The following is a 57,671-nucleotide window of genomic DNA, read 5'->3' as shown; positions in this document are numbered from 1 at the left end:
CATTCATATGCTGTCCCAGGGTCTTAAACGTACTGGTCCTCCGGTTCAGGATGTGGTAAAGAACCTCCACACATGCCTGTGTGTCATGTTCCGGGATCAGGACTTCGTTGCCGCATTGAGATAAATACTTCTTGGCGGTCTGTACCGCAGTATTTAATACCGCAACAATATCATTTTCACTCTGATTGCGGGTGCTCCTGTAAGTCTCATATTCAAATATCAGGAAAAACCGGCGGGATATTGCCTCGCGGGAGCCAACGGACCGAATCAGAGACGCATAATCCTCCTGCAACAGGCGGCAGCGTTCATCCGGTTCATTTTCTATGTCCCTGCGGATATTCTCAAGAAAACCTGTTATATCCGCCTTTTTTGACAGCACCTTGATTTGCAGCTTTACAGGCGCAATTTTTAAGTAACCCACAAAGGAATAGATAATATTCCGCTGTTCCACCGGACTCCTGAGCAGAAAATTGACAGGCAGCACTTCCACAATCTTGACATGCCTACCATCACTTGTATGGATAATCCCATCAGTGATACCTGTGATCGGAATACAGCCTGACGCAAGCGTCCTCGGGATCGGCCCGACATCAACCGGCCCTTCAGGACGGAACGATTTTCTGCTTCGTTTTTCTTTCCCAGTCCTCTTTTCTTCCTCCCGGCGCTCACCGCCTCCGTGTATTCTTTTTCTTCTCTCGCTTCGATATACTTTTTTTATTTCTCTTAGCTGGCATATCATCTGATCCTGGTTCTTCTCTGGCTTGTTTTTCTCCAGCCTGCTTCTCTCCGCCATCCCCTTTCTTCTGCCTCCTCTCCCTGCGTTCTCTGTCCCTGGCGAGTTTCTGCAGTCTCCTGTTCCGCTCCAGCCTGTACCCTGCATCGGGCGGCTTCAGTATTCGCCTCTGCCTGACATACCGAAGGAAGCTGATTAAAAACGCAGTCAGACTCTCTCCTTGTATCCCCATTAAGGAAATAATCGTAACCGGCAGAATAACTGCCACGCCAATATAAATCTTGGTCTTTAACGTCGTATCCAGCATCGTCAGCGGTTTTAACATAAAAAATACCAGGATTGCCGTCTCAACAGCATTCCTGGTCCGTAACCTTCCTGACAATACAGTACCTTCCTCCGCAAAATTTGGAGGAATAAAATACATATCAATTCGTTCCTTTTGCTCTGACACCTTACCAAACCACCTCTTTCCTCTGCTCCATTATCTGCCGCCAGCCCAAAAACGGTAAATGCCATAGGCTAATACAAAAATCCCAACAACCAGACATACCTCCGGCCAGTACGATGGCTGCGCCTCATATTCCTCACCGTCATTTCTTTCATCAGAAGCACTGACAGCTGGTTCTTCCTGGTCAGTCTTTGCCAGTTCCTGATTTAACCGTTCCCAGGACGCCTGATTTTCTCCGCCATCTCCTTCCGGCAGAACGGAAATCTCAAACAGACCGGTTTTATCCCGACTTATCTCCTGGCTTTCTCCGTTAAAACTGACTTTATAATGATTTTTATTCCAGACAGCCTCAGCCTCTTTCATCTGGTACTGCCCTTCTGGCACCGGCAGATTATAACAATATCCGTTTTCCACATTCAGGTTGCATATTTTTTCTCCATGAGTATCCACATTTTCTACCACCACACGGACATTTCCGGTAAAGTGCCGGATTACCTCGCCGCGGATTGCCAGTGTTCCTGTGGCCTGCTCTGTATCCGTAAAAAATTCATCATAGTTATCCGTATCCAGGATACGTTCTGCTTTTACAAGGACATTTCCATTATCAAATCTCACATAGCAGCCGCTCTCCGGATCAAATGCCCAGCCGCTGTAAATCATTCTGCCATCTTCCCCAAAGCCATGCCCCTCCTGCCACATTACAATAACCGGAACGTCTTGATTTTCTATCTCATTCTGTCCTCCATGGGCAGGTTCCGACAATAGGAGCGACAGCAACAGGACAGGGAGTATCTTAATTTTCCAGCATTTCATTTAAACAGAACCTCCTCTAATTCCCAATAATCCAGAATGCGCCGTCAGACAAATCCCTTCCATATGATTTGATGGTATCAACACTGTATACTTTCCCGGTCCTGCTCCGGCTTCCCGGATCGGCTATTGTGATATATCCCTGCTTGTCTACCCCCGTAAGCACAATATAATGACCGCTGCTTCCCGATATGGTATTAGGCGCGCAGATTACCACCACCAGCTTTCCCTGCTTTAATGACTGAACCACCTTCGACATCTTGTCTTTTCCAACACGCTCCACAGTCAGTCCCCAATGGCGGGCCGCGTTTGCGGGAAAAGAATGGCTGGTTCCCTGTCCAGGTACATATTCCCCATGTTCAATCGCATAATCAGCCATAGTTTTAGGCGATACCGTCTCCCCCGTCAAAGTGGAAACCACGATTGCCAGTGCCGTTGGTCCACATCCTGCGCTTCCAATCGTACTGCTGCCGAACTTCATGCTTTTCCAAGGTTCTTCTCCCTGATTGTAATAAACGACCTCCTTCACGCCTCCTGCAACCGTCTCATAAGCGATTATATCTCCCGCAGTATCAATATCTCCCATAATCCCATCATCGGAAGCGCCGACACCTGTCACAAAATCCTTCCAACTGAACATTTGAAATAAAATATCCTTCATTGACCGCGTTCCATCCTGTATCGCCTGCAACAGCTTTACAACCAGGCTGAAAAGGGAGCGGTTCGTTATGTACCGGTATTCATATCCTGTGCTGGTCTCCGTAAGTTCCCGGTTCAACTTCAGTAAAATCGAATACTGCGCAATCTCTATGGTAGTCTCCGTTTTTTCCTCTCCCTCTCCTTCTGAAATGGTCACCTTCCTAATTCTTGTCAGGTTCCAGCCAAAAAACGTATCCAGTTCAGAGGCTATCGTTGTTTTCATCATGTTGAGAGAAACAGCATCAGAGGGATTCGATACAATGCCTCCATCCGATATCTCACCGCCATCTCCTAATAAAGCCATGACATTGGCCACATAAGCAGGTGTTTCCCCATTCTGGGGGATTTGGTATCCTGCATCCCGCACCGCTTTGCCCCCTGCATTATAAGCCGCTATTGCAAGCTCCAGGCCATTTGAATATGCTGCAAAGGCCCTGATTTGGGAAGCTATGTATTTTGCCCCTCCCATGATATTCTGTTCCGGGTCATAAGGATTAGTCACCCCCAGCTCTCTTGCGGTAGACGGCATCAGCTGCATAATTCCAATCGCTCCCGCCGGTGAAACCGCATTCGGATCAAAACCTGATTCCACCTTTGCCATGGCCTTTAAAAGGGATACCGAAACATCATAGGTCGCGGCTCCCAGTTCAAAATATTCATCATATTCACTAGTCAAATCCGTAGAAAAAGAGTCCAAACCTCCATATCCTCCAAAACTCCTGATCTGGGCGCCGGTCCACTTTTCCTCAAAAATAACAGACAGGTATCTGCTCAGTTCCGGAACCAGCACGGTTTCATATTCGTCCCTGATAATCTCATATTCATCACAGCCCGAACGATCAAAATCCGCCTCTATCTCCAGCAGGATGGCATCCCGTTTTTCTTCAATCATAGACAATATTTCATTCTTTGCCTCTGGCTGCGACAATACTGCTTCAATACGTGTCTGTAGATTCAGCCGTTCTGCCTGCCTTGCCTGACTCACATAATCATCAGGGCTGCTTAAACCGATATAGGATAATACCAGGGTCAGCATGTTCGCAACAATATACATAAAAAGGAACACCATAACAAGCAAGGCCCCGATGAATTTCCAGAAGTTCTTACTGGTAACTACTGCTGCGATCACTGCTCCCAGCGGCCCGCCTGCGGCAGCTCCCACAGTCGCTCCTGCAGAAGCGCCGCCGCTTTGGGCTGCGCCAATGGCCGCCCGGGCCGCCTGAACGGAATGGGCCGTCTGGTATGCCTGATTGACCGCTTTAGCCGCCTGAGCTGCCTTTTCTGCCGCCTGATCAGGAAAATCAGAATCCAGTCCGTCTCCTCCGATATTTATCACCTCCCCTTATTCTTCTTAGAGCCGGATTTTCCTTTCGCTGTCTGGCTTCCCGATGGATTTTCCTTCTTTGCTGGCACTTTCTGCCTCTTTTTGGGTACCGCAGGCAAAATTTCTTTATACGTCTTTTCATAATGAACTTTACCGTCCTTCTGCATCGTCGTCTTGATACCTGACTGAACTGGTTCCATCTTTACTTCATAGAACTTCCTTCCATCTGCCTCCACAACCCGGTGTGGAGAATCCGGCCTCTCATAAACATCAGCTGCAAATCTGGCATATTTCATTCCATCCCGCTCAAGCTGCTGATAGTTCTGATTGTCTGGTACAGGCGTACCAAAATTCCGGCCGGCTGCTTCCGGTACCCGGCTGGAAATTGTTCCTGGCTCCTGGCTGCCCTCCATGACCGTCATCACATTTCCGGCTCCTGCAGAACCGGCAGCACCTGTTGGAGATGCCATGCTGCTTTCCGCTTCTGCCATCACACCTGTCTGACCTGAAACTGACGTATTTCCAGATATTCCTGTATCCATACCCGTTTCCTGACCGGATATTCCTGCCCCCGCGCCGATAGCCTGACTGGATATTCCCGCACTTACACCTGCCTCCTGTCCGGATATTCCTGCACTCACGCTTGCCTCCTGTCCAGGTATTCCTGTACTTACGCCTGTCTCCTGTCCAGATATTCCTTGTATCTCAGCACCCTGTAAAATACCGTTATCTCCGCTTCCATCTGCCGCAGAAGAACTGTTTGGGATATAATCGCCTGTAAAATCGCTTACTTCCGCACCCTGATAACCAGAATCAAAGGAAACGGCTGCATTTTCATCGTCAAAGGCTGCTCCTGCATCCATCATACTCATGCCGTCTGTCATCGCGCTATCGCCAATTCCACCGTAGTCTGTCATTGATCCAGCGTCACCGAGCTTTGCTATACCGTCTTCCTCTCCAAATGGTCCTGTCTCTATCGGATTTTCAGAAAGATTGATTGCTCCCTCACCACTGGCATTCGGCGTCATGCCCTGCTCCTCATCCATACCTGAATTCATGGTGCCATACTCCATATCTCCTGAAAATGGTCCTTCCATGTATTCCTCTCCTCGCGGTATTCCGAATCCCATATTATCATCAGCTTCTCCTGCCATCATAAAATCATTGTCATTTGAAGCTGCTAAATCATCCTGATAGGATGGAACATTCACATCTGCACCAAAGGCATTGTCCGATCCGTTGGAATCCTTCGGCATATTGCGGAAAGGCTCCTGAACGTTTTCTCCCTGATGTCCCGAAGCAGGCACACCCATATCTGCACCATTTCCGGCCATTGCTGACCGATCCGCTCCCCAGGAACTTTTCCCCCAGGAGCTGCTGCCTCCCGGACTCCCCATTGGAATAGGACTTCCCATGCCGGAAGCCATCTTCCCGGCTCCTGCAGACGGGCTACCCTTGCCTCCTGCCGGTGAGCCATGACCTCCTGCATTGCTTCCAAAATGAGAGAATACGCGCCCTAACATCATCATTACACCAAGTCCACCCATGCCTGGGCTTGTCCGTCCCAAATTGACTCCCAGGGAGGCCATATAGGAATCCAGTTTAAATGCAATCTTACCAAATCCTACCAGACAAAGTGTAGCAGCAAAAAACTTTGTAAATCCATAAGAACTCGCCATCATATTTCCATATCCGCTCAAATAAACCTTCAGACACCAGGCATCCAATATAATAAGAACCACCTGTCCGCCAAACATCTTAGACCAGGAAGCCAGTATATTGTTCGTAGCCTTTGATCCTCCGGTCGCAAATGCAAGCGGGGCCGTATAGGAAAACGCCCCTAAAAGCACATATCGTTCCGCCATGATAAACAGCAATTTCAGGTAGTTCCAGGCAACCATAAACTGAATAATTACCATCAGAATCTGGATATTTAGACTATCAATCCCCAGCCCTGCAGTGACTGCTTCGGCTGCGGAAGTAAAATCAGCAAATGAAACAACCGTAATATGTGTTCCGGTAACCCAGTCATACGGAGTTCCCGCAACTTCCAGAACATAATTCACGATACTTTTAGCGCCGGTCACCATAAAAAGGCAGATACAGCTCCGGATTACAAGTTCCATTGGATCTTCCGAATTCAGGTACTTACCAAACATCCCCTTTAAAAGCTGCCAGATAAAAATGAGCAGTAAAATAGCAATCGCCAATGGAACGATTGCCTCTCTGTACAAATCCTTTACCACACTGAACAGTTCCTCAAAAAGATCCAGATTACAGGACAGCAGTTCTGTAAAAACCTGATTGACAATCTCCATCATGTCAACAATAAACTGCGAACACTGCTCTCTGACTGCATCAATCAGCATTTGTATCAGCCAGCCCATAGGATTTTACGGTATCTTATTTTCATTATTGATTTTTCTTTCAAATACCCCTCCTTTCTGCCGGGGAAGCACCGGCAAATTTTGTTTCGGATTTACTTAACCATTAAATTCACTCTTTGGAATAATCTTCTCCATATAGGTTACAATAGCCCCAAGTGTCATCAGAACCGCCCAGCATACTACAATTCTTTTCAGCCATGCCCGTGATTCATCCACGGTTTTTCCAGATTTGGAGAAATTCATCAAAAACAGGCACACCGCTGAACACACAACTGCCGCAACCGTGGCAATTCCCGCCACATCCTTGTAAACATTCTGCATTGCGCTCTTGGCAATATCAAAAATATCATCTGCCGACACAGGCATGATCAGACAGGCCATACAGGTTATGACCATGAATACAAAAAAAGCAATCTGCGGAATCATTATAACCATACGGTTATTTCTGACCTGCTGCAGCTCCACAACCATTCCAGTTGCTTCCACCTCTGCTTTTTCCTTCATATTTCTTAAATATGATTGTATTTTTCCAGAATGCAACATTCTTCACCTCCATTTTGATTTCCGGGCAAATAAAAAAGCAACCATTCCGAAAAATGATTGCCTGTACCCTCAGATTTAATTGTTTCAGATTTATGGCTTCCCATTATGTCCTCATGCATGAAACCTGACTTTATCATTATAATTCTTTTGAAATTGTGTGTCAATAATATTCCTGACGCAATATTGTCTCAAATCAGTCTCAAATGTTCTCATATGAAAAAAAGCCAAAAATCACGTTCCCAGCTCCAGACTATATACAAACTACGTTACTATACACGACTTATTTATATAGCGTATAAAAACACAAGACGCCAGATAACTTATGATATCTAATCTCCCGGTACCTTATATTTAAACTGGAAGTTGGTTACCTTAATCATGCTTAAACAAATTACTTAAATCTTGGTTATATTTTGTAGTTCTCCTTTTTTCAGAAGCCAGTTGTGAAAAAAGATAATCCAACACATCTTCTGTAAAAGACACCAAAAATTCAATATGATACATTTTTAAATTCGATGTGTCATTTACTAAATTTTTACCAAAATATTTCTTATCATTATGAGCATAATAAGAATCACGTCTGCTCATGAGCGTTTTAATTGCATGTGAGATAAATTCATCTTCAAGAATTTTAGTTTCATATTCATCAAGTTTTGCTAAGGTATCACTTTTGAAAGGAAACAAGTTAATGTTTTTTTTGCATTTTTTTATTAAGTTCGGAATTGTTTTTGCCTTTTCTGATTTATCATATAGTTTCATAAGAACAAGCATATAACTATCTGACAATGCACATTCTACAATTAATGTGAAATTACTAACTGCATAAAATAATCATCAAGTTCTTCTAAGAGATTTTTTGTCATTTCATCTTTTTGGTTCATCATCAGCTCTCCATTATTGTTCAACATTAATTTGAAATTTTCCAGGTATTTTTTCAAATTCAAAATTATCAAATTTTGCTATTGGAGGTTTATCTTTATCATAAAATTCTACGCTTACAGAATCATCCAATAATCCTTTTACAACTACTATAAAGAAATCTACTCCCTCTCCGAATTTATTCAGATATTCGGCAATATCTTTAGTTATAGGTATATTTTTAGAATCTAATCTGGTATTATTATTATTACTAATACACATATAAGGGAACTTAAAATACCTTCTTATTTCAATTAAAAAACCAAGCTTTTCTAAGTTTTTATCTTTTTTGTATTCATATCTTTTATTGTAATGCTTAGTAAAAATTCTATCCCACTCCTTTATAAAGAATGTATAGTCAAACATATTCTGAATATCTATAAGTTCGTTTAAAATTTTTTCTAATTCAAGGCTAGCATCTTTTGCATCTTGTGACTCAAAGGTATTTTTTTCTGCTTTTCCATGATATTTTTTATATAAAGCTTTCAAATCATTATAAGTATATCGAGCTAAACCAGTATGTTTCTTTTTATCTACATATAACATATCAATATGAAAATGTTCTATACCTATATATTTATTATTTCTTTCTAATACAAAATCTGGACTTTCTTGTGTTTCATCTCCTACTAGTTTAAATTTTTGTAACCATGGCACTTTACTAATTGCATTAACCAAGCAAGATTTTTCTAATTCTTTTTTTTCGCAAAAGATATCTACAGTTGATTGATTTACATTTTCTTTATTCATATGGTTTCTTACCTCTGCAAATTCCAATTTACCTTATTATACAATATTTCAAAACAAAAGTATAGAAATGCATGAGGCCGGAAATCACGTTTCCAGCCCCTCTTAATTCGTTGATTCTCCTCCTTTTCAGCTTGCCTTTTTTGCCATTGTCATTGCAACAGGGAAATAATCAATTCTGTAACACAAGTTAGCTGTCTCAAAACATGCGTGATCAAGAGTAATTTCCACGATCCGCTTAACCTTGGACGTTTTTATGCGTCTACCATTATAAAAATAATATGCTGGCTTGCCCACCTGGAGCGGAAATTCCAATATCCCGGAAATCAGTATATTTCGTTTCTCACATAGATTCGATACCATTTGACTCATACGATACCTCCTTATACTTAGCTGTTTCTTCCACTGCCTAAATCAGCTTTCATTCTGATGCTATTCTGATATTAATTTCATTCTCCCTTTTTAATGACCATGCTTCTTCTTGTTTTACATTGCTAAAGTCTATATCCCCCATGTATACAGTCATACATGAACCATACTCCAGTATTGCCTCCTTTCCCTATCTCGCCTGGTTTATGCAGCCAGAGTTATATTTCCAATCATTCCATTTCTGATAAGACGCAAAAAAGACACCTAAACGCACAGGCATTTAAGTGTCCTTCTTTTCGTCCCAAAACAGGGGCATTATTATACAATAGCCATTTTCTTTGCTCCTGGCCCAGGCCAGAACAAAAATAATATACATTCTTCAGAAGAATATTAAATCAATACCACCTTTAGATTACCACAACATATAGTATCAGTCAATATATGTATACGATATATTGTTTGCAATCCATATTTACTTCGTAAATTTATTAATGCAGCGAATCATGGTATGTATCTGCTCATAATAGAGATCCTCATCAAATTTTCCGCAAATCATGGAATAATTGATCAGCAATGGCCGATACATATCAATCAGTTTCATCAGTGCTTCCTTATCCCCCATCTTGGCCAGTTCCAACAAACCTTCAAATTCAACCATTTTGAATCTCCTTTCGCAACTTTTTCAGCGTATTGTAGTAAGTATCAACCGTCTTCTTCTCTGGCATGTGGAGGCGATTAGCGATTTCTGCAAAGCTCAGTCCATTCATGATACGCCAGAAAATCAATTTCCTCCTTTCATCGTCAAGCCTCATCAGAGCATTCAGCAATCTTTCATTTTCAATCAGATTAAGAATCTGCTCAATATCACTGCTGTCTCCGTACAGCCTGCTGACCTTTTCCTCTAAATAGTCAAAATAATCGTCCTTATGGGATTCCAACTCGAAGTTTGCAGATTCCTCGATGGGCATCTCATTCTCCTGAATTTTGATATGCCGTTTTATGTATTTTATTTTTGTATTTTTGACTGCCGTCTTTAAATACGCACTAAAGGAATCCTGCGTAGAAAATTCTTTATCTCTGCCTTTCATTTTCATTCCTCCATTTTTATTTGTTATCTGAAAATGGAGGGGACAGGCGGTGAACGACAATGCAGTAATCTATTCCAAACCGCAAAATACGACAATTTTCGCAAAAAAATTGCCGCCGGATATATAATCCAACGGCTGCCTGTCTCATTATGAATTAATACTTCATGTATTTTTAGCAATAATAGTTCATGTATTGTCGCAAAAGTGCGCGATAAGGTTTCCTCTCTTTTTTTAACAGAGCCAGACTGTTACAGGACTTATGTATTTTTCTTTTCCATATCCCCATACTCCCCCTATATCTGCAGCCATAAAAACACGCCAAAATCCACGGATAGGCTGCTTTTTTTTATTAGCACCTATTCATGATCTTGGCGTCTTAATATGAACTAATATTGCTTAAAAACATGGGGGTAATAGCTCATTTTCATTTATTCACATTAAAGATAGTATTAAACAATGTGAACTATTACACGTTATCGGAGGTGAACTATGGAAAGATTTCTTACTCAACTTGGTTCCATCATCAAACATGCAAGAATTGAAGAAGGGCTGACACAGGCAAAATTGGCTGAAAAGGCAGGTATAAGTACCCGCTATTTATCGGATATTGAAAACAAGAATGAAATCCCCAGTCTCAAAGTTTTCATATCATTAATCCTGGCCTTGCGGCTCCCTTTAGACCCAATCCTGTATCCGGGTACGGAAGCCACAGATGAACTTCTTCGGCTTTTTTCACAATGCGACGATAAACAGCTTGCCGTCATTACTGCCATGACAGAGACCATGATTGATATAAACTTCTGATATGTGTATTATATCAAAATAGTTCTTCCAAAATCTGACTTTTTTCATGCTTTTCACACAAAATCCGGACAAATGATGACTCCATCAAATGTCCGGATTCTTAATCATATATACAAAGCAGGAGCCGACTCAGGCTATCCCTTTTATAACCTCCTCCTCAATACGCTTGTAATCTGCATTGGGATCATAGAAACCTTCCTCTTTTGCCTCCGGTTCATCAAATTCCGCAGCCTCGTCCGGTCCCCACAAATCCTTCTGTAAAATATATCCGCAGGAAGGGCAAAAATTACTTCCCTCTGGAATTATGGACTCGCAGACCGGACAGCTCCTCTCCGGCCTATAATAAAGGAACATTTTTGAAATCGCTTTGATCTGTAATATAATCTGGACAAAGAGCATAAGGATTGCCAGACTTTTCTTCCCCTTCCATAACCAGATTCCTGCCATGGCCGGCAGCCAAATCAAACTAAATATCCCAAAGTGCATGGCTTCTTCATATATAATATCAATATTTCTCTTATTCATCGCTAACCTCCATTCTATGTTTCTAACGCTTTACTACTCCCACTACTTCAGCTATTGAAACAGCGCCTATTATTCTGGAATCTCTCGAATGATTTCGATTGTCCCCCATAACATATATACTTTTGTCTGGTACAGTAAGCAAAACATCTTCCATCGCATATGGTTCTTTTATATATTTTTCTTCTAATATTACCCCATTGACCCAAATTGCTTCTCCGTCTGTCTGTACAGTGTCCCCTTCGACTGCTATCACTCTCTTAACAATGCGTCCGCCAATCGCCTTAGAGTCAATTATTACAATATCTCCCCGCTGTGGCGTTTTCCCTATTTTTACGAATATGATATCCCCCTGCGTATATGTAGGTTCCATTGAATCTCCATTCACCACAGCCAGCCGGTAATAGCTGCTAATCCAAAGGGCCGCCAAAACAGACAGCCCTATATTCAAAATTATTGCAAACTTTCCTCTCACTCTTGTCCGCATCTTCCTCACTTTCTCCGAAACCTGTTATTGGTATTTTTAAGAAGCTCTATTTCTTCCTGATCCATCTCATATCCATCATCTATTTCTTCAAACAGATTTTCTCCGGCCTCTTTCTGCAAATTCCCGTATGTCCCTTCCTCCTGGGGACCTTGCGGCTGTCCAGCCCCTGCTGGCTCTATATTCTCTCCATTGTACGCCAAAACTGCTCTCGCTACATATCTGGCAATCTTTCTCCCCTGGGAATTCAGGATTTGGGCCGCTCTCTGGTGCCTGTCATCGTCAGGATCGAATCGGATCGTAAACCGATACTCGTCTTTTTTTCCCATAGCTTCCTCCCAGACTATACTGCATGATCGGCCAGATACAGCTTTTTATATCCTTTTGCATTGGCTAATGGATCATGAATGATGTGGTACTCCCCTCTATAACGAATCCACACCTCTTGAATCACCTTTGACAAGAGCATAGACCCTCCCCCTACAAAAATCGTTGTTATTGAGTTGAAATCAATACCAAGTTCCCGGAAAATCCCCAATGTATTGACTACATACTCATAAACAACATTCTTAATCAAGTCTTTTATCTCGGCTGCCAAATGGCAATCCGTTCTGTTGATTGCCAAATCAATATCGGAATCTTCCAGGAGAATATCCAGCTGCTTCCTCACCCTGTTTTTTATTTCGTTATACAGAGGTATAATTCCTTTTTCCAATGAATCAAAAATCTCTGTATCCGGTTCCCCGTAACGGAGCAGCAGATAATCTAATGTAAATCCCCCTATATCAATGATAAATGCCTTAGGCAGCTGCCGCAGCTTCATGTCTTTAGAATACATGACCGCCGCCGCGTATGCCTGGATATAGGATACAACCTCCCGGTAGCAGACCAAATAATCTCTGGTACCATAGCGGAAAGATATAGGGCTTTCCGTCCGAAGAAAATAGCCCTCAAATTTTTCATACAATCCAGAAAAATCAGCCGGCGGAAGTCCTACAAGAAGTTCCACGCCAACCGGACGGTTCGGTATCGGACGGTAAAGTCCACGGTTCAGCTTGTCCTCCAGTTCCATCGCCACTCCCATAAGAGTCAGAATATAATACCGTTCGTCAAAAGTCTTGTCCTTCATATACGCAATCCGTCTATTAGATGGCGTATAGAACTTCCCGTTATATTCCAAAACCTTTGTATCCAGTTTAGGCGGCATGATATCCATTTCATTCAGTCCGGACTGAAATACAAAATGTTCCGTTTTAATCTGCTTGTTTCCTGTATCCACTGATATAACCATATAAGATCTCCTCTCTACAATTCAACTGTTTTCCATAACGTATATAATACGTCCAGCTACAATTCTACTTTAATAAATTCACCCCATCTAAGTGAACCGTATTTTAAAAAAATTTATTTTTCTTCTGCCCATGTCTCCTGGAAGTGCTGCAGGAGTTCCCGGCTCTCATCTTCATAGCCCCACAAGATACCCCGTAAGGCCTTCAGCGCCTCGTTACGCCATCTGAAATAGGTTGCCCGGTTAATTCTCGGTATCTTAGGAAAATGCGGCTCCAGGTTGTCTAAAATCTCTGACACATTCTCCGGTTTATACGCTGACAAATAAGTATAATAAATGACCCAGTAAAATTTCTCTCCCTGGGGATGATACCGCCGCATCAGTTCCACCGACTCGTCAATCAGCCGCAGGAACTTATTGGAGCTGTTAATTGCCTCCACCCGCCCCCGGATATTTGCCGCATCATCATTCAGATCAAGGCCAGCTTCGTATATCTGATTTAAGAACTCATCCACATCCGAACCATATTCCGCCTGGAACCTTCTTTTCACCTGTCCTATTTTGACCTGCATACGCCAGTTGACGGAGCGATAGATTTTTAGCAGGGTGATGATGTCGTGATATGCTTCGTTGTCCTTACCTGTATCTCGCTTTGTAATAATTCCTGATTTACCCATTACTTCCCTCCTAGAATAAATTGAAACTAAGGGGGCAAAATTGAAGACAAAAAAAGGACTGGCTCCGTGTTTGAATAATCTCTATTCAAACACAGTCCAATCCTTTATTTTAAGAGGTTTTTAGTGTAATCTGATAATAAAATTTTTACGCCAATTCATTTTTCGTTTTACGCCAATTTTACGCCAATTTGGCCGGAAAATACAAAAACTTATAAGAAGTTATAAGAAATAAAAAAATGCCCTAAACCCGCATAAATACTACATTCTTACGGTTTTTAGGGCATTTTGTTTTCACTCCGAACAATTACTTGGCGTAATCTGTCACTCTGGACTCTCTGATCACGTTGACCTTAATCTGTCCCGGATATTCCAGGGCTTCTTCGATCTTCTTGGAAATATCGCGCGCCAATAAGATCATTCCGTCATCGTTAATCTGTTCCGGTACTACCATAATCCGAACTTCGCGTCCCGCCTGAATGGCGAAAGACTTGTCTACTCCCTTGAAGGAGTTTGTAATATCTTCTAACTGTTTCAATCTGTTTGTATATGTTTCCAGTGTCTCTCTTCTTGCACCCGGTCTTGCGGCAGAAATCGTGTCCGCCGCCTGTACGATGCAGGCGATAAGACTCTGTGGTTCAACGTCACCATGATGGGATTCTACGGTATTCAGCACAACTGCAGGCTCTCTATACTTCTTACAGAGCTCCGCTCCCAGCTGAATGTGGGAACCTTCCATCTCGTGGTCAACGGCTTTCCCAATGTCATGTAATAAACCGGCACGTTTAGCCATACGGACATCAAGCCCGATCTCTCCGGCAAGAAGCCCGGATAACTGGGCTACTTCCATGGAATGCTTTAATGCATTCTGTCCGTAGCTTGTCCTGTACTTCAGTTTACCAAGCAGTCTGATGAGTTCCGGATGCAGACCGTGAATACCGACCTCAAGGGCCGCGGCCTCACCTTCCTCACGCATGTTGGTTTCCACTTCTTTCTGTGCTTTTTCTACCATTTCCTCAATTCTGGCCGGATGAATACGTCCGTCCACAATGAGCCGTTCCAATGCGATTCTGGCTACTTCTCTTCGAACCGGATCAAATCCGGATAAAACAACCGCCTCAGGGGTATCATCGATAATGAGTTCCACGCCCGTCAGGGTTTCTAACGTACGAATGTTGCGTCCTTCACGTCCGATGATTCGGCCTTTCATCTCATCGTTCGGAAGCTGCACAACGGAAACTGTCGTCTCTGCAACGTGGTCCGCAGCACATCTCTGGATGGCTGTCACCACATATTCCCTCGCCTTTTTATCGGCTTCCTCTTTTGCTTTGTTGTCGAGTTCCTTGATTAATTTCGCAGTGTCATGTTTTACATCATCTTCAACAGATTTTAAAAGATATTCTTTTGCTTGTTCGGAGGTTAATCCGGAAATCTTTTCCAGTTCCTGTATCCCTTTTTCATAGAGAGACTCTACTTCGGCGTTTCTCTTATTCAGGGCTTCCTCTCGAGCAGCAAGACCTGCTTCTCTTTTTTCCATTGCGTCGGACTTCTTGTCCAGGTTTTCTTCCTTGCTTAGTACTCGTCTTTCATAACGTTGAAGCTCAGCTCTTCTTTCTCTGGTCTCTTTTTCCAGTTCATTCTTAGTCTTCAAAGACTCTTCTTTTGCTTCAAGGAGAGCTTCGCGCTTCTTTGTCTCAGCGGTTTTTAATGCTTCATCTATTATTTCCCGGGATTTTTCTTCTGCAGAACCAATCTTGCTCTCATACGATTTCGTACGATACGCGATGGCAGCAGTCCAGGCAATAAAAGCAACTACAACTGATGCGACGATTGCAATCAATGCAGCCGTGAATACTGATACTGACACAGGAGCACCTCCTTATTTAATTTTCATTGTACATCAATACAACACTACAATTTTAAACTGTTTTATACATTATGTCAAGTATTTAACCGCTGTTTCCAGTATACTTATACACATTTTTGGTAACAGTTCAGACGGTACATTTTCTTGACCGAAAAAGCCGGTCAAGAAGCATCAGATATTCATCCGATGTAAAAATTAGCGCATAAAGCCGCTTACAAGCAAGCTTGACGCGGCTTCCTGCGCCAATTTTCCCGCCGTCTGAACTGTTACAAATTTTCAGAATGCCCCGTCATCACCGTATTTACTGCCGAAAACCCGGTTGACCGTCTCAAAGGAAAATCCTTTTCTTCCCAGCGCTGCCATGGCTTTTCTCCGCTCTTCCAGTGTCATGGATTCCGGCTCCAGTCTCTTCCGCCTGATGTAGTCCCTGATCTGCGCCTCCTCATCCACCGGATGCTCCTCCAAAATGTCGGTAACCGCCTCCTTGGAAAGCCCCTTTCGCTGAAGCTCGTACTGAATCTGCCTCTTGCTTTTCTTCGTGGAGTGGTACTCCACGTAGCGTCTGCCATACTCTTCATCGTTGATATACCGGTGCTTCTTCAGGAATTCGATGGCATAATCAATGGCTTCCCCGGGATAGTATCCGTCCTTCAGCTTCTTCCGCAGCTCCTGTTCCGTCTTATCGGAAGACTTCAGCAGGTAACAGACCCGCTCCACCGCACGCTTTAAAAGGATCTCTTCCATGATCTCCCGATACGTCTCCTCCGGCAGTTCCTCTCCCGTCTCAATGTGATACCGCTTTATTTCCCCGTTATAAAGCGCAAGAGCAAAGTCTTCATCCAGAATGACTTTACTCCTGCGCTTATCAAGGGGTGTGATCTCCGTAACTGTCATACCTGCCCCTTACTTTTCTTATTTACTTATTTTATGAATCGCTGTCTTTATGGCTCACTTTTTATGATTCCTTGCCATCTTATTAGCCAGACTTATGATTCCTTCGGTTCGGCCTTAATTCTCTTACTCTCTTTTTCCGGAGCAGCTTCTCCCGCGGGAGCGCCGCCTGCCGGAGCACTTGCCGGAGCCGCACCATCTTCACCGAGTCCGTAACGGGCGCGCACCTTATTCTCGATCTCCTCACAGACAGCAGGATTATCCTGGAGATAAATTTTAGAATTCTCACGGCCCTGGCCGATCTTTGCTCCGCCGTAAGCGAACCATGCGCCGCTCTTCTCCACAATATCTTCCTTCACCGCCAGATCGAGCACATCGCCTTCTTTGGAAATACCCTTTCCAAACATGATATCAAACTCCGCTTCTTTGAATGGCGGAGCAATCTTATTCTTAACAACCTTCACACGCACGCGGTTACCAACCACTTCGCCGCCCTGCTTTAAGGATTCAATTCTTCTGATATCCATACGTACAGAAGCGTAGAATTTCAGTGCACGGCCGCCAGTCGTTGTCTCAGGGCTGCCGAACATAACGCCTACCTTCTCACGCAGCTGGTTGATAAAGAGTACCGTACAGTTGGACTTACTGATGACACCGGTCAGCTTTCTTAACGCCTGAGACATCAGACGGGCCTGCAGACCTACATGAGAGTCACCCATGTCGCCTTCGATCTCCGCCTTCGGAACAAGGGCTGCAACCGAGTCCACGATGATAATGTCAACCGCGCCGGAACGCACCATCGTCTCTGTGATCTCCAGCGCCTGCTCTCCGTTATCCGGCTGAGAGATATATAAATTATCGATATCCACGCCGATCTTCTTCGCATACACCGGATCAAGGGCATGCTCGGCGTCAATAAAGCCCGCGATGCCGCCGCGCTTCTGAACTTCTGCAATCATATGTAAAGCCACGGTCGTCTTACCACTGGACTCCGGGCCATAGATCTCCACGACTCTTCCCTTCGGGATTCCCCCGAGTCCCAGGGCGATATCAAGGCTTAAGGAACCGGTCGGAATAGTCTCCACGTTCATCTTCACGCCGCCTTCTCCCAGCTTCATCACGGAACCCTTGCCATATGCTTTCTCAATCTGTGTAATGGCGGCATCAAGTGCCTTTAATTTATCATCTTTATTCATGTTATCCTCCAATGCGAACAAATGTTCTTTTCCTGTTTATAATCATAGTATACTTGTCCCTAAATGTCAACTGGAATTTTCCTGAATTCCCGCGTTTTTACACCGCTGAAAGCTAAAAAATTCCTGCCCCTATCCTTTCAAAACGCATCACTCTCCTGTTTTCTATTCTCTTTTGTAGCTTTTCCTGGAACTGCGGCGAACTGCCGGTGAACTGCAGAAATAGAGAACGGAACGCTCTCCGATACCCTTTTACTATATCATAGGGACGGTCTTCATGCAATTGGTATTTTCTGTTTCTGGTAAGTATACCGATGCTATTTTTAATTTTATGTTTAAATAATTTTTCTGGATTTCTATTGTGTAATTTTTTTGTATGTATTGTAATTTTTTTCTGGCTTTCTACCGTAAATATGGTAAAATAAAAGCAGTCTCTGCCGCACATTCCTGTGCGCAGAACCGTTCATCAAGTCCGTGGCTGTCATCTGTACAGCATACGGCGTCATACGGGATCAGACGATCCCGTCAGGGCCAGTTCGGCCATAAGTTTCCATCACTCATTTTGGATACACCGCAAACAAAATATCTGACTCAAAGGGGGAATGTCTGTGAATACCTGTTGATACCTGACGCATTTTTGATTATAATAATAGGAGAGGAATTGATGACGAAAAAAGCTTTACAGTGGCATCCGGCTTTCCAGGCAGCCTTACAGATTGAGTTTATGGATGAGCCCTGCCAGCTCGAATTTCTGAAAGAATTCAATCTGACCGAAAAACCGCTTCAGATTGATACCCTTGTGATCAAACCGGAGCCGGATAAAATTCTTTCTAAAAGTATCGGTCATATTTTCCGGAAGTACAATATTATTGAGTATAAGAACCCGGAAGATTATTTCAGCATCAACGATTATTACAGGGTAACAGGGTACGCCTGCATTTACCAGTCCAACACAGAAAAAGAACGGGAAATTCCTCCGGAGGAGCTTACCATCTCACTGGCTGTCAGCCACTATCCCAGGAAGCTGGCTGCATTTTTAAAGGATCTCTATCATGCAGACATCTCTCAAAAATATCCGGGGATCTACTATGTGACGGGACTCATGTTCCCGATGCAGATTCTGATTCTCCCCAGGCTTTCCAGAAAAGAGTTCACCTGGCTGAGCCGTCTTCGGACGAACCTGAGCCTTCAGGAGGATATCGAACCGCTGGCCAAAGCCTATGCAGGGAAAGAAAAGAACCCGCTCTACGAGGCGGCCATGGATTTTATTGTACGTGCAAACTGGAAAAAATATAAGGAGGGACGCGACATGTGCAACGCATTGGAAGAATTATTTGCAGATAAGCTGGAGGAACGGGAAAAGCTCGGCGTGGAACAGGGGATGGAACAGGGCATCCGTGCATTCATCCTGGACCATATTGAAGAAGGCACTCCTAAAAACATAATCCTTCAGAAGCTGGAAAAGCGTTTTTCCCTTTCGCTGGAGCAGGCAGAGGAGTACTTCTGCCGCTTCCGGGAATGCTGACTTGAAAAAAATGCCGGTACGGTCTGGGTCCGTACCGGCATTCTCATTTTATTCCGCTTTCACCTCCGGAATCAAGCTGATTCCAAAAGAAAATTCTTCTTCATCCAACCGATACTTTTCAATCAGTCTCGGTCCGCAGCTGTTGGAACCGATGCCATTCATCCGGTAATCGAGACACAGCACCGTATAAGGCGAACGGACCAACTCGTAATTATGGTCTTTTTCCGTCAGTTCCTCCTGGGTATACACGGAAGCGTTAAAGGAGAAGGTCTTATCTCCCGCTGCCGTCAAACCGGCTCTCCGGCCAGCCAGCGATACGAAATCGCAGTCATCGTGGCTTCCGTTTTCCTGCGGACGGATATAGTCCTCATGAAGCTCTGTCACATGAGCCGTAAATGTCCCGTGGCTGGACGCCCTTCTCTTGTCACAGTAGCTCTCCACCGGCCCCAGTCCGTAGTAGGTGACGTCCTCCATGTCCTTCGGCAGGAATAAACGGAGGCCAAATCTCGGAAGCTCCGGCAGCTCGGTGTCGCGCTTCACGTTTAAGTTCACATCCACACTTCCGTCTGCTCCGATCAGCCACTCAGCCTCCATATTTAAAATTCTCTGGATAACTGGTGAGAGGATCGCAAGTACCGAATGGATACGCACGCCTTCCGCTGTGACAGAGTAATCCGTATGATACGCCCTCGAATACGTGATATCGTAATGGGCCTTCTGCCATTTCATTTTGATGTAGCGGTCATTATCCGTAGGCGCCCGCCATATATTGTATTCCACAGGCCGTTCCAGGAGGCGGCACTGATTGACATTCATCTCTTCCAGAACACCGGTCAGTTTATTGTAAACGTGAGCAAAATTCGGTCCGGACACAAAGAGACGGCGGTCGTCTTCTTTTACCGTGAACGGGCTGGACTGGTTCCTGTCCGCACACGCCTTACCGCACCGTTCCAGCATGCGCAGGGCGGCCTGGTTTCTTCCGTCTTCGTTCTCCAGCAGAATTTCATCGAATCCAAGTTCTGTCCCTGCCTCTGTCAGTCTCGTGCTCTCTCTGCGGATATAGCGGAGCTTTAAGAAACATTTCCCCGCTTCCGGCACTTGAAAGTCCAGGTGGATGGCGGCTTCCCCGTGAGGCAGAATATCCGGCATTGCAGCCCCTTCCAGCACGCCGTCTGCGATGCACGCTCCATCACACGTCACTTCCCATGCAACAGACGCGTACTCCTTTAAATTGGTAAAATCCAGATAGTTACGGATCACGGCTTCCCGTGTCTCCTGACAGAAGGAAACGACTCTCGCCGGACGGTTCACATTTTTCAGTTCCTTAAGGCCTGTATGAGGCGTTCTGTCCGGATAGACCAGTCCATCCATACAGAAATTACTGTCGTGAGGATATTCTTTATGGTCTCCGCCGTAGAGATACATCGGGCGTCCCTCCAGGGTTCTGCCCTGGTAAATTCCGTGATCGCACCACTCCCATACAAATCCGCCGCAGAGGCCGTCATACTGCTCGATCACTTCGAAATAATCCTCGAGGTCTCCAGGCCCGTTGCCCATGGCATGGCAGTATTCGCACATGACAAACGGCTTCTTCGGATTCTCCGCAAAATACGTGTGAATGTCCTCCAGAGGCGGATACATCCGGCTGTATAAGTCAATGTTGGAGAAATCGTACGTTTTTTTGCTGTCTCTGTAGCGGGCGCTCTCATAGTGAGTCAGTCTCGTGGAATCAAATGCTTTCGTCCATGCTAAGGCAGCCTCAAAGGTGCAGCCGTAGGCGCATTCATTTCCCATGGACCAGATGAGGACACAGGGGCGGTTCTTATCGCGTTCCACCAGACGTTTTGCACGGTCCACCGTGGCCTCTGTAAATGCAGGGTTATCGGAAATCGCGTGGTTCCAGCGCTCTCTCCATCCGGCCTCGTGGTCCTCTTCCATGTAAATATCGTTGGTTCCGTGGCTCTCATTATCCGCCTCATCAATCACATAGAAGCCAAGCTCATCGCAAAGCTGGTAAAACTGCGGGGCGTTAGGGTAATGGCTGGTGCGGATCGCATTGACGTTATGCTGCTTCATCACCTGGAAATCCTTCTTCATCTGATCCAGGCTGATCACAAAGCCGGTGACCGGATCGCTGTCGTGGCGGTTTACACCGCGGAACTTGATTTTCGTTCCATTGACCAGTACAACTCCGTCCTTTACTTCGATCTCCCGGATTCCAAGGCGGTCTGTGATGACCTCCTTGCCGCACTCGTATACCACGGTGTAAAGATAAGGCTGTTCCGCATTCCACAGAACCGGACGCTCTACCGTAAGGGATAATCCAGCTTCTCCCGGTACGCTTTCCGCCGACGCGGCCAGATTTCCTTCCTGATCGTATACCGAGCATTTGACCGGCATCTTCTCATCGAAGAAGGAAAATGTCACATCAATCTGCGCCTGCTGATCACCAGTCTGCGTTTTCAGGAAGTAATCAAAGATACCCTGTTCCGGCCTCTTTAACAGATAGACATCCCGGAAAATACCGCTCATGCGGAATTTGTCCTGGTCCTCTAAGTAGCTTCCGTCACACCATTTTAAGACGAGAACCGCAAGCTTATTTTCGCCTGCCCGGATATAAGGCGTTACATCAAATTCGCTGGTAGAGTGGGACACCTGGCTGTAGCCCACATAGCTTCCGTTCAGCCATACGTAGAAACAGGAATCCACGCCCTCAAAATTCAAAAACGCCTTCGGCGCCGCCCCGCCCGGCTCATAGACAAAATGATGGATATACGCTCCGCAGGGATTTTCCTCGGGAACATAAGGCGGGTCCATGGGGAACGGGTATCTCGTGTTCGTATACTGATGTCCGTCAAAACCGTAATTCTGCCAGCAGCCCGGCACCGGAATCTCTCCGAATCCCTCTTCCCCGTATCCTTCCTTGTAAAATTCATCCTTTAAATCGTAAATACTGTCAAAATACCGGAAACTCCACATTCCGTTCAACAGCTGAAAGCGTCCGGAATGCTCCCTGTTTTCCACCAGATCGTCAAACCGTTCTTCCGCCGGAATGTAATAGGATCGGTTCGCCACCGTATTCTCATGCAGCACATGCAGATTTTCGTAATGTCTCGGTATTATCATGGATTTTCAATCCTCCTCTTTCATTCTTTCCTTTATTATAAAATAGCGGGCTGAAAAATCCATATCCTTCGTTAGACAAAACATGCACAAAATGATACAATCATGGAATAGAAGGTATCGCAGACATGAAAGGAGAATCAAGCCATGTATACGAATACGGGATATCTGGATATATCCGACGCGGAACTGGAAGATAATTCGATCCCCCTGCGGATCAACTGCTGCGGAGTCTACCGCCTGCTGACCCGCGTCTCCATGACCACCATCAGGGCCACAGGCCGGCCCGATTACCAGCTTCTCTATATCGCCTCAGGCAAAGCCGAATTTGTCTTAAACGGTGAGGCCGTCACCATTCCCGCCGGGAGCATGGTTTTGTATGGGCCGGGAGAATACCAGCAGTATACGTATCTCCTGGAGGACAGGCCGGAGGTCTTCTGGGTTCATTTCACGGGATATGAGGCGGCGGGGCTTCTCTCCAGCACCGGCTTGAGTCTGGAAGGCCGCCGCATTCTGCGCACCGGATGTGTCTCCCGCTACCAGGAGCTCTTTCTCTCCATGATCCGGGAGCTGCAGCTGCCGCGACCCTTAAGCGGTGATTTCTCCTCGCTGTATTTTAAACAGCTTCTTCTGACCGTACAGCGCCAGATCGCAGAGGGCGGAAAGAATAAACCGCAGATCCAAAAAGATATGGAGCACGCGGTTCAGTTCTTCCATGAAAATTTTTCTGCGGACATCGATATTTCCAATTACGCGGCCAGCCTTCATATGAGTACCTGCTGGTTTATCCGGAGCTTTAAGCAGTATGTGGGTGTGCCGCCCTGTAAATATCTGACTTCCATCCGGATCAATAAAGCGAAGGAACTCTTAGAAAGCACCGACTGCCCGGTCAGCGAGATCGGTTCCATCATCGGCTACGAAAATCCGCTGTATTTCAGCAGAATATTTAAAAAACAGACAGGACTTTCACCGGCTGCTTACCGGAAAGTCCTGCCATAACAGTGCCGCATCAGGGAAAGCTCCCCGTTATAGGGTACGGGGAAGCGGATGCGGCCTCCTCAGTCTTTTCCCTGACATTTTTATGATTTTATGACGCGCCCTGAAGCGCGGCGGAAAATATTTTCAAACACGCTCCCGGGCAAAACAGCTTTAGCACTTAATCGATACTCCGCACGGATACTTGGTATCGTCGATCACAACAAAGACTTCGTACGTTCCCTTCATTCCCGCCTTGTTCACATTGGTCTTCGTCACACGCTCATCGGACTCCAGGAACGTTCCGCAGCACATGGCCTTGTGGGAAACTGCTGTGGTGGAAATATAGTAACGGTGTTTCTCTTCGCCCTGCTCCAGCATGAGCATAACCAGCTGACCCTTCTCGAATTTCGCATGGAAGGTGAAACGGTCATCCTCATCCTCGATTCTCGCCTCATAGCGGTCCGGAATCAGTTCGCTGCTTACCGGAGCCGGGATATCTGTGTCAAATTCCTTCGTGATGCCCATTTCGCCCAGCACGGAGCCCTCACCCAGCTCTAAATTGCCCTGGTCCGCGTACAGCTTCATCTTCTCAGCCCTGTAGTAATTGCCCTTGGTATGCAGCTCCAGCATCTTCCTGTCGTCGCAGAGCTCCACGGTTGTAGCAAAAAGCGTGCCGCCCATGTTCTGCTCCAGCGCGCCCAGGGACTCGGAAATCTCGCCGTCCTTATTGTAGGCGCTTCCCCCGGAATGAACCATGTAATGGCCTTCGTTATAGTATTCTACGTTGCAGATATAGGGGGAGAAGAACCTGGCGCCGCGGTCTTTTCCGTACTGCCAGATCTGCTCGATCGTCATATCCTTCGTATTAATCCTGTAACGCACACCTCGGGAATAATTATTCTTCGCCGCGCGGTAGTTCTCCTTTATCTTGGATCCCCAGTGGTGGTTGTCAAAGCACATGACGTCGCCGTCCGGGGTGATCAGGCACGCGTGCTGCTCATACTGCCACTCGAAGTCGGTTCCTACAGGCTTGAAGAAATAGCGGTCCACCCACTCCTGCGGCCATCCTTCCGGATCAGACAGGATCCAGTTAAGCTTTCCGGTCTCAAAATCGATGTTGACGATGGAATCCATATGTCTTCCGGAAAATGTCAGGCTGTGGCTCTTCTCATCGTACCACACCGCGTTGTTGTGGAACCAGTCCTTCTCTGACCAGCTGCCGCTCTTTCCCAGTCCAGGCTCCAGAAAATTCTTATAATCCCAGGTCTTTAAAATATCACCCGTTTCCCTGTCAATCAGCACGCACATATCTTCCACGGTACCCGATGTCAGATCCTCGGTCAGGCAGAGAAGGCTGCCGTCCGGCATCTCAAACGCATCATGGTGAGAGCCGCCAGGCAGACGGTACTCGTGGTAAATCTTGCCGCAGGCACTGGTCTCATACATGCCGGACATATAATACGGCATCTGCACGAGACGGTCCGTACCCATGAGAATATGGCCATTTTTCAGCCGTTTCATATCGAATACGCATTTGATGTTCAGGCACCATCGGATATCTCCCGCATAGTCAACAGCCACCGCCAGCTCCGCCCCCGACGGAGATAAGAAAATGCAGTCGTCCTGTAAGTATTCCGGCGTCGTATCCATGGATTCAACTGGTGAATTCCCTTCAAATACATCCGGCACCTCGATCTCTACCGTATGTACTTTTCCACGGTATTCCCGCACCTCCACCCGGTTTACGTGTCCGGAATAAAGGCCTACCACCGGCAGGACATGCTCTTTCGCCCTTGGAAATGTATGTGTGATATTGCCTTCCTTTGCTTTTCCAAATACAGTCACTGTAACGGCGGTCTCTTCCTCTGTATAAAAGGAGATTACCGCGGAAAGCGGATTAATCAGATAGAGATTGTACGATACCAGCGGATTGTCAATGGTATACGCTCCGGAACGGAGTTCCTTTAACATTGCGTCCTCCGCTCTGGCCTGTTTTTTAATCATGTGTTCTTCAAATGAGTATACTGCACCTGCCATAAATTCTCTTCTCCTTCTTCCGGCGCCTGCCGGTTTTTCGTTTGACAAAAGTATAACACACGGGGAGAAGGCAGGAAATTAGCCTTGACTATATTCTGGAATTTTTTTCTGTCCTCTTACTGTAACTTTAACACCTCTTCCGCAATTTCCTGCGTATTTCCAATGAACTGTTTTACTTGCGGGAGCCAATAAAATGTTGATGTATTCTTATCGCACTTGAAGTACGTATCGTCATGGTGACACAGGTAAATTATTTTGTTCAGCGCGATTGCCATCCCCAGTTCTATATGAGTTCCTCTGCCCTGGGGAGTTAAAATTATCACAACTTCCGACTGCCTGATCCCCTCATATTCCTTTTCCCCGACAGACATCAGTGTCTCCGCGTCGTTTTCTTTCACCGGGCAGTATAATGTCCAGTCGAAGGTATGCTCCCATCCGGCATTTCTCAGAAGGCGTGAAAGGTCACGCACCTGTTCATAGTTTACAAGACTTGAAGCGATGTAGAATTTCATATGTCCCCTCCCGTTGTATAATACTGTTATATAAGAGCTTTTAAGCGGGCCTCGTCGATGATGAGGATGCGGCCTTTTTCTTTTTTAATGATGCCGGCTTTTTTCAGGGCGGAGGAGAGTTTGGAGACGGTGACCGGATGCATGCCTAAGTATTTGGCGATCTCGGCGTAGGTGAAGCCGTGGGGAACCGCGCGGTACTGGCCCTCGCGGCTGCTGAAGGCGAGAAACCATTTATAGAGGCGCTTCGAGGCGCATTCCTCCTGGGTATCGTGGAATTTGCGGACCAGGGTGACGTAGTTGCAGGTCACAGCCTCCATGATGTAGGAGAGGAAACAGGAGTCTTCTTCCAGCAGAATCTCGAAGGTTCTCTCATCCAGACGGTAGAAGACGCAGTCTGTCTTTGTGTCAATACCGAACGGGATCTTTTCCTGTAAGCAGTCGTCTCCGGACAGCGTATGCTTTTCTCCGCGAATTTTTCTGTAGTGGCGCATCAGGGCCGGAGCAAAGCCAAGGAGATGGTCGTGTGGGAAATAGATGAAGTCTTTTTCTTCTCCGTCCATGGTCAGGGAGGTCAGACTTGCGATTCCTTCCACCAGGTAATAAATATAGGAGTCGGACAGCCTGGGATTACAGATCGATGTCTCCCTCTTTACTTCAATTCTCATACCGTAACGCTCAAAGTATTGTTTCACTCCGTTTTGATCCATTTCTCCGAAGTCCTCCCGTCAAATTGTCACTTTTATATCTGATTACTTCTTAATTATATCTTTTTACAAATATTGGAATAAAAATATAACCAAGACTATATTTTACTCTTTGTTAATATATTATCATATTTCTATGAAATTTAAAACAGCAAAGAAAAACAATAGGGGGTTCACTATGGCACAAACGAAAAAAAAGGATTTCTACTCCATTCATCTGGTAATCGGAATTGGTATTATGCTTCTGTTCCGTTACCTTCCGTTCCAGCTTCCCTGTATCACGCCAATTGGCATGGAAATTCTGGGTATTTTCATCGGTACGCTGTATTTATGGACGACTTCCGACCCGATTATTTCCAGTATTCTCTCTATCTTTTTAGTGGGGCTTTCCGGATACAGCACCATGAACGAGGTGCTGACCGCAACCTTTGGCAACCCGATTCTCGTTCAGGTTCTCTTTCTGCTGACAGCGATCAACTGTCTCATCGAGAACAACTTAACGGAATACTGCGGACGATTTTTCCTGACCAGAAAGATCTGCCTCGGCCGTCCCTGGGTGCTGGCATTCTTCATCATGCTTGGCTCCATGCTCATGGGCGCGTTTATGGGCGGCTTTACCCCGATCTTCTTATTCTGCCCGATCCTCTATGATATTTTTGAAACAGTAGGCCTCAGGAAACATGACAAGTTCCCGACCATCATGCTGATTCTCGTCACCGTTGCGACCCTGCTGGGCTTCCCCATCCCGCCGTTCATGGGAAATGGACTCGCCCTTATCAGCAACTACGCTTCCGTGACCGGCAACATGGGAACCGTAATCGAGATCAATAACGCCGGCTACCTGCTTACCGGCCTGATCCATGCGACCGTCTGTATCGTGGTTCTGGTTCTGTTCTGTAAGTTTGTACTGAGACCGGATACCAGCAAGCTGAAAGAATTAAAGATGGAAACGTTAAATAAGAATCCGCTTCCGCCAATGAGCCTGCGCCAGAAATTTATTGCAATTTCTTTTACCGTGTTCATTCTGATCCTTTTAATTCCCAGCGTACTGCCAACGCACCCGGTCGGACGCTTCGTAAAAGCCAATACATACGGCATCGCCGCCTTCTATGTGTTCCTGCTGTGCGCGATCCGGATCTCCAAGAAGCCGCTGATGGATTTCTCCAGCACCATGAAGAGATTTTCCTGGAGTACCTATTTCCTCATCGCTTCCGCGATCCTGCTGGGAAATGCACTGACCAACGAGAGTACAGGCGTGTCCGCATTCTTAAACACCGTACTGATGCCGGTACTTCAGAACGTCCCGGCCTCCGCATTTGCCGTAATCATCATGGTTCTTACCGTGATCTTAACGAACGTGTGCAACAGCTTCGTAATCGGCCTCTTAATGCAGCCGGTTATCGCAACCTTCTGCATGGCGACAGGAATGAACTCCGCTCCGGTGGTGTCCATGATGATTTTGTTCGTGCTCTCCTCCGCGGCCATAACACCGGCAGCCTCCCCATTTGCCGCACTGCTTTTCGGCAACAAGGACTGGCTGAAATCCGGAGAAATATACAAATATACGACCATCTTTGTGGTGATCGAGCTGGCTGTCGTGCTGCTGATCAGTATGCCGGTTGCTAATCTGCTGATTCATTAAACATGAAAGGTCTGCAGACTGCCGTTGAAAAAAGAAAAGACTTGAAAGGCTGACTGATACAGCCTTCAAGTCTTTTTTTCCCTGTTAAGCCCCGCTCACTTCTCCTGCCGTTTTGCATCCAGCCTGGTTTCATAATTGATCATGGTCTCTACCACAGTCAGAATACGGTCCTGAGCCGTGATGGAAAGATCGCCTATTTTTTCATCAATATATTTAAATCTCTCCTCCCGCTCTTTCCTGTGTTCGCTGGGTTCAATTCCCAGAAGCCAGTCAGCGGAAACATCCAGCACGTTGATCAGTTTGGTAAAGGTCTGGATACTGGGTTTCTTCCTGTCCCCCTCCAGCGCGACGATAAAGTTATAGGACAGCCCCAGCACCTCCGCCAAAGCCTCCTGCGTATAGTGCAGTTCTTCCCTTCGTTCCTGTACTCTCCCCCCAAATGTAGCCTTCTTCATACAGTATCCTATCCTTTCAGTATCATAAAAATTACTAAAAGTATATCCATTATCCCACCGCCGAAACAGAGACCACAAGTATCCATACTATTACTTCCAGTATCATAATTTTATTATTTTTCTAACTATGTCTGGTATTTTTCATAAATCTGTGGTAGCATAAGGCGTTCACCATTAACAACCATAGAAGAAAAGGAAAACTACAAATACATGACTTTTAAAGACTTACAACTATCTCCGCTGCTGTTAAAGGCACTGGAAGAAAAGGGCTATATAACACCATCCCCCATTCAGCAGCAGGCAATTCCCTATGCGCTGGCCGGACGGGATGTATTGGGCTGCGCCCAGACAGGCACCGGAAAGACGGCCGCATTTGCCTTACCAATTATACAAAACCTGATGAAACCATCGGATAAAAAACATTCCAAAAAAGTGATCCGCTCCCTCATTCTCACACCGACCAGGGAGCTGGCCCTGCAGATTGCGGAAAATTTAAATGAATATGGTTCCCATACCCAGGTGAGGAGCGCCGTCATCTTCGGCGGAGTCTCCGCAAATCCTCAGATCAAAGAGCTGCGGCGCGGTATCGATATCCTGGTTGCCACCCCCGGACGGTTAAATGATTTAATCGGCCAGGGAGAGATAAGCCTGTCTCATGTGGAAATCTTCGTTTTGGATGAGGCGGACCGCATGCTGGACATGGGCTTTATCCATGATGTAAAGAAGATCCTTGCACTGCTTCCTGTCAAAAAACAGACGCTGTTCTTTTCGGCAACCATGCCCGCCGAGATTCAGGCGCTGACCGAAAAACTATTGAAAAATCCAGCCCGGGTGGAGGTGACTCCGGTCTCTTCCACCGTGGATATCATAGACGGCTCTCTCTACTATGTGGATAAAGAGAATAAGCGCGCGCTGTTAGTCCACCTGCTGAAGCGTGAGGCCATCACCTCTACCCTGGTCTTTACCCGCACCAAGCACGGCGCCGACCGGGTAGCCAAATTTCTGACAAAAAACAAAGTAAACGCCGCCGCAATTCACGGTGACAAATCCCAGGGCGCGCGTCAGAGAGCGCTGGGTCAGTTTAAATCCGGGGAAATCCAGGTACTGGTAGCCACTGACATCGCAGCCAGAGGCATTGACATCGAGGAGCTTTCCTGTGTGATCAACTATGATCTGCCAAACGTTCCGGAAACCTATGTCCATCGAATCGGCAGGACCGGACGTGCCGGTCTCGGAGGACGGGCCATCTCCTTCAGCGATATCGAAGAAAAAGAATATGTGAAGGATATCGAAAAGCTCATTGGAAAGACGATTCCTGTCGTGGAAGACCACCCGTTCCCCATGTCCGTATTCATCGTTCCTCCGAAGGAGACAAAACCGCGGCCTGTAAAGAGCGCACGTAAAAATGATGGGAAACGCCCGGCCAAACCATCGGTTAAACCATCGGCCAAGCCACAGCAGCGCGCCTTTCAAAAACCGGCCGCCGGCCGCAAAACAGCCAAAGTCAAATAGGGATCATATCTGTCTTACTCAGAATCTAACAGCAGAAGACCGGACGGAAGGTTTACGCCTTTCGTCCGGTCTTCTGTGTTAAAGCCAGTTCTTATTCGATCAGCCGTTCCACATCAAGCATTCCCCATCCCTGCTGGTTCATGGGCAGCCCCAAATCCACCGCCCGCTCTCTCAGCCTGAGTTTTACATCCCGGTTGCTCATATAGGGATATTTCTGCAGTAAAAGCGCAATCGCCCCTGAGACCAGGGGCGTGGACATGGACGTTCCGCTTTTTGACTGGTAGCCCCCTGTTTCCGGGGCACAGCTGATGATTCCGGCTCCGGGAGCGATAATTTCCGGCTTACAGATACAGGCCCCGGTAGGCCCTCTGCCGGAATAGTCGATCATGCGGTTTCCCATCACATTCACTTCTTTATAGTCATCAGAGCATCCCACCGTAATCACCTTCCGGCTGATGCCCGGCGTAGTTATGGTGTTCTTTCCGGGCCCCATGTTGCCGGCAGCCACACAGACCACCAGACCGTCGTCCCAAGCGGCATTGACGCCGCGCACCAGGACGGAGTTTTCAGTCATGCCTTTCTTACTGAAAGAACCGACCGATATATTTACAATCCGGATTCCCAGCCGTTCCCGGTTCTCCCGGATCCATTTGATACCGGCCAGAACATCGGAGGCATATCCGTTTCCTTTCTGGTCCAGCACCTTGACCATAATTATATGGCACTCCGGCGCTACCCCCTGATACCTTCCATCGGAAGAATTCCCGCTTCCGCCAATGATTCCTGAAATATGCGTTCCATGACCGTTGTCATCATATGGCTCCCGTCTCCGGTGCACCATATCCGTAAACGCAGCTACTCTATGTTCAAAATCTTCATGAAGATAAATTCCCGTATCCAGCACGGCCACACCGATACCGCGGCCAGTCAGGCCCATACGGTAGGCCGCTTCACATCGGATTACTTCTCTCGCATGGTTCACAGTCCACTTACCTGATTCCTTTTTTATTAGCATATTCCATTTACATTCCCATGTTTCACCCCTATAATGGAAATAACTGAAAAAAAGGAGAATCGTATTATGGATAACCACAATTCAGACGCCATGGAGCTGACCATGAACCTGGTTCGCATCGACAGCACCGATCCCGGCGCCTATGAAGGAGAAATCGGAGAATTCATTTTCCAATATCTGAAAGGCCTGGACGTTCCCGTCATCAAAAAGGAGGTCCTCCCGGGCCGTTTTAACGTCATGGCGAGGCTGGAGGGGGAGGAACAGGCTCCCCCGCTCGTCTATATCTGCCACATGGACACCGTCACCACCGGGGAGGGCTGGACCGTATCCCCCTTTGGCGCCGAAGTGATCAAAGGCCGCATCTACGGCCGGGGAGCCTGCGACATGAAATCAGGCCTCGCCTGCGCCCTGTCCGCCTTTACCTCCATGGCTCTCAACGCCCGGGACGGCAGGAAACCGAAGCGTACCCTCGTCTTCATCGGGACGGTGGATGAGGAAGACTTCATGCGCGGGGCCGAGGCCGCCATCGCGGATGGCTGGGTCACGAAGGACTGCTGGGTCCTGGATACCGAACCCACGAACGGCCGGATCGAGGTGGCCCACAAGGGCCGCACCTGGTTTGAGATTACAGTGAAGGGTATCACGGCTCACGCCAGCACGCCGTGGAAGGGCGCGGATGCCATCGCGGCCATGGCGGAGATCATCTCTATCATACGCCGCCGGATCGCCTCCTGCCCGGTCCATCCGGATCTGGGCGCTTCCACTGTGACTTTCGGACAGATTGAGGGGGGCTACCGTCCCTACGTGGTACCCGATTCCTGCCGTGTCTGGATCGACATGCGCCTCGTCCCGCCGACGGACACGACAAGCGCCGTGACGATCGTGGAGGACGCCATCGCGGCCGCGATACAGGAGATTCCCGGCATCACCGCATCGTATCAGATCACCGGGAACCGCCCCTATGTGGAAAAAGACGAGCAGTCGCCGCTCTTAAAGGCGCTGGGGGAAGCCTGCCAAAAGGTCACAGGAGAACCGGCGTCCGTAAGCTTTTTTCCCGGTTACACGGACACCGCCGTCATTGCCGGGACACTCGGCAGCCGCAACTGCATGTCCTACGGCCCCGGCGACTTAGAGCTGGCCCACAAACCGGACGAATACGTGCCCTGCGAGGATATTCTGCGCTGTGAAGAGGTGCTGACTCAGCTGGCAAAAGATTTGCTGTTCTGATTTTCCGCCGGAGTAAAACGACTGCACAAAAACGGCTGCATAAAAATACGCCCGTCCGGGATTCCATTCTCTATGGTATCCCGGCGGGCGTATTCCTTATTCCACAACTAAAACCCCACTCCTGCCATGCTTCTTGATCTGATACAGCGCCTGGTCCGCCTTCCGGTAGAGCACATCGTAATCCTTTTCCCCGCCCGCCATGGCCGCGCCAATGCTCAGCGTCACTTCTTTGCCATGTTTCTCCATAGTCACCTCCTTCACGCGGTCCAGCACCTCGGTGCAGCGCTGCTTCACAATCTCCGGATCGCTCACCGCCTTCATGAAGACCACAAACTCGTCGCCGCCCAGTCTGCCGACTATATCCTCCGTGCGGAAACACGCCTGCAGAATCTCAGCCGTCTCTTCCAGCACCTGATCACCTGTATAATGGCCCAGGTAGTCGTTAATCTGCTTGAAATAGTCGATATCCATGATAATCATGGCTCCTGCACCGTTCCGGTCCTCCTCCACCAGCACCTGCCTCATCAGCTGATGGCTGGTAGCCGAATTGTAGACCCCGGTCAGGCTGTCCCGTTGGGCTTTCGCTTCCAGCTGATCCTTAATCTCTCGTTCCATCTGAATATCAATCAGCTTCCCTACCGCGTACCACGGTCTTCCCGTAGTATCCAGAACCATCTTGGAGATGACCTTCAGCCACCGCACATTTCCTCCCGGAAGCAGACATTCGTGTTCCGTATTGTTCTCTTCCTGTGAAATCATATAGCTAAATACTGGAAACTTCTGTTTCATGGTCTCCGGGTTTTGTATCTTCCTTTCGCACCCCAGAAATCCGGCCGTCTGTTCCGTCAGATTTAAAATGCCTTCCCTGATATTATACTCGTACAGGAACTCGTTGGACAGCTCACTGAGCTGTTCATACCGCTGGTTCTCCAGCGCTTTCCTGGCCATATTCCTCCTTCTTGCGATCTCTACGGTAATAAACACAGCAGTGACCACGGCCAGAAGAAAAAGGGCCAGATAGAGCACGCTCTGTTCCGGATTCCGCATCACATATTCGGAAAATGTCAGGTCTCCGGCGTCATACACATTCTCGTAAAGAAAATGGTTTACCCGGTCCTCCGGAAGCACCCGGATCACCTTGTTCATAATCGAGAGCAGCATAATATCCACCGGTCTTCTGATTCCAAAACAGTATTTCTGCGTCCAGTTTTCTGATTGTGCAAATGTGAGCAGATTTTTATAATTATGGGCAGCCAAATAGTACTGAACTGCATAGCTGTTGCCGTAACAGTAATCCGCTTCCCCCTTATGAACTGCCTCCATGCATTCTTCTATACTGTCATAATAGAGCGGTTCTCCCGTCGTATCTTGATCCTTCAGCAATGATTTTTGCAGCGCAAGCCTTTTTCCCGACATTTTCGCAAGATTTTCTACTTTATCATTCATGATCAGCTGCAGAGAGACAGACAGATAGGGAAGTGTCAGCGCACAGCTGTCAGCCCCGGTTCCTTCATAATCGTCCACGATCCCAATTACCATGTCGATAGTACCTTCTTCCACCGCTCTGGAATACTCTTCCCAATTATGAAAGGGAACGATCTCATACATCAATCCGGTCTGTTCCTCTATATACTTCAATACCTCGATGGAAATTCCCCTGATCTCTCCGTTCTTCGCCTGATACTGCAGCGGCGCGCGCCCCAACATGACTCCGGCCCTGATGGTCTTCTTCCGGCCGATGTATTCCAGTTCCGAATTCGAAAGTACCAGCCCTTCATCTCCAGTAAAATACTTCTTGTTCAGTTCCGCGGACAAGTAGGGATTGGTGGAGGTGATAATCTCCATCGCCTTATTGAGCGCTCCCGCCACCTCCTGATTCCCCTTTGTCACTCCGAAATAAAAGGGCCGGGAATCAAACCGTGAAATTACACGCAGTTCACTGTTTTCCAGGGCGACATCCATCCCCAGCATCGCATCTACGTTTCCAGATCTCAGCTGTTCCGACTGCTCCGCGCTCGTACTGCACAATACCTGATTCACATGAAATCCGTTCATCTTCGCAAAAGAATTTAATTTCTCATCTTCCTTGCCGTCATAACTGACTACCGCAACCCGGATATTATCAAATGATTCGTAGTCAAACTCCGTATACTCCAGGTTATCCTTCAAAACAGAGAGCGTCTTATGCGCGGTTCCGTAGCTGTATTCGGGATAATCCAGGATCGCGGCAAGCCCATCTGTGTAATTCATGGCTCCCATCAAATCAAGATCGCCGTTTATCAGCATAGTGAGCATCTCCGACAGCTGCTCATCCAGCGTCCCTTCCATGGTAAAGAATTCGTATTCCCAATTGGTATACCGTGCGATCTCCTGTAAGTAGTCATACGTATATCCGCTGTAATTTCCATTTTCATCGATCTCTGTAAAACCCTGCTGGATCGGATATCCCACCCTGACCACCCGGGTACCGTTCTCCGCCGCCCCGGCTGTAAACGAAAACAAAAGCAGACAGAACAGTGCCGCAAATGGGATCACCATCTTATACCGCCATTTTCTGTCACTCATGTTTTTACCTCCTGCAAGTAAATCTTTAACCTTTATACCCAATCATAATCCAGAATCTTCAGATCGTCAAACACTTCCGGCAGATTCTTCCTGTCTATGCCGAAAATTGATTTTTTCAGCGACTTTTCTCACTGCTTACGCCTGATTCAGGCTGTACATTTCATGTTATGACAATCAGAGCAAAACACGCTGCCGCACATAAAAAGAAAAAAGGCGGCCCGCACTGGACCGCCTCATTCTGACAATTCTTATTTACGTCTGCCCACAATTCTGATGATATAGAGGAACAGGTTCACAAAATCCAGGTATAACTGAAGTGCGGAAAAGATGGATGCCTTCGCCGCCATATCCGGATCCTGTGCGTAATACTGGTGATAAGCTCTGATCTTCTGTGTATCATAAGCGGTAAATCCAAGGAAAATGAAGATACCGATGTAACATACGATCAGTTCAAACTGTCCCAGATTTATAAACATGGATAATACCCAGAATACAACCAGGAAGATCAGTCCGCCCATTAAGAAGTTGCGGATACGGCTGAAATCCGCATTGGTTACGTATCCGACCACGGCCATAACGCCAAAAAAGATGGAAGTAGCGCCAAAGACCAGAATCAGGTCAACCATGTCGTACATTAAGAAGTATGCGGAAAAGACGATGCCATTTAAAACCGCATAGGTAAAGAACAGCGCTCTCGCCGTGCCGACAGACATCTTACTGATACGCGCGGATAAGAAGATAACCACTGCAATCTCCGCCACACCTAAAACCAGATATGCATAAGGAATCGCAAATACGTAGATAATCGTTCCGGTCGTATAACCAAACATGGCTACCAGGAATGTGATAAGAAGTCCGGCAAACATCCAGCCGAAAGTTTTTGCAGTGTATTTGCCCAGCGGTTCCACGCTGGTGCTGTCGGAATAAACGTAAGGCTGATTTGTTGAATTATAATCCATATGTATAATCCCCTCTTTCTTTTTTTTACATTTTACTATATTTCATAGGAAAAGTCTATGAATTATTTCACAAAGTAGGGCCTCAAAAGCAAATATGTCACCAATTGTCGCTTCTCTGTCACCAAATGTAAAAAAACCGTTATCTTTTTTAAGTTTTCATTTTCAGCAAAATGGGAAGCGCCGCCCTCACTGGCCTCCCCATTTTATGGAAGCAGATGATGAATTAAGAAAATCTTCATAATCTATTCAAACAATATACAAACATTTCCAAGGGCAGTATGCTATACTAAGTACATAAGAAATGCACAAAGTAACAAATTATCCTTTCACCCTTTTTGAAAATCCGAAAATCCTAAAGAAAAATCAACCCTGTGTCGAAAGACACAGGGATTTTTCTTTTCTATGACCAAAACGCCTCATTCACACTGCCCTCAGGCAAAAATCCTATATAAGCTCCTTTAAGATATCACAGAAATCAAAGGTTGCAAAGTAATCCTTTGGCGTCTCCGCCCTCCGGATCATTTCCACAGAGCCGTCTTCCCGGAGAAGAAGCTCGGCTGATTTCAGTTTCCCGTTGTAATTATATCCCATGGCGAACCCGTGGGCTCCCGTGTCGTGAATGTAGAGCAGATCCCCTTTGTGAATCTCCGGCAGCATCCGGTCGATGGCAAACTTGTCATTATTCTCGCAGAGGGAACCGACCACATCGTACTTATGGTCGCACGGGTCGTTTTCGCGCCCCATAACGGTCACATGGTGATACGCTCCGTACATGGCCGGACGCATCAGGTTCACCGCGCAGGCGTCCACGCCCACGTACTCCTTGTGCGTGTGTTTCTCATGGATGGCTCTCGTCACCAGCGCGCCGTAGGGCCCCAGCATGTAGCGGCCCAGCTCCGTGTAAATCGCCACATCGTCCATGTCCGCAGGCACCAGAATCTCCTCGTAAGCCTTTCTTACGCCCTCGCCGATGGCCATGATATCGTTCGGCTCCTGGTCCGGACGGTACGGAATCCCGATTCCGCCCGACAGGTTGATAAACTTAATATGGGCTCCGGTCTCCTCTTTGAGCTTCACCGCCAGCTCAAATAATATCTTGGCCAGCAGCGGATAATATTCGTTCGTCACCGTATTGCTGGCTAAAAATGCATGGATTCCGAAATGCTTCGCGCCCTTTTCCTTTAATATCTTATACGCCTCAAACATCTGCTCCGTCGTCATGCCATACTTGGAATCGCCGGGATTATCCATGATGTCGTTGCTGATCTTGAACACGCCGCCCGGATTATAACGGCAGCTGATGGTCTCCGGGATCTCCCCGATGGCCTTTTCCAGATACTCAATATGGGTGATATCATCGAGATTGATAATCGCGCCGATCTTATGGGCAAACTGAAACTCTTCCGCAGGTGTGTCGTTGGAAGAAAACATGATATCGCCGCCGGAAAATCCCAGGGCATCCGCCATCATCAGCTCCGTCTCAGAGGAACAGTCTGTCCCGCATCCGAATTCCTTCAGAATATTTAAAATAAACGGATTCGGGGTCGCCTTCACCGCGAAGTACTCTTTATAGCCGGGGTTCCATGCAAACGCCTCCTTCAGCTTCCTCGCATTCTCCCTGATTCCCTTTTCATCATATATATGAAATGGAGTTGGATACAGTTCCGCAATCTCTTCCAGTTTTTCTTTCGTCACAAATGGTCTTTTCTCCAAAGCCTTGTCTCCTCCTTTGATAAAAACTTTCCATACTCCTGGCATTTTCCCAGATTCTTCCGCAATTCCTTCTATCATAATAAAAAGGTCTGACCGGGTACAGATTCCGTTACGAACCATTGTACTGGGGACAGACCTTTTTGTCTATACTTTTTTTAGTAAATAATCAAAATAGCGGATGGCCAATTATATCTTCCACCACAAAACCACTATTTTACTTAATCAACCGTTACCACCCGTAAGATATTGGTGTGTGCCGCAGGCTCATGCTTACTGGTTGGACCTACCACTCCCGCCGTCACAACGACAATATCGTCTTCCTTCACGATATCCTTAGACTTTAACAGCTCAATGGAGGAATAGATCAGAACGTCGGTGGACTCCGCACGTTTCGCATGGAACGGCTTTACGCCCCAGTAGAGCTGCATCTGACGCACAGCGGAAGCGCTCGGTGACAGGCCGATTACCAGAGACTCCGGTCTCCATTTGGAAAGCATTCTCGTCGTAAATCCGGTGATGCTCGGTGCAACGATGGCTTTCGCGTTTAAGTCGTGGGCGGTTCCCACGGATGAAGAACAGACGGCGTTGGAGATGTTATGCACGTTGGCAGCGGATACACGGCGTTTCCGGTACGCGGAGTAATCGAGATGCTTCTCTGTCTCCTCCACGATGGATGCCATCATCGACAGCGCTTCCACCGGATACTTGCCCATAGCAGTCTCGCCGGACAGCATCACCGCGTCGGTTCCGTCATATACGGCGTTGGCCACGTCGGTAACCTCGGCTCTCGTCGGGCGCGGATTGCGGATCATGGAATCCAGCATCTGAGTCGCGGTGATAACCGGTTTGCAGGCTACGTTGCATTTTTCAATAATCATCTTCTGGATATACGGTACTTCCTGAGCCGGGATCTCCACACCCATGTCGCCGCGGGCTACCATGATTCCGTCGCTGGCCTCGATGATCGCGTCCAGGTTCTCAATGCCCTCCGCGTTCTCAATCTTAGCGATTACAGCCATGTTGGAGCCATGCTCGGAAAGGATTTCCTTAATCTCAAGAATCGCCGCAGCGGTTCTTACAAATGACGCCGCAATAAAATCAAAGCCCTGCTCGATACCGAATAAGATATCGGCTTTATCCTTCTCTGTCAGCGCCGGAAGCTTAACCTTTACGTTCGGTACGTTCACGCCCTTCTTCTCGCCCAGCTCGCCGCCGTTTACAACGCTGCAGACAATGTTGTTTCCATTTACTTCCACAACATCCAGTTCGATCAGGCCGTCGTCGATCAGAATCTTGTTGCCTGCCTTCACATCCTCATGCAGACGCTCATAGGTGATGTGGCCCATCGTCTCGTCGCCGATGATGTCATCGGTTGTGAGCGTATACGTCTGGCCTTCCACCAGGGTAACCTTCTTTCCGTCCTTTAAAACGCCGGTACGGATCTCCGGTCCCTTTGTATCTAAAAGAGCGGCGATCGGTAAATCCAGCTCCTCTCTGACACTCTTTAACATATCGAGACGCGTTTTCTGCTCCTCGTAATCTCCATGGGAAAAATTAAATCTTGCAACATCCATGCCGTTCTCGGCAAGTGCCTTCATTAAATTGCGGTCATTCGTGTTCGGACCCATGGTGCAGATAATTTTAGTTCTCTTCATTGATTTCCTCCAAGCTGGTTATTTCGTGGTTTTCCGGGCTTCGTCTTCCTCCCGGGTAACGTGTTTATGTGTATATAAATGCTCGGAACAGTACTCATAACTGCCTTCGCATTTGGAACAATAGCGGAATTCCAAGTTCGGATCATCCTTCTCCGTCCTGCCGCAGACTGCGCATTTATGATGGGTGCTTCCCTGGGGCATGATCTTCGTCTGCCTCTGGAAATCCCGTTTGCGCTTGATCTCTTTCGGATTCACCCGGTTAAAGTTCCTCGTCATAAAGAAGAACAGGATGAAGTTTAACAGAGACAACACGATGGTGACACGAACACTCGTTCCCCCTTTGACAAAGCCGTACAGGAAGTAGATACCATTAAACAGAGCCAGCCATTTCGCCTTGATCGGAATAACGAAAAACAGCAGAAATTCCAGATCGGGAAATGTTGCAGCAAAGGCAAAAAACAGGGAAAAGTTTAAGAATTCGGTTGTCAGATACACCGGCGTGCCAAAGAACACATACAGAATCAGCGACGCCGCCACATGGCCGATAATTCCCATGAAGAAATACACATTAAACCGGAATGCCCCCCATACACGTTCCAGCGTATTTCCTACCATATAGTATAAATACATGGAAATCAGGCTTCCAAAGATACCGCCTCCCGGCGGGTAAATCATAAATGTCACGATTCTCCAGATCTGACCGTGCAGAATCGCCTGCGCGTCCAGCGATAAAAACCGCCAGTAAAATCCCGGGGCGAACATCTCCATTAAGAGTCCGACGCCGTACATCAGGATAATATAATACATCAGGTTCGGAATCGCATACCGTTTAAACTTGCGTTCCAGATTGTAAAAAAATTTCATTCTTCCATCCTTCTCACATACATTGATAACAGATCAGAACAGATCTTTTTTTGAAAAGATCCAGGCTACGATCAGCGTCAGCACCAGCGTAAATCCCAGGACAATCAAAAATCCGTAAGGGCTGTCTGCAAACGGCATTCCACTTGAATTCACGTTCATTCCGTAGAAGCTAGCCACCATGGTCGGTATGGACATGACGATGGTGATGGTCGCCAGAAACTTCATGACGATATTTAAGTTGTTGGAAATAACGGAGGCAAATGCATCCATGGTGCCGCTCAAAATTCCGCTGTAAATGTTGGCCATCTCGATGGCCTGCTTGTTCTCGATGATAACGTCCTCCAGAAGGTCCGTGTCCTCCGGATACTTCTTGATTTTCTCGTTTCTCATCAGCTTTTCCAGTACGACTTCGTTGGACCGTAAGGAGGTCGTGAAGTATACAAGGCTCTTCTCCAGCTCCAGGAGCTCGATGAGTTCCCGGTTCTTCGTGGACTTGTGAAGCTTTTCCTCGATAACGCCGCTCTTCTTGTCGATGATTCTCAGATACTGAAGGAAAAGCGATGCGTTTTTATAAAGCACCTGCAGAATGAACCTGGTCTTCATATACGTGTGGAAATCCCTCACACGGCCGTCCATAAACGCCCCCAGTACCGGTGTCTCTTCCAGGCAGACCGTGATGATGACCTCTTCCGTCGTGATGATGCCCATAGGGATCGTCACATACCAGTCCTTGTCGTTTCGTTCCTCGATACTCGGGATATCCACCAGGATTAAGGTGTAATTATCCTCGGTTTCAATACGGGAACGCTCTTCTTCATCCAGAGGCGCCCTTAAATCATCGGGATCAATCCCGTAAGTGTTGGCAATCTCCAGAATCTCCGTTGCCGTAGGGTTTGTAAGCGCGATCCAGGATCCTGGTGACAGCTCATCCTTCTGGTGAATCAGACCGTTCTCTGTTTTAAAAATGCGAATCATGAGATACTTCCCCCTTTACTTGGCATACTTAGACTTATACATTATAGAGTCCCATACCTTTTTTGTCAAACGAACTTTAAACAGATTTGGCGATCTTACACAAATTTTACTATTTTTTAACACTTTTTAACACGGCACGGCGATTGTATTATTTCTTATTTTATGGTAAACTGGGTGCGGTGAGCCCGACAACTTACTTATACACGAAGGAGGCAGGGGAGTATCCCCGCGCATATGACTACATATAACACGTTAGGAATCGATATCGGTTCTACCACCGTTAAGATTGCAATATTAGACGGTGATCATCACATATTGTTCGCTGATTACGAACGGCATTTTGCCAATATACAGGAAACGCTGGCGAGTCTCCTTAAAAAAGCCTGCGACTTGCTCGGTCCCATGGACTTACGGCCTGCCATTACCGGCTCCGGCGGACTCACGCTGTCGAAGCATCTGGAGATTCCATTTATTCAGGAAGTCGTTGCGGTAGCCGCTTCTCTTACTGATTATGCCCCACAGACCGATGTTGCAATCGAACTTGGCGGAGAAGATGCAAAAATCATCTATTTTACCGGAGGCATCGACCAGCGTATGAACGGTATCTGCGCAGGCGGCACCGGTTCTTTTATTGACCAGATGGCTGCGCTCTTACAGACAGACGCGGCCGGACTCAATGAATATGCGGCGGATTACAAAGCGATCTACCCGATCGCGGCCCGCTGCGGCGTTTTCGCTAAATCTGATATCCAGCCTCTCATCAACGAGGGCGCTACGAGAGAAGACTTAGCGGCATCCATCTTTCAGGCGGTGGTCAACCAGACCATCAGCGGCCTGGCCTGCGGGAAGCCAATCCGGGGCAATGTAGCATTTCTGGGAGGTCCGCTTCATTTCCTGCCGGAGCTCCGTAAGGCATTTATCCGCACGCTGCATCTGAGCGGAGACGCGATCATCGCCCCGGAGAACTCTCATTTATTTGCCGCCATCGGCGCGGCCTTAAACGCGGAGGAACGCGGCGCGCTCCTGTCCGTGGAAGATTTAATTACCCGCTTATCCTCCGGAATCCGTATGGAATTCGAGGTAAAGCGCATGGATCCGCTGTTTGCAGACCAGGCGGACTACGATGAATTCACAAGACGCCACGAGAATCACTGCGTGACAAAGGGCGATTTATCCTCTTATCACGGGAAATGCTTCCTGGGTATCGACGCCGGTTCCACCACCACCAAGGTGGCTTTAGTCGGTGAGGACGGTACGCTCCTGTACAGCTTTTACAGCAGCAATAACGGCAGCCCTCTGGCCACGGCGATCCGGGCCATGAGCGAGATCGACAGCCAGCTGCCCGGGGACAGTGAGATCGTCTACTCCTGCTCCACCGGATACGGCGAGGCGCTATTAAAAGCCGCATTTCTGCTGGACGAAGGGGAAGTGGAGACCATTTCCCACTACTACGCCGCGGCGTTTTTCGAGCCGGACGTGGACTGCATCCTGGACATCGGCGGCCAGGACATGAAGTGCATCCGCATCAAGAACGGCACCGTGGACAGCGTTCAGCTAAACGAGGCCTGTTCCTCCGGCTGCGGTTCTTTCATCGAGACATTTGCCAATTCCCTGAATTTCAGTGTGGAGGACTTTGCGAGGGAAGCGCTCTTTGCAAAAAATCCCACAGATCTCGGTACCCGCTGCACTGTGTTCATGAACTCCAATGTAAAGCAGGCGCAGAAGGAAGGGGCGACCGTGGCCGACATTTCCGCCGGTCTCGCCTACTCCGTCATCAAGAACGCCTTATTTAAGGTAATCAAGATTACCAGTGCCTCCGATTTGGGTGAACACGTCGTCGTACAGGGCGGTACGTTCTACAACGACGCGGTTTTAAGAAGCTTCGAGAAGATCGCAGAGTGTGACGCGGTACGCCCCGACATCGCCGGCATCATGGGGGCCTTCGGAGCCGCGCTGATCGCCAGAGAGCGGTATGACAGTACGAAGACCACCTCCATGTTAAGCATGGAGAAGATTCTGAGCCTTCACTACGAGACCTCCATGACGCGCTGCAAGGGCTGTACCAACAGCTGCGTTCTGACGATCAACCGTTTCGACGGCGGCCGGCAGTTCATCACCGGCAACCGCTGTGAGAGAGGGCTGGGTAAGGAACGGGCCAAGAGGGAGATCCCCAACTTATTTGATTACAAATACCACCGCATGTTCGATTACGAGCCGCTGAGCGCTGATTTAGCCACAAGAGGCGTGCTCGGTATCCCGCGGGTGCTGAACATGTATGAGAACTATCCCTTCTGGGCTGTCTTTTTAAAGGAGCTGAAGTTCCGCACGGTACTCTCCCCGCAGTCCACCAGGAAGATATACGAGCTGGGAATCGAATCCATCCCCAGCGAATCGGAATGCTATCCGGCCAAGATCACTCACGGCCACATCGAGTGGCTGATCAAGCAGGGCATTAAGACTATCTTCTATCCCTGTATTCCGTACGAGCGCAACGAGACTCCTGACGCCGGCAACCATTTTAACTGCCCTATCGTCACCTCTTACGCTGAAAACATCAAAAACAACGTGGAAGAGCTGGGTACGGAAAACGTCCGTTTTCTCAATCCTTTTATGGCGTTTACCAACGAAGAGGTGCTGACAAAGCGGCTGACCGAGGTCTTTTTTGAGGATTTCCAGATACCCGCTGAGGAAGTGAAAGCGGCCGCCCACAAAGCGTGGGAGGAGCTTCTGGCCTCCCGTCTGGATATGGAGAAAAAGGGCGAGGAGACACTGAAGTGGATGGAAGAAAACGACCGCCACGGCATCGTCCTTGCAGGCCGTCCTTACCATGTGGATCCGGAGATCAACCACGGAATTCCGGAATTGATCACCTCCTACGGCTTCGCGGTCCTGACAGAGGATTCCATCTCCCATTTGGGAGAGATCGAACGGCCTCTTGTCGTCACGGACCAGTGGATGTACCACACCCGCCTCTACCGTGCCGCAAGCTACGTAAAATCACAGAACAACCTGGATTTAATCCAGTTAAACTCCTTTGGCTGCGGCCTCGACGCTGTCACCACGGACCAGGTAAATGATATCTTAACCGGCTCTGGAAAGATTTATACGGTGCTCAAGATCGACGAGGTCAACAATTTAGGCGCAGCCAGAATCCGCGTCCGCTCTCTCATAGCCGCGCTCCGCGTGCGCGATAAGAAGCACTATGAGCGGAAAGTGATTTCCAGCGCCTACCACCGCATAACATTTACGAAGGACATGAAGAAGGATTATACCATCCTCTGCCCGCAGATGTCGCCGATCCATTTCGACTTAATCGAACCGGCGATCCGCTCCTTCGGCTACAAGGTGGAGGTCCTGCAGAATGACAACCGCTCCGCCATCGACACAGGCTTAAAGTACGTCAACAACGACGCCTGCTACCCCTCTTTAATCGTGGTAGGCCAGATCATGGACGCCCTGCTGTCCGGCAAATACGATTTAGACCACACAGCCATTTTCATGAGCCAGACCGGAGGCGGCTGCCGTGCGTCCAACTATATCGGCTTTATCCGCCGTGCCTTAGAGCGCGCCGGCATGGGCCAGATTCCGGTCATCTCCGTCAACGCCAACGGCATGGAGACGAACCCCGGATTTGCCATCACGCTGCCGCTGCTTACCAAGGCCATGCAGGCTGTCGTCTACGGCGACATTTTCATGAGGGTCCTCTACGCCACAAGGCCATACGAGACGGAGCCCGGCTCCGCCAATGCGCTTCACCAGAAATGGAAAGAGCGGTGCATCAAGTCCCTGTCGAAGCGGATCCCGAATATGATGGAGTTTTCCCGCAATATTTCGGGAATCATCCGGGATTTCGATGAGCTTCCCAGAATTCCGGGACTCCAGAAGCCAAAGGTCGGAATCGTCGGAGAAATCCTCGTCAAGTTCTCGCCCCTGGCCAACAACCACATCGTGGAACTGCTGGAATCCGAGGGCGCCGAGGCCGTGATGCCGGATCTGATGGATTTCCTCTTATATTGCTTCTATAACAGCAACTTTAAGGCCGCCAACTTAGGAGGCAAAAAATCGAGCGCTAATCTCTGCAACATGGGAATCTCACTCCTTGAGTATTTCCGCAGGGTAGCCCGCAGGGAACTGGTAAAGAGCAAACACTTTACCGCACCGGCCCGCATCGCTAATTTGGCAGACATGGCCAAGGACTTCGTCTCCATCGGCAACCAGACCGGCGAGGGCTGGTTCCTGACCGGTGAGATGCTGGAGCTCATCCACAGCGGCGTCGGCAACATCGTCTGCACGCAGCCGTTCGGCTGCCTTCCGAACCACATCGTGGGCAAGGGCGTCATCAAGGAGCTTCGGAGGGCATATCCGAATTCCAACATCATCGCCGTGGACTACGATCCGGGCGCAAGCGAGGTAAACCAGTTAAACCGAATTAAACTGATGCTGTCTACCGCGCAGAAGAATATGCGTGTGCAGGATACAAAATAAAAAGAAGGCCGCCGCAGGGTTTTTAAGCCCTGCAGCGGCCTTCTTTTCGATACTGCGCATCTTATTCTTTATTGCCTGGTAATCAGATCCGCTGCTTTCGCGGCGAACTCCTCAAACATGCGGTCCCCCTTATCCTTGGCCGCGGCCGTGGGATCGCCGTATGTACCGGACACGCTCAAGTCGCCGATGGAGGTATTGTCCATTCCGTAAAGGGGCGGCCGGTCCGGATACTCAGCCCGGGCTAAGTCCATGTGAACCAGCTCCTCCCTGGCAGACAGCATGAGTGATGTCTCAAACTCGCAGGCGTGGAACATGCCTCCCCAGGTAGGACTCTCCATATATTTGTCGTAAATGGGCTGAAGGCCCGGGTAAAACATTCCCAGAACCTTCACAGAGGTGGTGTCCTGGATATCACGGATCGCATACTTCATGGAGGCGCCGTTGGCCTCGTGGCCGTTTAAAAAGACGAGCTTCGTCACGCCGTACCGCTCCACGGATTTTACGATGTCCTTTAATATAAGCTGCAAATGGTCCTGAGGGAGGGATATGGTGCCGATCCGGTCGCGCCATACCCAGGAATAGCCGAAATTGAGTGTTGGAAATACCAGCGCCCCCGTACGGTCGGATATGAGCCGCGCCAGATGTTCCGCCAGGAAGACGTCGGTTCCCAGAGGGAGGTGATAGCCGTGCTGTTCCGTGGAGCCTATGGGTACGATGGCGGTGGAACACACCTCCAGCCGTTCTTTCACCATGGGCCAGGTCATATTCTGGACGATAAATGCCATCGCTTTATGCCTCCCTTTCCATTGCCTGTACGTACAGCCGGGCTTTCTGCCGGATCAGCTCCAGATTCCCGTCTGTGGACTTACGCGGCACCAGATTGCTGCCGGCGGCCGCGCCGGCAAAACCTGCCTTCAGAAACTGGGACACATTAGTCTCATTCACGCCTCCCACAGCCACAAATTCCGCCTGCGGAAAAGGCCCCTTCAGACTTTTAATATAAGACATTCCAAAGGCATCGGCCGGGAACAGCTTGAGACGCCTGACGCCTCTGTTAAGCGCCTTCTGAACTTCTCCCGGTGTCAGTACGCCAGGCAGAACCTCCATGCCCTTTGACAGGCCGTAAGCCACCAGTTCGTCGTCGTAGCCCGGAGTTAAGAAGAAAGGAATCTTCATGGCGGCCAGCCGGTCCACCTCTTCCTTCTTCGTAACCGTGCCGGCTCCCAAACAGATTTCATCCGGCGAAAACCTCTTCTGAATGTTCTCAATACAGCCGAATCCTTTTTCCGCGTCACTTAAGGACACTTCAATGCCGGTTATTCCTTCGCTCACCAGCGTCTCTGCGATGGGGACAGCGTAAAGTGGCTCCACATCCCGGATAATTGCCATGAGTCTGATCGATTCAATCATGTGCGCCCTCCTTAAAATACGGCTAGCCACCGCTTGGGATTCTCGATAAAGATCGTGTCGATATCCTGTTTACTGATACCCTCGTCCAGAAGACGGGCGATAAATTTCGTCTTGATAAAGCGGAATCCTGGACCTCCGCCGTAAGCCTCTAAATAGGAGGCGCGTCCCATATCCCCGGATATAAGCAGCTGCCTGCCGTAACCATGCCCGATCAGGGAACGGATGAGGGCTACTCTCGTAGAATCGGGATGGTATTTTACCTTGCCTGGCCCGTCAAACTGAATATAGATTCCCCGGTCGGCCAGCTTAAGCAGATAGTACTCGTCCGGATTGCGGTCCAGATGGCCCAGGGCCACCGTGGTTAAATCCACGCCTTCATTTTCCAGGATATCAAGCACTTCCATGCCCATGGTGCCGGCCTCCGTATGCCCCCAGATCGGCGCTTTGCAGACTTTCTGTGCGGTGGCCGCCGCGATTGTCGTCTTCTTCTCCAGAGGATGGATCATATTGTAATACGTGCCGATTTTGATGAATCCGGCTCTCGCATCCGATCCGTCGCCGCCTTCCATCACATCCTTTGCCAGCATACCCGCGATCTCTTCCATGGACTTTTCCGCCACCCAGGACGGATAGTAGATGTGCTTATTAAAGCCGGTGGTAGCGATGATATGAACCCCTGTCTCCTGAGCCATCCGTTTCAGAATGTTCAAATCCCTGCCATAGTCCAGCGTAGAGGCTTCCACCAGGGTACATCCCCCTACCTCCTTAAAATTCAGGAGCTCCTGCACACTGTTTTCATAGCTGCTCAGTTCTAAATCCCTGTCCTTCTGGCATGGCGGCGGAACCGCGTGGAGATGTTCATGGGGATACGTAAATCCCATCTTCTCTCCCTTGATGTCACCCAAAACTGTCCTTGCGAATCTTTCCATTTTATGTCCTTCTTTCTAATTAAAATTGCAGCAGTCAACCGGCTTACAGCGGGATACCGAACACCATGCCCACAAGGCGCATCAGCACCGATACGATAATGGCATCCGTCGAAGCAAACCATAAGCCTTCCACTCCGTAAGCGCCCACATTGACGAAGGGATATGCAACCGCCACAATCAGGGTGAAGAATACACCGAGGAAGAGGCCTGCTGCCACAGCGCCCTTTTTGCCGCCCAGTTTATCGCCGAACACGCCTGCCGCGCCGCCCATGAAGAAGAGGCCAATCACGCCCGGAAGCACGACAACGTTCATTCTGGTAGTAATCATGGTGCTGATGATACCGCCCACCATCGCCGCCAGGAAACCAACAGTGGTTGCCATCGGTCCGACGCTGTAGAAGATCGGGATATCCAGGGCCGGTCTGGCGCCTGGAACCAGCTTCTCACTGATGCCCTTAAACGCGGGAATAATTTCCCCCAGGAACATACGGACTCCCTGTAAGAGGACGAGTACGCCTGCCACAAAGGTGAGAGCCTGAATCAGGGTATAGATGATGTAGTTCTGTCCGCCGGACAGCGCCGTCACCGTCTCACGGCCTGCGATCAGTGCGGTCAGGATATATACCACAATCATGACGATGGCCATGAGGATAGACATATCCTTCAGGAAGCCCAATTTGTCGGATACGTGAACCTGTTCCCAGGTGTCCTGTTCCGGATCACGGTCCTTTTTGCCGAACAGGCCGCCTACAAATCCGCTCAGACAGACCAGGGAGCTTCCCCAGAAACCAAATGCCACCTCATCCGTTTTTAATATTTTTCTCACAAACGGCTGGGCGATAGCCGGGAATACGATCATGGATATTCCCTGGATTACAGAGCCGATTGCCACCGCTTCCCAGCCCCTGATTCCCATCTGATCCAGGACGATCGCCATGGTACCAGCGAATGAGAACATCATATGTCCGGTCAGGAAAATATACTTAAACGGCGTGATGCGCGCCAGAAGCAGATTGATCAGGAATGAGAACAGCATGATGAGAGGCGTCTCAAATCCCAATACGACCTGCACCGCAGCCACCAGAGAGTTATCCTCCGGCACGATCCCCGCCATGCCGAACGCGCTGTTAAACATAGAACTGAACGGAATCAAAGCCCCCACAATGACATTGGATCCGGCGCTCAGTATTAAAAATCCCAGAATCGTCTTAAAGGTTCCTGAAATAACGTCCGACACACTGTTTTTCATAGCGATCAGACCAATCATAGCTACAAGGCCTAACACAACCGTAGGCTGGCTTAAGAAATCAACTAAAAATTTTATCATACCGTTCTTCTCCTTTTGTCTTCTCCTCAGTTATTTCATATAAGGAAGAATCATTTCTTCGATCCCCTTTTTGTCGAGTAAATTGGTAACCGACAGAACCGGCACATCGGCCACGATCTGTTTGGCGATCTCCGAGGAAGCCGCAATCAGATCACAGGGCTTTCCTTTGTAGGAACCCAGATCCACCGCTTCCCCTTCCACTGCTACGTGATGCTTCTTACCGATATCCTTAATCGTCATCAGAAGCATAAGACTGGTACCAAATCCCATTCCACACACTGTTATCACTCTCATAAATTCTCCTTCTATATTAATTTTGCCAGTTCCCCGTAAGAGGTGATTGTCAATAGCCGTTCTCTGACGTTATCGTCCTCCAGAAATCTCCCCAGTTCCTGAAGCAATGCCAGATGGCTGTCGTTTTCCACACCGCCCAGAGCAAACACGAGTCTCACCGGATCATTAAAGGGGTGATGAAACGACACAGGTTCTTTGAGCCTGATGAAGCTGATGCAGGGCTCAGACACATCTCCCGATGGTCTTGCGTGAGGCATTGCGATTCCCGGCGCCATGACCATATAGGGACCCAGGTCATGGAATGCCTCCTCCATTTTTTCAATATAAGTTTCCTTCACTTTCCCACTGTTCACTAACAGCTGACCACTAAAATGAATTACCTCCTCCGGTGTTGTAAGTCCTTCCACATCCAGCCGGACTACGTCCTTTGTCAATATGTCTGTCAGCATAGGTACCCTCCATCAAATTCCCTTAAATATGTAATAAATTCTTCATAGCATTTACTGCCTGCCAGTTTATTGATCCACTCTTCATCCGATACCAGCAGAAACAATCGTTCCAGCACTTCCTTGATTTTCTCATCTCCTCTTTTAAAGCAGCCCAGGATCACCAGCCTTACGTTGGCCTTTCCCCATGGAACGGGATTTTTCATCAGTACGAAGACGAAAAAGCTCTCTCCGTCAATCAGACAGTGAGGCAGTGCCGCAAAGGGCGATATCTCCGTGGACACCAGATTCTCCCGCTTCATGACGGCAATCTTCTGTTCCTCTAAAAGCCGTCCCTGCTCGATCAGCAGATCGCAGATTCTGGTGAGCACGCCTTTTTTTCTCATGGGCTTGTCCCACAGATAAAAACCGTCCCGCCTGCACAGGGTCTCTAAGCTTTCCCGCCTTTTTAACCGCATCAGGGCGAAATTGATTCTCATCTGGTCCTTTTCATTCAGAAACGGGCTGACTGTGACCACTTCCTTTTCCAGGCTGCTCTCCTGGCCGCAGGGAAGCATCGTGATATAAAAGTCCGCCTCCTCCGGAAGTGCATCTCCTTCTCTGTAATTCCCCATATCCATTACTTCCAGCCCGGTATAGGTCTGCTCCAGCCGGCTCTTTAAGAGGCGCGCAGCACCAGGCATGGTCTCACTGATTAAAACAGTCTTAAACTTACGGATCTTATTCTCCTGTTCCAGGGAAGATGCAAAGTACATGGTGAGGAATCCCAGTTCCCCGACGGAGAGATTCTGTTTTGTGTACTCCGTAATGCATTCCGCCAGCTCGATGGCGTAATAGTAGGCCGTCGGATAGATCTTCTGCAGTTCCTCATAAAACGGATTCTCCGTCTCCATATGTACCAGATATTTGCCGTAACTGGAGGCCACATGGAGGATCAGGCCGTTGACCAGCACTTCATCGCCGTTCAAATCCACACCGTAGTTATCCTGGATTTTTTTCAGCCCCTTCATGACCAGACCGTGGAAAAACATGAGATTGTGCTCGTCGATCTGGTTGATCCGGCTGTTTCCGCCAAACGTCTGCATCCAGATCAGAGTCAAATACATGCACTCCCCTTCCAGCCTGTTATTGGGAAAATACTTCTTTAACAGACACCTGGTCGTCTTCATCTGCGCTTTGAACGGCTCTTTTCCGTCCAGATGAGCCAGATAGCCGAAGTAAATCTCCTTTCCGAGAGAGATTCTCTTGATCGTAATAGCCAGGTATTTGAAAAACTGCTGCTCTTCTTTTTCCTTTGCACAGAGCCCGTATTTTTTGAAGCATCTGTCCATCCACCTGCGAATATCCCTCTCCTGCACCTCCCGGATATCGAGGGCGTTCCAGATTTCCTCTTCCTCTGTCTTTTCCAGCAGATGGTACATACAGTCCCGGATGCTGATCTCATTCCCGCTGATGTAGAGTCCCGTATAGGCTTTGCTGAACAGCTCCAGTCCGAAATTCTCCAGATAGGAGTTGGACAGCGTCGTAATTCTGGACATGCTGGAACGGCTGTAATTGAACAGCTCTTCCAGCTCATCCATTTTACATCCGTCACAGATCAGGATCCGTCTCACCACTTCCCGTATCAGCTCATCCCCCTGACTGCCCGTGTGGCCTCCCATGTCCTTAAAAAATGCCTGGCAGCGCACCTGATCTGTGATTTTTATTTGATACCCCCTTCCCTTATAAGAACGGATTTCAAATCCGTTCTCCCTTCCCAGCGCTTCTGCTTCCTTGACATAGCGAAGAATCATCCTGCTGCTGACTCCCAGATGTGCCCCCAGCTGTCCGGAGGTGACATAACTATCCAGAGTGTCAGCCAGGTATTGGACAACCTGAAATGTTTTTGTATACATAATGTTTTCCTCTCTGTTGCAGCCCTGCCTGTCTCCTGTAACTTCATTATAATAATCTGACAATAAGATGTCGATTTCAACAAATGACGGTTAGTAAGTGACATTATCATTATAATGCTATCATAGCATGACAGGCTTGGGATTATATGGTTATTATGGTACATGTCCAGTATCTTTTTACTAAAAAATTTTAATTTTAAACCATGGAGCAGCTCCAATGTCAAGCATCATTACTCTTAATTTCTCCTTATTTTCTTACGCATTCTTACGCCTTTTTTACTCCACTTGACCTTGGAGCCGCTCCATGGTTTAAAGTCGTGTTATCAGCAGGAGAGCTGCTGAAAGGATACGATTTTCTTTTGAAAGGGGAAATTAATTTATGAAGAAACAGATGAAAAAATGGATTCTTCCATGTGCTGCCGCGCTATTTACCATAGGCGCATCTATGACAGCATTTGCAGCACAGGGCTGGACTATGGAAGGCGACAACTGGGTCTATATCGACTCCAGCGGAAGCAGAGTGACCGATGCCTGGAAGAAATCAGGCGACAACTGGTTCTATCTCGATTCATCAGGAGATATGGCCAGGAGCAGCGTCATTGAATATGACGATGACTACTATTATGTAAACTCCGTAGGTGCCATGGTATCCAACGAATGGCGGGAAATTCCTTCCGATTACGAGGAAGAGGACTCACCGGAGACATACTGGTACTACTTCCAGAACAACGGAAAAGCCTACAAGGCCTCCAGCTCCGGAAAGACCTCCTTTAAATCGATCCGCAAAGCCAACGGAGAATGGAAAAAATATGCGTTTGACTCAGAAGGAAGAATGCTCTTCGGATGGGTTGGCGAGGATTCCGAACGAATCACCGGCGATGACGCATGGAGAGAGGGCGTGTACTACTGCGGCAACTCCGATGACGGCGCTTCTGTATTAAACGCATGGAGCCTTCAGGAGGTCGATGATCCGGATACGGAAGAGGATAACTTCGACGGAACCTACTGGTTCTACTTCGGTAGCAACGGTAAAAAAGTAAAAGATACCACCAAGACCATCAACGGTTTAAAATACCGCTTCAATGAAAACGGCGCAGCAGAATCCGAGTGGTATGCCAAGGCTTCCACCACAACTGCAAGCGGAAGCAACTTATACTACAACCTTCCGGAACAGTGCTGGCTGGCCAAGGGCTGGTTCAAGACCATTCCAGGCGCAGAGGTAGATCCTGAAGCTTACGATGACGGAACAGAATACTGGTTCTACGCTCAGAACAACGGCGAACTCGTCAAGAGCCAGATCAAGACAATCAACAACTACCGCTACGCATTCAACGAAAAGGGCGAAATGCTTCACGGACTCTATATGCTGACCTTCGATGATGACAAGAAGATCGATTCCTACGAAGAGATCGAGGCAGAAAGCGATCTTCCGGATTCCGCTGACGAGCGCGACGTATACTACTTCGGAGATTCTCCTAAGGAAGGCGTCATGGCTACCGGCAAGACCACCATCGATATCGACGGCGAGAAATACACCTACAACTTCCGCAAGTCCGGCAGCGATAAGGGCGCCGGCTACAACGGAATCTATGACGATTCCATCTACATCAAGGGCCGCCTGCTGAAGGCTGACCGCGATGCAAAATACGAGGTTGTATCTTACAATGGCGAAGACTACTTAATCGGCACCTCAGGAAAACTCGCTAAGGGCAAGAAGAACTTAAAGAACGGCGACGACAAATACTTCAGCACGAATAAGCAGGGTATTGTCACCTACGAAGGTTACGAAAAAGAGTAATGAAATTCCGCCATCACAAGCACTCTTTTCTAAAAATAAAAGTGAGGTCTGTCAATCCGGCAGGCCTCATTTTCATTCTGTTATTTTTCCAGAATCTGGTTGCTTCCCCACCACTTTTGTAGTATAATAGTCAGAACGTGTGTTCTATCCCACGTATCATTCATACCAATGACAGAATGGAGGTCATCTCATGATTCACGGAATCTTTTCCCTCTACGCGGAACGCTGGCCGTTCTTCCAGGAGCTGATTCTTCAGCATATAAAGATCGCATCGACAGCGATTCTCATTTCCGGCTCCATCGGTCTCTTTCTCGGTATTTTAATCAGCGAGCACAGGCGGTTCGCCACATGGATCATCGGGGTCATCAACGTGGCCTATACGATTCCATCGATTTCCATGCTGGGCTTTTTAATCCCGTTTACCGGCATCGGCAATAAGACTGCGACCATCGCGCTCACCATCTATGGGCTTCTGCCTATGGTCCGCAACACCTATACCGGCATCACCACCATTGAGGCATCCACTATCGAGGTGGCTAAGGGCATGGGAAGTACGCCCTGGCAGATTCTTTATAAGGTCAAGCTGCCTCTGGCGCTCCCGGTCATCGTGGCGGGACTCCGCAGTATGGTGGTCATGACGATCTCACTCAGCGGTATCGCCTCCTATATCGGAGCCGGCGGCCTGGGAGTAGCCATCTACCGGGGCATCACGACGAACAACGCCGCCATGACGTATGCGGGCAGCATCCTGATCGCCCTCGTGGCTCTCGCATCCGATCAGCTGGTGGCTTATATTGAACGTCATATTCGTAAGAAATGGCATCTGTCTCCGTAAGGGGACAGACCGCTGTAAGGAGGATTATCATGAGCGTTATCGAATTAAAGGATATTACCATGTCCTATGGACCAAACCGGATCCTGGAACATTTTAATTTAAGTGTGGAACAGGGCACATTTTTAACCATGATCGGCAGTTCCGGCTGCGGCAAGACCACAGCCCTGAAGCTGATGAACGGGCTGCTCACACCGGAGCAGGGAACCGTCTGTATCAACGGCACGGACATTTCCCATACAGATATCAATGAGCTGCGGCGGGGCATCGGCTATGTCATTCAGGAGATCGGCCTCTTCCCGCATATGACCATCGAGAAAAATATCTGCTACGTGCCGAATCTCTATAAGTCCCCAGACAAAGCGGCCATCGCGGCCCGCGCCCGTCAGCTGGCGAAGACCGTCGGTCTGGATGCAGAGATGCTGAAGCGCTATCCCAGCGAATTATCCGGAGGCCAGCGCCAGAGAGTCGGAATCGCCAGAGCACTGATGAACTCTCCAAAGATCATCCTGATGGACGAGCCCTTCGGCGCAGTCGACGAGATCACCCGCAAGCGGCTTCAGGAGGAGATCCTTCGGATTCATGGGGAACTGGGCGGAACCATCGTCTTTGTCACCCACGATATCAAGGAAGCCTTAAAGCTTGGCAGCCGCGTCCTCGTCATGGATCAGGGACATATCATTCAGGACGGTACGCCAGCCCAGCTCCTGGAACATCCTGCAACGGATTTTGTCCGCCGGCTGGTGGCCGGTTAAGGCGGAACCCATTGCTTTTATATAGAAAACTCCGCATCACACGGGGCCGTAAGTCACCCCTTGCTCGCGGGAATACAAATTGATCACAGGAGGAAACAGATATGAAAAAATGGAAAAAACTGGCTACAGCCGCTGTCATCGGAACCGCAGCCATCGCTGCGCTGTCTCTTAGCGGATGCGCAAAAAAAGAACAGGGCACCATAAAGATCGCGTCCAAGCCCATGACAGAGCAGTACGTACTGACCGAGATCATCGGCCAGTTAATCGAGCACGATCTTGGTGTAAAAGTAGAGATTACCAAAGGGGTCGGCGGCGGTACCACGAACATCCAGCCGGCACTGCTTAAGGGGGATTTCGACTTATATCCGGAATACACCGGAACCGGCTGGCTCACCGTTTTAAAGAAGGAACAGGAGAACGATCCCGATATCCTCTATGAGAATCTTCAGAAGGGCTACGAAGAGATGGGACTCCACTGGACCGGCCTCTACGGCTTCCAGAATTCCTATACCCTGGCAGTGAGAAAAGAAGCTGCCGACCAGTATTCCCTCAAGACCTTCACAGACCTGGCCGCCGTGTCAGACCAGCTGGTATTCGGAGGGAATCCCGACTACATGGAGCGTGAGGATGGCTTCAATTACTTAGCGTCTGCCTACAACATGAACTTCAAGGATGTCAAGGACATCGATATCGCCTTAAAGTACACTGCCATGGCCGATAAGCAGATCGATGTCACCAATGCATACACCACTGACGCCCAGCTGAGCGTGGCCGATGTATCCCTGCTGGAAGATGACCAGCACATTTTTGCCACCTATTACGGCGCCACCGTAGTCCGCCAGGATACCTTAAAGAAATATCCCAAGTTAAGTGAAACTCTGGAAAAACTGACAGGCCAGATCTCCGACGATGAGATGCGCGCCATGAACTACGCTGTGGAAGTGGATCAGAAGGATGAAAAAGATGTCGCAAAAGACTTTTTGACTGAGAAGGGGCTTTTAAAGTAAATTGAGCAGCATTGTGTAAGTTTCTGTGAATAATACTTTCATCATATACGAAACCGGACGGCCCCCGGGACCTTATCAGGTAATACACTTAAGGGGCCGTCCGGTTTCACATATGCAGTCCCTGCATAATTATAAATGCTGAATTCACAGGAATAAATAAGCGTACTTTTTCATCTGATACAAAAGGATATCTTCTGCTCTGTTTTTTATTTCTATTGGATAGTATGGCTCTGACATAATCAATCTGTGTACCTCCTGCTTTGTGAATCGAAAGGTGATCTGCCTCCCATACAGTTTTTCCACAATATCTAACTGCTCATCAAAACTGCTGCAAAACATTTTGGATTTTACTTCATTCATCAGCGGATATACCTCCTGATTCAAAGGATAATCCATGGAGGTATCTGACAGCAGCGAGGCGCCATGATCAAAAAAAGGACAGTAGTGAAATTGGTTGTATGAATCTATAAGAACAGCTATATTGTGGGTATGCCTGTCTTCATTCAGAAAAAGGGCGTCAATTGTAATAAGCCTGCTTACATACTTTCCAAAATCCGTCAATCCGGTTATTCGGATAATCTGATCTACCATAAATTTAATTCTTTCTTCATAGGAAGTAATTTTATACATACTTGTCATCAAACTCTCTCCAAAAAAGTTTTTAAACAAGCGTTCCAATGTAATCAACTGCCAGCCATCCGATAAAAAATTCGTACTCTTACACCCATGAAACATATTCTTTTTATATCTTATCTGCTCTGTATCATAAAGACAGACATCATTCTTTTTCAGATCAGACAGAACCAGAAGATGGGAGACCATATATTCCGCCAAACCTTCATAGCCTGTATAATCAGCTTTATACCATGCATTCCCATTATACCATTTTAACTGATTTCCTTTAGAAGACTGCCTGTCATCCGTCTTTCTGTCCTGCTCAAATAATTCTGTCATATGAGATCACCTCTCAATTCTGATCCAGAAATCATCCTCCGCCATTTTGCCCTCTGTCTTTTCAATGATCAGCATCGGCTCATAGAACGGTATTCCCAGATCATCTAAAATTAATTTCATCTTATCTCTGTCTTTCGGGAAACATCGCGATTCGATAAATTCCTCATAATCCTGGTAGTTCGGCTCCGAATTCCTGCCGAAGGCCCTTTTCAAATAGCTGTCAGTAAAATTATAAAGCTTGATTCTCCTGTTTTTCTCGTCTACATCTATAACCGAGCATATCTCATCA

At 48.0% G+C, this 57,671-nt stretch carries 51 protein-coding genes (2 of these 51 cut by a window edge); 11 read left to right on the top strand and 40 right to left on the bottom strand.

All coding sequences use genetic code 11. The features are described 5' to 3' along the window. From H8S75_RS27535 to H8S75_RS27490, 11 genes are all read right to left on the bottom strand, one after another. Positions 1 to 739: the start of a VirB4 family type IV secretion system protein gene (locus H8S75_RS27535; RefSeq protein WP_243270495.1), read on the bottom strand. Its footprint begins 1,889 nt before the window's first position; the window shows 739 of its 2,628 coding nt (coding positions 1-739); the start codon lies at positions 737 to 739; its stop codon lies off the left edge, out of view. Continuing rightward, complete coding sequence (locus tag H8S75_RS32875) at positions 666 to 1,115, bottom strand: hypothetical protein (protein WP_243270493.1); 450 nt, start codon at positions 1,113 to 1,115, stop codon at positions 666 to 668. Before H8S75_RS32875 ends, H8S75_RS27535 begins: the two co-directional genes overlap by 74 nt. A 99-nt stretch (positions 1,116 to 1,214) precedes the next feature. Further along, positions 1,215 to 1,994, bottom strand: coding sequence for a hypothetical protein (locus H8S75_RS27530; protein WP_187024260.1), 780 nt, complete (start codon positions 1,992 to 1,994; stop codon positions 1,215 to 1,217). A 16-nt stretch (positions 1,995 to 2,010) separates the two neighbouring features. Further along, positions 2,011 to 4,026 carry a transglycosylase SLT domain-containing protein gene (locus H8S75_RS27525; protein ID WP_330615973.1) on the bottom strand — a complete coding sequence of 672 codons (2,016 nt, stop codon included), beginning with the start codon at positions 4,024 to 4,026 and terminating at the stop codon, positions 2,011 to 2,013. Next, on the bottom strand, positions 4,023 to 6,383 hold the full coding sequence (locus H8S75_RS27520) for a hypothetical protein (RefSeq protein ID WP_187024259.1): 2,361 nt from the start codon (positions 6,381 to 6,383) through the stop codon (positions 4,023 to 4,025). The genes H8S75_RS27525 and H8S75_RS27520 overlap by 4 nt, the downstream gene beginning before the upstream one ends. 114 nt (positions 6,384 to 6,497) lie before the next feature. After that, complete coding sequence (locus H8S75_RS27515) at positions 6,498 to 6,944, bottom strand: hypothetical protein (protein WP_243270492.1); 447 nt, start codon at positions 6,942 to 6,944, stop codon at positions 6,498 to 6,500. Between the two features lie 372 nt (positions 6,945 to 7,316). Continuing rightward, positions 7,317 to 7,745, bottom strand: a complete 429-nt coding sequence (locus H8S75_RS27510) for an AbiU2 domain-containing protein (protein ID WP_330615975.1) — start codon at positions 7,743 to 7,745, stop codon at positions 7,317 to 7,319. Between the two features lie 93 nt (positions 7,746 to 7,838). After that, complete coding sequence (locus tag H8S75_RS27505; RefSeq protein WP_187024257.1) at positions 7,839 to 8,612, bottom strand: hypothetical protein; 774 nt, start codon at positions 8,610 to 8,612, stop codon at positions 7,839 to 7,841. 126 nt (positions 8,613 to 8,738) lie between these two features. Then, complete coding sequence (locus H8S75_RS27500; RefSeq protein ID WP_187024256.1) at positions 8,739 to 8,981, bottom strand: hypothetical protein; 243 nt, start codon at positions 8,979 to 8,981, stop codon at positions 8,739 to 8,741. A 469-nt stretch (positions 8,982 to 9,450) separates the two neighbouring features. Continuing rightward, the gene (locus tag H8S75_RS27495) at positions 9,451 to 9,636 is read right to left on the bottom strand and encodes a helix-turn-helix domain-containing protein (RefSeq protein ID WP_187024255.1); all 186 of its coding nucleotides are present in this window, start codon (positions 9,634 to 9,636) and stop codon (positions 9,451 to 9,453) included. Then, positions 9,629 to 10,066 carry an RNA polymerase sigma factor gene (locus H8S75_RS27490; RefSeq protein ID WP_187024254.1) on the bottom strand — a complete coding sequence of 146 codons (438 nt, stop codon included), beginning with the start codon at positions 10,064 to 10,066 and terminating at the stop codon, positions 9,629 to 9,631. The genes H8S75_RS27495 and H8S75_RS27490 overlap by 8 nt, the downstream gene beginning before the upstream one ends. Positions 10,067 to 10,555: 489 nt before the next feature. Between H8S75_RS27490 and H8S75_RS27485 the strand changes: the two genes are divergently transcribed. Continuing rightward, positions 10,556 to 10,870 (top strand): helix-turn-helix domain-containing protein, encoded by a 315-nt coding sequence (locus H8S75_RS27485; RefSeq protein WP_187024253.1) that lies wholly within the window; start codon positions 10,556 to 10,558, stop codon positions 10,868 to 10,870. Positions 10,871 to 10,999: 129 nt separating this feature from the next. On the opposite strand, the gene H8S75_RS27480 is transcribed toward H8S75_RS27485, so the two are convergent. The 8 genes from H8S75_RS27480 to recA form a co-directional block, all read right to left on the bottom strand. Further along, the gene (locus H8S75_RS27480) at positions 11,000 to 11,395 is read right to left on the bottom strand and encodes a zinc ribbon domain-containing protein (RefSeq protein ID WP_187024252.1); all 396 of its coding nucleotides are present in this window, start codon (positions 11,393 to 11,395) and stop codon (positions 11,000 to 11,002) included. Between the two features lie 22 nt (positions 11,396 to 11,417). Further along, positions 11,418 to 11,879 carry a signal peptidase I gene (gene lepB, locus H8S75_RS27475; protein WP_187024251.1) on the bottom strand — a complete coding sequence of 154 codons (462 nt, stop codon included), beginning with the start codon at positions 11,877 to 11,879 and terminating at the stop codon, positions 11,418 to 11,420. A gap of 5 nt (positions 11,880 to 11,884) precedes the next feature. Further along, positions 11,885 to 12,205, bottom strand: coding sequence for a hypothetical protein (locus H8S75_RS27470; protein ID WP_187024250.1), 321 nt, complete (start codon positions 12,203 to 12,205; stop codon positions 11,885 to 11,887). A gap of 14 nt (positions 12,206 to 12,219) precedes the next feature. Continuing rightward, the gene (locus H8S75_RS27465) at positions 12,220 to 13,167 is read right to left on the bottom strand and encodes a ParM/StbA family protein (RefSeq protein ID WP_187024249.1); all 948 of its coding nucleotides are present in this window, start codon (positions 13,165 to 13,167) and stop codon (positions 12,220 to 12,222) included. A 113-nt stretch (positions 13,168 to 13,280) separates the two neighbouring features. Further along, positions 13,281 to 13,841 (bottom strand): hypothetical protein, encoded by a 561-nt coding sequence (locus tag H8S75_RS27460; protein WP_187024248.1) that lies wholly within the window; start codon positions 13,839 to 13,841, stop codon positions 13,281 to 13,283. Between the two features lie 304 nt (positions 13,842 to 14,145). Beyond that, on the bottom strand, positions 14,146 to 15,705 hold the full coding sequence (rny, locus tag H8S75_RS27455) for a ribonuclease Y (protein ID WP_187024247.1): 1,560 nt from the start codon (positions 15,703 to 15,705) through the stop codon (positions 14,146 to 14,148). Positions 15,706 to 15,981: 276 nt separating this feature from the next. Further along, on the bottom strand, positions 15,982 to 16,599 hold the full coding sequence (locus tag H8S75_RS27450; protein WP_187024246.1) for a regulatory protein RecX: 618 nt from the start codon (positions 16,597 to 16,599) through the stop codon (positions 15,982 to 15,984). 92 nt (positions 16,600 to 16,691) lie between these two features. After that, positions 16,692 to 17,792, bottom strand: a complete 1,101-nt coding sequence (gene recA / locus H8S75_RS27445; RefSeq protein ID WP_002601416.1) for a recombinase RecA — start codon at positions 17,790 to 17,792, stop codon at positions 16,692 to 16,694. A 661-nt stretch (positions 17,793 to 18,453) separates the two neighbouring features. Between recA and H8S75_RS27440 the strand changes: the two genes are divergently transcribed. After that, positions 18,454 to 19,314, top strand: a complete 861-nt coding sequence (locus H8S75_RS27440) for a 3-isopropylmalate dehydrogenase (protein ID WP_187024245.1) — start codon at positions 18,454 to 18,456, stop codon at positions 19,312 to 19,314. 48 nt (positions 19,315 to 19,362) lie between these two features. On the opposite strand, the gene H8S75_RS27435 is transcribed toward H8S75_RS27440, so the two are convergent. Then, positions 19,363 to 22,440, bottom strand: a complete 3,078-nt coding sequence (locus H8S75_RS27435; RefSeq protein ID WP_187024244.1) for a glycoside hydrolase family 2 TIM barrel-domain containing protein — start codon at positions 22,438 to 22,440, stop codon at positions 19,363 to 19,365. A 144-nt stretch (positions 22,441 to 22,584) separates the two neighbouring features. Between H8S75_RS27435 and H8S75_RS27430 the strand changes: the two genes are divergently transcribed. Beyond that, positions 22,585 to 23,436 carry an AraC family transcriptional regulator gene (locus H8S75_RS27430; RefSeq protein ID WP_187024243.1) on the top strand — a complete coding sequence of 284 codons (852 nt, stop codon included), beginning with the start codon at positions 22,585 to 22,587 and terminating at the stop codon, positions 23,434 to 23,436. Positions 23,437 to 23,586: 150 nt separating this feature from the next. On the opposite strand, the gene H8S75_RS27425 is transcribed toward H8S75_RS27430, so the two are convergent. The 3 genes from H8S75_RS27425 to H8S75_RS27415 all read right to left on the bottom strand — a co-directional run bounded on the left by H8S75_RS27425 (position 23,587) and on the right by H8S75_RS27415 (position 26,671). Next, positions 23,587 to 25,452, bottom strand: a complete 1,866-nt coding sequence (locus H8S75_RS27425) for an aryl-sulfate sulfotransferase (protein WP_187024242.1) — start codon at positions 25,450 to 25,452, stop codon at positions 23,587 to 23,589. Positions 25,453 to 25,568: 116 nt separating this feature from the next. After that, the gene (locus H8S75_RS27420; RefSeq protein WP_187024241.1) at positions 25,569 to 25,964 is read right to left on the bottom strand and encodes a nucleoside 2-deoxyribosyltransferase; all 396 of its coding nucleotides are present in this window, start codon (positions 25,962 to 25,964) and stop codon (positions 25,569 to 25,571) included. Between the two features lie 26 nt (positions 25,965 to 25,990). Next, entirely contained in the window at positions 25,991 to 26,671 is a 681-nt protein-coding gene (locus tag H8S75_RS27415) for a Crp/Fnr family transcriptional regulator (RefSeq protein WP_187024240.1), read from the bottom strand. A 175-nt stretch (positions 26,672 to 26,846) separates the two neighbouring features. Here H8S75_RS27415 and H8S75_RS27410 point away from each other — a divergent pair, with 175 nt between their 5' ends. Then, the gene (locus tag H8S75_RS27410; RefSeq protein ID WP_187024239.1) at positions 26,847 to 28,310 is read left to right on the top strand and encodes an SLC13 family permease; all 1,464 of its coding nucleotides are present in this window, start codon (positions 26,847 to 26,849) and stop codon (positions 28,308 to 28,310) included. A 95-nt stretch (positions 28,311 to 28,405) separates the two neighbouring features. Here H8S75_RS27410 and H8S75_RS27405 read toward each other — a convergent pair whose 3' ends face one another. Then, positions 28,406 to 28,765: a helix-turn-helix domain-containing protein gene (locus H8S75_RS27405; protein WP_187024238.1), complete on the bottom strand. Its 360-nt coding sequence runs from the start codon at positions 28,763 to 28,765 to the stop codon at positions 28,406 to 28,408. Between the two features lie 210 nt (positions 28,766 to 28,975). On the opposite strand from H8S75_RS27405, the gene H8S75_RS27400 reads away from it, so the two are divergent. Next, positions 28,976 to 30,277 carry a DEAD/DEAH box helicase gene (locus H8S75_RS27400; protein ID WP_187024237.1) on the top strand — a complete coding sequence of 434 codons (1,302 nt, stop codon included), beginning with the start codon at positions 28,976 to 28,978 and terminating at the stop codon, positions 30,275 to 30,277. A gap of 91 nt (positions 30,278 to 30,368) precedes the next feature. On the opposite strand, the gene H8S75_RS27395 is transcribed toward H8S75_RS27400, so the two are convergent. Continuing rightward, positions 30,369 to 31,259, bottom strand: coding sequence for a S8 family peptidase (locus H8S75_RS27395; protein ID WP_002601427.1), 891 nt, complete (start codon positions 31,257 to 31,259; stop codon positions 30,369 to 30,371). A gap of 99 nt (positions 31,260 to 31,358) precedes the next feature. Between H8S75_RS27395 and H8S75_RS27390 the strand changes: the two genes are divergently transcribed. Beyond that, positions 31,359 to 32,519, top strand: a complete 1,161-nt coding sequence (locus H8S75_RS27390) for a M20 family metallopeptidase (protein ID WP_187024236.1) — start codon at positions 31,359 to 31,361, stop codon at positions 32,517 to 32,519. 96 nt (positions 32,520 to 32,615) lie between these two features. Here the strand turns inward: H8S75_RS27390 and H8S75_RS27385 are convergent, their stop codons facing one another. From H8S75_RS27385 to H8S75_RS27360, 6 genes are all read right to left on the bottom strand, one after another. After that, positions 32,616 to 35,084, bottom strand: a complete 2,469-nt coding sequence (locus H8S75_RS27385; RefSeq protein ID WP_187024235.1) for a transporter substrate-binding domain-containing diguanylate cyclase — start codon at positions 35,082 to 35,084, stop codon at positions 32,616 to 32,618. Positions 35,085 to 35,332: 248 nt separating this feature from the next. Beyond that, positions 35,333 to 36,043, bottom strand: coding sequence for a Bax inhibitor-1/YccA family protein (locus H8S75_RS27380; protein WP_187024234.1), 711 nt, complete (start codon positions 36,041 to 36,043; stop codon positions 35,333 to 35,335). A 444-nt stretch (positions 36,044 to 36,487) separates the two neighbouring features. Continuing rightward, the gene (locus H8S75_RS27375) at positions 36,488 to 37,756 is read right to left on the bottom strand and encodes a diaminopimelate decarboxylase (protein WP_187024233.1); all 1,269 of its coding nucleotides are present in this window, start codon (positions 37,754 to 37,756) and stop codon (positions 36,488 to 36,490) included. Between the two features lie 218 nt (positions 37,757 to 37,974). Continuing rightward, positions 37,975 to 39,411 (bottom strand): pyruvate kinase, encoded by a 1,437-nt coding sequence (gene pyk / locus H8S75_RS27370; protein WP_187024232.1) that lies wholly within the window; start codon positions 39,409 to 39,411, stop codon positions 37,975 to 37,977. Between the two features lie 18 nt (positions 39,412 to 39,429). Then, positions 39,430 to 40,275 carry a rhomboid family intramembrane serine protease gene (locus H8S75_RS27365; RefSeq protein WP_055659672.1) on the bottom strand — a complete coding sequence of 282 codons (846 nt, stop codon included), beginning with the start codon at positions 40,273 to 40,275 and terminating at the stop codon, positions 39,430 to 39,432. 33 nt (positions 40,276 to 40,308) lie between these two features. Next, on the bottom strand, positions 40,309 to 41,250 hold the full coding sequence (locus H8S75_RS27360) for a magnesium transporter CorA family protein (protein WP_002601434.1): 942 nt from the start codon (positions 41,248 to 41,250) through the stop codon (positions 40,309 to 40,311). Positions 41,251 to 41,484: 234 nt separating this feature from the next. Between H8S75_RS27360 and H8S75_RS27355 the strand changes: the two genes are divergently transcribed. Further along, positions 41,485 to 45,735 (top strand): 2-hydroxyacyl-CoA dehydratase, encoded by a 4,251-nt coding sequence (locus H8S75_RS27355; protein WP_187024231.1) that lies wholly within the window; start codon positions 41,485 to 41,487, stop codon positions 45,733 to 45,735. A gap of 68 nt (positions 45,736 to 45,803) precedes the next feature. Here H8S75_RS27355 and H8S75_RS27350 read toward each other — a convergent pair whose 3' ends face one another. From H8S75_RS27350 to H8S75_RS27320, 7 genes are read right to left on the bottom strand one after another with little or no spacing between them, the layout of a single operon-like run. Then, a complete protein-coding gene (locus H8S75_RS27350; RefSeq protein ID WP_187024230.1) occupies positions 45,804 to 46,520 on the bottom strand; it encodes a creatininase family protein in 717 nt (238 codons plus the stop codon). A 4-nt stretch (positions 46,521 to 46,524) separates the two neighbouring features. Next, positions 46,525 to 47,145 carry a bifunctional 4-hydroxy-2-oxoglutarate aldolase/2-dehydro-3-deoxy-phosphogluconate aldolase gene (locus tag H8S75_RS27345; protein ID WP_187024229.1) on the bottom strand — a complete coding sequence of 207 codons (621 nt, stop codon included), beginning with the start codon at positions 47,143 to 47,145 and terminating at the stop codon, positions 46,525 to 46,527. Positions 47,146 to 47,156: 11 nt separating this feature from the next. After that, on the bottom strand, positions 47,157 to 48,074 hold the full coding sequence (locus H8S75_RS27340; protein ID WP_187024228.1) for a phosphotriesterase family protein: 918 nt from the start codon (positions 48,072 to 48,074) through the stop codon (positions 47,157 to 47,159). Between the two features lie 43 nt (positions 48,075 to 48,117). Continuing rightward, positions 48,118 to 49,401: a PTS ascorbate transporter subunit IIC gene (gene ulaA / locus H8S75_RS27335; RefSeq protein WP_110325532.1), complete on the bottom strand. Its 1,284-nt coding sequence runs from the start codon at positions 49,399 to 49,401 to the stop codon at positions 48,118 to 48,120. A gap of 30 nt (positions 49,402 to 49,431) precedes the next feature. Next, positions 49,432 to 49,695 (bottom strand): PTS sugar transporter subunit IIB, encoded by a 264-nt coding sequence (locus H8S75_RS27330; RefSeq protein WP_002601440.1) that lies wholly within the window; start codon positions 49,693 to 49,695, stop codon positions 49,432 to 49,434. A gap of 11 nt (positions 49,696 to 49,706) precedes the next feature. Further along, complete coding sequence (locus H8S75_RS27325; RefSeq protein ID WP_002601441.1) at positions 49,707 to 50,144, bottom strand: PTS sugar transporter subunit IIA; 438 nt, start codon at positions 50,142 to 50,144, stop codon at positions 49,707 to 49,709. After that, a complete protein-coding gene (locus H8S75_RS27320) occupies positions 50,138 to 52,036 on the bottom strand; it encodes a BglG family transcription antiterminator (protein WP_187024227.1) in 1,899 nt (632 codons plus the stop codon). The genes H8S75_RS27325 and H8S75_RS27320 overlap by 7 nt, the downstream gene beginning before the upstream one ends. A gap of 379 nt (positions 52,037 to 52,415) precedes the next feature. On the opposite strand from H8S75_RS27320, the gene H8S75_RS27315 reads away from it, so the two are divergent. The 4 genes from H8S75_RS27315 (at position 52,416) to H8S75_RS27300 (ending at position 56,428) form a co-directional block, all read left to right on the top strand. Further along, positions 52,416 to 53,834, top strand: a complete 1,419-nt coding sequence (locus H8S75_RS27315) for a PspC-like choline-binding domain-containing protein (RefSeq protein WP_187024226.1) — start codon at positions 52,416 to 52,418, stop codon at positions 53,832 to 53,834. Positions 53,835 to 54,024: 190 nt separating this feature from the next. After that, positions 54,025 to 54,669 carry an ABC transporter permease gene (locus H8S75_RS27310; protein ID WP_187024225.1) on the top strand — a complete coding sequence of 215 codons (645 nt, stop codon included), beginning with the start codon at positions 54,025 to 54,027 and terminating at the stop codon, positions 54,667 to 54,669. Between the two features lie 29 nt (positions 54,670 to 54,698). After that, positions 54,699 to 55,421 (top strand): ATP-binding cassette domain-containing protein, encoded by a 723-nt coding sequence (locus tag H8S75_RS27305; protein WP_187024224.1) that lies wholly within the window; start codon positions 54,699 to 54,701, stop codon positions 55,419 to 55,421. A 101-nt stretch (positions 55,422 to 55,522) separates the two neighbouring features. Beyond that, positions 55,523 to 56,428 (top strand): glycine betaine ABC transporter substrate-binding protein, encoded by a 906-nt coding sequence (locus tag H8S75_RS27300; protein WP_187024223.1) that lies wholly within the window; start codon positions 55,523 to 55,525, stop codon positions 56,426 to 56,428. Positions 56,429 to 56,572: 144 nt separating this feature from the next. Here the strand turns inward: H8S75_RS27300 and H8S75_RS27295 are convergent, their stop codons facing one another. Beyond that, entirely contained in the window at positions 56,573 to 57,382 is an 810-nt protein-coding gene (locus H8S75_RS27295; RefSeq protein WP_187024222.1) for a HipA domain-containing protein, read from the bottom strand. A gap of 6 nt (positions 57,383 to 57,388) precedes the next feature. Next, a protein-coding gene (locus H8S75_RS27290; RefSeq protein WP_025529170.1) for a helix-turn-helix domain-containing protein crosses the window boundary here: on the bottom strand, positions 57,389 to 57,671 show its 3' portion. It continues 266 nt past the right edge of the window; 283 of the gene's 549 nt are visible here — the last part of the coding sequence; its start codon lies beyond the right edge, outside the window — the gene reads right to left on this strand; it ends in the stop codon at positions 57,389 to 57,391.

The organism is Hungatella hominis (assembly GCF_014288005.1).
In the GTDB taxonomy this organism is placed as follows: domain Bacteria; phylum Bacillota; class Clostridia; order Lachnospirales; family Lachnospiraceae; genus Hungatella; species Hungatella effluvii.
This window is presented reverse-complemented; position numbering and strand designations above follow the sequence as displayed.

Excerpts from the sequence above, each read along its gene's own strand:
- H8S75_RS27495 (WP_187024255.1), bottom strand. The coding sequence starts at position 9,636 with ATGGTTGAATTTGAAGGTTTGTTGGAACTGGCCAAGATGGGGGATAAG.
- H8S75_RS27400 (WP_187024237.1), top strand. The coding sequence starts at position 28,976 with ATGACTTTTAAAGACTTACAACTATCTCCGCTGCTGTTAAAGGCACTG.
- H8S75_RS27325 (WP_002601441.1), bottom strand. The coding sequence starts at position 50,144 with ATGCTGACAGACATATTGACAAAGGACGTAGTCCGGCTGGATGTGGAA.
- H8S75_RS27410 (WP_187024239.1), top strand. The coding sequence starts at position 26,847 with ATGGCACAAACGAAAAAAAAGGATTTCTACTCCATTCATCTGGTAATC.
- recA (WP_002601416.1), bottom strand. The coding sequence starts at position 17,792 with ATGAATAAAGATGATAAATTAAAGGCACTTGATGCCGCCATTACACAG.
- H8S75_RS27420 (WP_187024241.1), bottom strand. The coding sequence starts at position 25,964 with ATGAAATTCTACATCGCTTCAAGTCTTGTAAACTATGAACAGGTGCGT.
- H8S75_RS27310 (WP_187024225.1), top strand. The coding sequence starts at position 54,025 with ATGATTCACGGAATCTTTTCCCTCTACGCGGAACGCTGGCCGTTCTTC.
- H8S75_RS27385 (WP_187024235.1), bottom strand. The coding sequence starts at position 35,084 with ATGAGTGACAGAAAATGGCGGTATAAGATGGTGATCCCATTTGCGGCA.
- H8S75_RS27430 (WP_187024243.1), top strand. The coding sequence starts at position 22,585 with ATGTATACGAATACGGGATATCTGGATATATCCGACGCGGAACTGGAA.
- ulaA (WP_110325532.1), bottom strand. The coding sequence starts at position 49,401 with ATGATAAAATTTTTAGTTGATTTCTTAAGCCAGCCTACGGTTGTGTTA.
- H8S75_RS27480 (WP_187024252.1), bottom strand. The coding sequence starts at position 11,395 with ATGAATAAGAGAAATATTGATATTATATATGAAGAAGCCATGCACTTT.
- H8S75_RS27530 (WP_187024260.1), bottom strand. The coding sequence starts at position 1,994 with ATGAAATGCTGGAAAATTAAGATACTCCCTGTCCTGTTGCTGTCGCTC.
- H8S75_RS27330 (WP_002601440.1), bottom strand. The coding sequence starts at position 49,695 with ATGAGAGTGATAACAGTGTGTGGAATGGGATTTGGTACCAGTCTTATG.
- H8S75_RS27465 (WP_187024249.1), bottom strand. The coding sequence starts at position 13,167 with ATGGTTATATCAGTGGATACAGGAAACAAGCAGATTAAAACGGAACAT.
- H8S75_RS27500 (WP_187024256.1), bottom strand. The coding sequence starts at position 8,981 with ATGAGTCAAATGGTATCGAATCTATGTGAGAAACGAAATATACTGATT.
- H8S75_RS27345 (WP_187024229.1), bottom strand. The coding sequence starts at position 47,145 with ATGATTGAATCGATCAGACTCATGGCAATTATCCGGGATGTGGAGCCA.
- H8S75_RS27460 (WP_187024248.1), bottom strand. The coding sequence starts at position 13,841 with ATGGGTAAATCAGGAATTATTACAAAGCGAGATACAGGTAAGGACAAC.
- H8S75_RS27350 (WP_187024230.1), bottom strand. The coding sequence starts at position 46,520 with ATGGCATTTATCGTCCAGAATATGACCTGGCCCATGGTGAAAGAACGG.
- H8S75_RS27380 (WP_187024234.1), bottom strand. The coding sequence starts at position 36,043 with ATGGATTATAATTCAACAAATCAGCCTTACGTTTATTCCGACAGCACC.
- H8S75_RS27515 (WP_243270492.1), bottom strand. The coding sequence starts at position 6,944 with ATGTTGCATTCTGGAAAAATACAATCATATTTAAGAAATATGAAGGAA.
- H8S75_RS27360 (WP_002601434.1), bottom strand. The coding sequence starts at position 41,250 with ATGATTCGCATTTTTAAAACAGAGAACGGTCTGATTCACCAGAAGGAT.
- H8S75_RS27470 (WP_187024250.1), bottom strand. The coding sequence starts at position 12,205 with ATGGGAAAAAAAGACGAGTATCGGTTTACGATCCGATTCGATCCTGAC.
- H8S75_RS27415 (WP_187024240.1), bottom strand. The coding sequence starts at position 26,671 with ATGGATCAAAACGGAGTGAAACAATACTTTGAGCGTTACGGTATGAGA.
- H8S75_RS27315 (WP_187024226.1), top strand. The coding sequence starts at position 52,416 with ATGAAGAAACAGATGAAAAAATGGATTCTTCCATGTGCTGCCGCGCTA.
- H8S75_RS27295 (WP_187024222.1), bottom strand. The coding sequence starts at position 57,382 with ATGACAGAATTATTTGAGCAGGACAGAAAGACGGATGACAGGCAGTCT.
- H8S75_RS27305 (WP_187024224.1), top strand. The coding sequence starts at position 54,699 with ATGAGCGTTATCGAATTAAAGGATATTACCATGTCCTATGGACCAAAC.
- pyk (WP_187024232.1), bottom strand. The coding sequence starts at position 39,411 with ATGAAGAGAACTAAAATTATCTGCACCATGGGTCCGAACACGAATGAC.
- H8S75_RS27485 (WP_187024253.1), top strand. The coding sequence starts at position 10,556 with ATGGAAAGATTTCTTACTCAACTTGGTTCCATCATCAAACATGCAAGA.
- H8S75_RS27435 (WP_187024244.1), bottom strand. The coding sequence starts at position 22,440 with ATGATAATACCGAGACATTACGAAAATCTGCATGTGCTGCATGAGAAT.
- lepB (WP_187024251.1), bottom strand. The coding sequence starts at position 11,879 with ATGCGGACAAGAGTGAGAGGAAAGTTTGCAATAATTTTGAATATAGGG.
- H8S75_RS27320 (WP_187024227.1), bottom strand. The coding sequence starts at position 52,036 with ATGTATACAAAAACATTTCAGGTTGTCCAATACCTGGCTGACACTCTG.
- H8S75_RS27440 (WP_187024245.1), top strand. The coding sequence starts at position 18,454 with ATGACGAAAAAAGCTTTACAGTGGCATCCGGCTTTCCAGGCAGCCTTA.
- H8S75_RS27490 (WP_187024254.1), bottom strand. The coding sequence starts at position 10,066 with ATGAAAGGCAGAGATAAAGAATTTTCTACGCAGGATTCCTTTAGTGCG.
- H8S75_RS27450 (WP_187024246.1), bottom strand. The coding sequence starts at position 16,599 with ATGACAGTTACGGAGATCACACCCCTTGATAAGCGCAGGAGTAAAGTC.
- H8S75_RS27300 (WP_187024223.1), top strand. The coding sequence starts at position 55,523 with ATGAAAAAATGGAAAAAACTGGCTACAGCCGCTGTCATCGGAACCGCA.
- H8S75_RS27365 (WP_055659672.1), bottom strand. The coding sequence starts at position 40,275 with ATGAAATTTTTTTACAATCTGGAACGCAAGTTTAAACGGTATGCGATT.
- H8S75_RS27390 (WP_187024236.1), top strand. The coding sequence starts at position 31,359 with ATGGATAACCACAATTCAGACGCCATGGAGCTGACCATGAACCTGGTT.
- H8S75_RS27405 (WP_187024238.1), bottom strand. The coding sequence starts at position 28,765 with ATGAAGAAGGCTACATTTGGGGGGAGAGTACAGGAACGAAGGGAAGAA.
- H8S75_RS27520 (WP_187024259.1), bottom strand. The coding sequence starts at position 6,383 with ATGCTGATTGATGCAGTCAGAGAGCAGTGTTCGCAGTTTATTGTTGAC.
- H8S75_RS27355 (WP_187024231.1), top strand. The coding sequence starts at position 41,485 with ATGACTACATATAACACGTTAGGAATCGATATCGGTTCTACCACCGTT.
- H8S75_RS27340 (WP_187024228.1), bottom strand. The coding sequence starts at position 48,074 with ATGGAAAGATTCGCAAGGACAGTTTTGGGTGACATCAAGGGAGAGAAG.
- H8S75_RS27505 (WP_187024257.1), bottom strand. The coding sequence starts at position 8,612 with ATGAATAAAGAAAATGTAAATCAATCAACTGTAGATATCTTTTGCGAA.
- H8S75_RS27425 (WP_187024242.1), bottom strand. The coding sequence starts at position 25,452 with ATGGCAGGTGCAGTATACTCATTTGAAGAACACATGATTAAAAAACAG.